Here is a 57,039-nt window from a genome sequence, read left to right as displayed (position 1 = left end):
TGCTCGCCTACCTCGGCGGCCCGGAAGTCCTGCCCGCGCCGCGCGCGGTCGCCCGGTTCCTCGAGGTGCTGCGGGTCGCCGGCCCGCCCGCCGGCTCGTTCCGGCCGCCGGTGCTCCGGGCGGCGGGCCACCACGAGGACCTCGTCGACTGGCTGCCGGTGACCGGTCCCGAAGGACTGCTGCGGCCGAGTTCCCCCGCCTGGTGACCGGCGGCGATCCCGCGGGGCGGGCGCCTAGGATGGGCGGTCAGTCACCACCGGAGTGAGGGAACGCCGTGAGCAGCGCCGATGAGCCTCGTGACGTCCGGGTCCTGCTGGTGGAGGACCACGACATGGTCGCGGAGGCGCTGCAGCTGGCCCTCGACCGCGCCGACGGGATCACGGTGGTCGGCCGGGCCCGCTCCCGGGCGGAGGCGGTGCCCCACGCGATCGAGCACGCCCCGGACGTCGTGGTGCTGGACCGGCGGCTCGCCGACGGCGACGCCCTCGGCGTCATCGCGCAGCTCGCCGCGGGTGGCGCGCGGGTGCTGGTGCTGACCGGTGACGCGACGCCCGCGGTCGCCGTGCAGGTCGCCAAGGCGGGCGGCGCGGGGCTGCTGCTGAAGTCCGCCCAGCTCGGCGTGCTGGAACGCGCCGTGCGGGACGTGGCCGCCGGCGCCGTGGTCTTCGACCCGGAGCTGCTGCCCGGCGTGCTCCACCAGCTCACCGGCCGGGGCCCCGGCGGAGGTGCGGCGCTGACCGCGCGGGAACGCGAAACCCTCGACCTGCTCGCCGAGGGCGCGACCACCGACGAGATCGGCCGCCGGCTGGGCGTCTCCCGCAACACCACGCGCAACCACGTGCAGCGGGTGCTGGAAAAGCTCGGCGCGCGGTCGAAGCTCGAAGCCGTCGCGGTGGCCCGCCGGGAGGGCCTCATCGGCTGATGCACCTGCACCAGCCGGGTGGGGGGCCTTTGCCTCTCGCGCCGTCCGGTGCCGTTCGAGCACGCTGGTGGGGTGAACATCCCTGGCCCGCTGACCGCGGAGTGCGTGCTGACCGACTTGGCGGGCGGCCTGGCCGGCGCTCGCCGGTTCACCCGGCTCGCCCTGCTGGCCTGGACCGATGGTGCCGCCCTCGACGACGCGCTGCTGGTCGTCACCGAGCTCGCGACCAACGCGCTGCGGCACGCCGGCGGTGACCCGGTCCTGCGGCTGAGCGTGGACGGCACGGACATCCGCATCGAGGTCTTCGACGACGACCCGGCGCCCCCGGTGCGGCGTCCGGCGGGAGCCGACGGCGGCTGGGGTCTCGCCCTCGTCGACCGCCTGTCCTCGGTGCGGGGGACCGCGCGCCACGGCCGCGGGAAGGTGGTCTGGTGTGTCCTGCCCGCCCCGGCCGCCGAGCTCGCGGGCTGAGCCGCGGCCGGTGGCCGTGCCGGCCGGGTGCCGATCCGGCAGAGTTGCCGCATGGACGACGACCGGTTCCGCCTGCTGGTGCAGGGAGTACTGGACTACGGGATCTTCATGCTCGACACCGAGGGCCGGATCTCGACGTGGAACGCGGGGGCGGAGCGCATCAAGGGGTACGCGGCCGACGAGATCATCGGGCAGCACTTCTCGGTGTTCTACCCGGCTGACGACGTGGCGGCGGGGAAGCCGGCGCGGGAGCTGGAGATCGCGGTCGAACAGGGGCGGCTGGAGGACGAGGGGTGGCGGGTGCGCAAGGACGGCACCCGGTTCTGGGCGAACGTGGTGATCACGGCGTTGTTCGACGAGCGGGGGCGGCTGCGCGGGTTCGGGAAGGTCACCCGCGACATGACCGAACGCCGCAACGTCGAGCAGGCCCTGCGCGAACGCCGCCGGCTGGTCGGGCACCTCGTCGAGGCCCAGGAGGTGGAGCGGCGCCGGATCGCCTGGGACGTCCACGACGAGTCGATCCAGTCCATGGTGGCCGTCGGCATGCGCCTGCAGCTGCTGGCCTCCCGGCTGCCGGAACCGCACGCGAGCGCCGTCGGCAGCCTCGACGAGTCGGTCACCGCCGCGATCGCCCGGCTGCGCCGCCTGGTCTCCCGGCTGCGGCCACCGGAACTCGACCGGCACGGCCTGGTGGAGGCGGTCTCGGCCTACACCGACGACGTGGCGGGCCGCTGGGGACTGGCCTACGACGTGCGGGACGAGCTCACCGCCGAGCCGTCCCCGGAAGCGGCGATCACCGTGTACCGGATCTGCCAGGAGGCGCTCAGCAACGTCCACAAGCACGCGCGCGCCACCCGGGTCGGCGTCATGCTGTCCACAGTGGACAACGGCATCCTGGTGCGGATCAGCGACGACGGCGTCGGCACGGCCGGCGGCGAGGCCGGCGCCGGCCACTTCGGGCTGGTCGAGATGCACGAGCGCGCCGAAGCGGCGCACGGCTGGCTCTCCGTGGACAGCACGCCCGGCGCGGGCACCGTCGTCGAGTTCTGGCTGCCCCTGCTGCCCGACGCGACGGAGCTCGAACCGTGACCGAGCTGCGCGTGCTGATCTCCGACGACGACGTGATGATCCGCGACGTCCTGAAGGAGGTCCTGGATTCCGAGGCCGACATCGCCGTGGTCGCGGTGGCCGGCGACGCCGACGAGGCGATCCGGCTCGCCGAGCGGCACCGGCCCGCGGTCGCCGTCCTCGACGTCCGGATGCCGGGCGGCGGCGGGGCGCGGGCGGCCCGCGAGATCGCCCGGCGCAGCCCGGACACCGCCATCCTGGCCTTCTCCGCCTACGCCGACCGTGCGTCGATCGCCGGGCTGGCCGCGGCCGGTGTCACCGAGTACCTGGTGAAGGGCGCGCCGAACTCGGCGATCGTCGAGGCCGTCCGGCGGCTGGGCCGTCAGGCCGGGTGAGCCATCACGGGACCGGGCGGACGTTCGCGACGCTGTCGAAGTCGGTCGGCAGCAGCGTGAACAGCCGCCGCACCGCGCGGGACCGCCCCGCGTCCACGGTGAGGCGGGCCCCGGCCGAGTCGGCGAGCAGCTGGGCGCGCAGCAGCGAGTTGAGCCCGGCGACGGAGAAGAACGTGACGCCGGCGAGGTCGATGACGAGTTCGCCGACCTCGCCGTGGACGCGGTCCTGCAGGACTTCGTCGAGGCGGCGGGCGGTGGCGAGGTCGACCTCGCCGGTCACCTCGACGAGCAGGGTGCGGGTGCCGCGGGAGCGCACGCGCACGGACATGTGGCCGGCGGTCAGCCAGCCGGCGGTGAGCTGGTGGTCGGCCGAGCGTGGTTGCGGAACCATCGCGGCACACCCTTTCGTCGGGGCAGCGGGAGCGGACCGGACGTTTCGGGACGACGGATGCCGGACGTGAGGCAGCCTGCCGGCCCGGGCGCGGAACGTCCGGCAGCGGCTGACGGCTCAACCGTGAGCCTTCAGCATAGTGCATCTGCACTAGGTGGACCATCGGGTGTAACCGGATGGAGAGCGAACCGGTGAACTATGGACAACCGGCGTCGCGGGGGCGTGAAGGAGGGCCGTATGCCGACCACGGTCGTCAACCTGAAGGGGCACCGGGACGATCCCGGCTACGCCGACGTCGTCTACGTCGGGCGGGCCATGCACCGCGGGGGCTGGCACCTCGAGGGGTCGGAGCTGGCCAGCCCGTTCCGGCCGGGTCCGGACGGCACGCGCGAAGAAGTCGTCGCGAAGTACCGCGAGTACCTGCTGTCCCGGCCCGGCCTGCTCGCGCTGCTGCCCGGGCTCCGCGGCCGCCGGCTCGGGTGCTGGTGCGTCCCCGAACCGTGTCACGCCCAGGTGATCGCCGAGCTCGCGGATAACGGGCCGTAACGAATCGCACCCCCTCTGCGAGTAATCTGACACGAGGGGGTGATCGATGGTGCACGCGCGCCGGCTCGGGGGCTTCGACCAGGCCGAACTGCCCGCGGCCCACCGGATCCGGTGGTGGCTGGCGGCGGTGGCGGCCGGGCTCGTCGCGGCCGGTTTCGCGGTCGTGCCCTACCTGCCGTTCTTCCAGGCCTGGACGTTCGTGCGCGACCCGAAGATCGCCACCGTGATCACCTGGACCGTCCTGCAGACGTCCGTGGTGCTCGTCTCCGCCGTCCTGACGCTGTACTTCGTCGGCAAGGCGCGGCTGGAGGCCGCCGCCTACCGGGCCAACCAGATCGACATCCGGGTGTTCGCCGACGAGCGGCCCGAAGGCAGCCACGACCGCGAGATCGACTCCGCCGTCGAGCTGACCGCCACCTTCAAGCGGTTCCTCAACGACTCCCGCCTCTACACCCCGACGCCGGTCCCGGGCGCCGGCAGCTCCTACGACTTCCTCCAGATCGTCGAGCACGCCGGCGATTCCGCGGAGGGCTGGTGGAAGGCCGTCACGAAGCTGATCCGGCTCGCCCAGCCACCGGCCGCGTTCACCGTCACCGGCACCGTCCGGCCCGGCAACACCCCCGGCCGCCACCAGCTCATCCTGGAACTCGTGCGCGTCCCGCGCTTCGCCGCGAGCCCGCTGGTGATCGAGGACGCGAACTGGCCGCGCGTGCTGCATCGCGCGGCGAACGCGGTGGCCGCGCTGGTCATCCCGCGCAGCGCCTACGTCCGCACGAACATCCACTGGGCCGCCTGGCGCGGCGCGAAGATCCCGTACGAGCTGTTCGACGCCTACCAGCGCGCCAACCACTTCATCGCCTACCGCCGCTACGACGAGGCCCTCGCCGAGTACTACCGCGCGATCAGCCTCGACCCGGCCAACGTCTACATCAGACTCGAGATCGCCGCCCTGCAGGAACAGCTCGACCTGCACCTCGACGCGCTCGCCACCTACGACGACGTGATCACCGTCTGCAGCCGGGGACACCCGCGGCTGGCCCGCTGGTGGATCGGCCCCGACTTCGCGCGCCAGCCCCGCCACGCCGGTCGTGGTCGCGACGTCGCCCTGCTCATCGCCCGCTACCGGCACGCCCTCGTGCTCGGCCACGGCGACTCGGTGGCCGGGTCCTGGTGGGTGCGCCGCACCACCGCGGGCGCCCCCGGCGACGCGCGGGCGCAGCGCCGCGCCGAACTGCGGGCGGCGATCGAGCTGCGCTTCCGCCGGTACGTCGACCTCGACGTCCGGACGCGGCCGTACGCGATCCCGCGGGAGAAGCGGCTCGAGCTGCACCGGCGCGTGCTGCGCGTGCCGGTCGAGGAACTCCTGGCCAGCGAGGCGACCCCGGCGCAGCTGGCCGAGTACAACCAGCGCGCCGCGGAGATGCGGTCGTACTTCGGCGCGCTGTCGCAGTACGAGATCGAGCGGCTCATCGAGGACTACCGGCGGTTCGGCCGCCGCTGGCGCCGCAGCTGGAAGCAGCTGACGAACCGCGCGCTCGACCTGTCCCTGGTCTGGTCGGTGGTGCGGCGCGCGATGGCGGACGTCGAGCCGGTGACCGGTGCGGTACCCGAGCCCCAGCCCGCCTACCCCGGCAGCCGCGTCCGGCTGGCCGACGTCTGCCCGGACCGGCGCTGGCCACCGGACCCGCAGGCGCTCGACGTCACCGTCGAGGCGGCCGGGCCCCGCCGCTCGTGGGAGGAGTGCTACAACGCGGCGAGCGTGTACGCGGTGGCGATGCTCGAAGTCGGCCCGCGCGGCGAACGCGACCTGCGCGACCGCGCGCGCAACCCGCGCCTGCTCGGGGAATCGCGTGACGAGGTGGCCCGCCGTGCGGTCCGCGAGCTCTACCACGCGGCGACGATCAGTCACAGCGGACGGCTGCCGGAGCGCCGTTCCTGGGTGATGGGGGAGGACCCCGACCTGGCGGCCCTGCGCGGCCACGAGCTGTTCCGCGTGTTCGAGATGGTGACGTTCTCCCCGGACCGCGCGGCACCGCTGCGGCCGCAACGCGCCCACGTCTGGGAACAGGTCGCGTACGTCCGCCGGCTCGTCGCCGAGATCGCGGGCTGCCGGGCGCACGTCTGGCGCGGCCGCGCGCTCGACGAGGGCCTCCGGCCGGACGGCCGCACCCTCGACCGCTGGCGCTCGGCCGACCGCGACGCCTGGCGGAAGCTGGCGAACCTGGCGGCCGGGAAACAGGACTGGTACACGCGCTACCAGGCGATCTGCGCGTTCCGCGAGTGGGCGGCCGAGTGCGGCTACCCGGGCTCGATCTCCGGGTTCCCGCGCTACTGCGAAGAAAGCCTGCACGCCCAGCTGCGCGGGGCGGCGGGCCCGCGCGCGAAGACGGGCCTCGACACGAACATCGTCGTCCGCGAGTACGTCCGCCTGTGCGACCGTCGCCTGGACCAGCTGGTGGCGGACGTGGCGGAACTCGAGCAGACCCCGATGGCGGCGGACGGCTTCACGGCCCGCGCGGAGCTGTGGGCGGCGCTGTGTTCGTGGTTCGACGACGACATCGCCGACGGCTCGTCGGCCGACGAGCGGCGCGAACGGTTCCGGAAACTAGCCCTGCCTTAGCCGGGCCGCGTGTAGCGGTGCTTCACGCCGACCGGGAAGTACTCGGGGTCGCCCGCCGGGCGCAGGACGACGTCGGGCAGCTGCCGCTCCGGCGGGACGTAGTGCGCGAACTCGCTGTTCAGCCGCACCAGCTGGGCACGCACGGCCGCCGCGATCCGGGCCGGGTCGGCGGTGGCGCCCGGTGCCGTCTCGACGGTGACGCGCAGCCGGCGGTCGCGGTCGGCGTCCTCGACCGACTCGATGACGAACTTGCCCGTCACCGTGTCGCTGATGCCCGGCTGCTCCAGGCCGACGGTGACGTTCTCCGGGTAGACGTTCGCGCCGAAGAACGACACCGTGAACAGCGAGCGGCCGAACACGTACACGAACGGCAGCTCCGGACCCGGTGGCGGCGTGAAGCCGTGCCGGGCGCAGTGGGCGAGCAGCTCGGCGTGCGGCAGGAGCCCGCCGTCGTCGGCGATGTGGTAGCGGATCAGCGGGATGCCGCCGTCCGCCGTGAAGACGAGGGTGCCCTCGTGCACCTCGAAGAAGCGGCTCGCCGGGTCGTACTGCACCAGCGTCGGCAGGCGCGCGTCGCCGAAGACCTCGCGGGCCGCCTGCGGGTGGCCGGCGAAGAACCGCCGGATGCTCGCCGACAGCGGGGTTTCGGTGCCGAGCACCCCCGCGTCGGCCGTGCCGTACAGCGACGCGATGTCGCGGACCGGGTCGGCGATCCCGGCCCGCCGGGCCACCAGCTCGCGCCACTGCTCGCTGAACACCTCGCCCGCCAGCACCAGCTTGATCGCGTACGCGGGCCAGTCGACACCTTCGGCCAGGCCGGTGTCGACGACGTCCTTGACGAACGGCGGGTAGCCCAGCAGCACGACCTGCTCGAAGTGCGGCGCGAGCTCGGGCAGCACCCGCAGGATCTCCGCCTTGTTGTTGCCGGGCGCCACGACGGTGATCGGGCAGCCCTTGGCGGCGAGGTGCCGCACGCACGCGGTGGTGAACAGGCCGCCGACCCAGGTGCCGAGCGGGAAGCAGACGACGGCGAGGGTGCTGCGCCGATCGGCTTCGAAGGCGCCGGCCAGCACCTGTTCGAAGCGGCGGGCGACGTGCAGTTCGTCTTCGAGCGCCCGCGGCCAGACGGTCGGGTGACCGCTGGAGCCCGAGGAGACGGCGATCATGTCGAGCCCGTCGAACGTGCCGCCGCGGCACAGTTCGGGCAGCGGGTACTTCCGGTGGTAGCCGGCCTTGTCGGTGAGGGGCAGCCGCCCGAAGTCGGCCATGGTTCGGACGGACTGCGGCTCGATCCCGTGGTCCCGCAGGAATTTCCGGTACGCGGGCACGGTTTCCGCGGTGCGGTGGAAGAGGTCGAGGACGTGGTTTTCCTTCGTCGGTTCCGTGGCCCCGAAGAAGGTGCCGAACGCCTGCCGCACGCGCGTCTGCCGACCGAGGTCCATGATCGGAGCATAGCGGCGCCCGCGTGCCATGATGGGCGCCGTGAGCACCTCCGCCCAGGAGCACCCCGCCGGCGCGCCGTTGACCTTGTACCTGGTCAAACGGCTCGAGCTGGTGATCAGGGCCCTGCTCGACGACGCCCTGCGGCCGCTCGGGCTCACCACGCTGCAGTACACGGCGCTGACCGTCCTCGAAGCCAGCGGCGCGCTGTCTTCGGCGCAGCTGGCCCGCCGGTCGTTCCTGCGGCCGCAGACCATGCACGAAATGGTGCTGACGCTGGAAAAGCGCGGCCTGATCGCGCGGACCCCCAAGGCGGGCAACAAGCGGGTCCTGCTGGCCGGCCTCACCGACGCCGGACGCGCGCTGCTGGCGGGGTGTGCACCGGCGGTCGCGGAGCTGGAGACCGCGCTGCTGGCCGACCTGAGCCCGGGCCAGCGCGCGACGTTCCGCGAAGGCCTGCAGCACGGCGTCTCGGCCCTGGGCGCGCTCTCGGGACAGCGACGGGCACAGGAAGCCTGATTTCCGCGGAGGTATCGGGAAGCGGTCACCCGGTCCATCGACCTCACCCGACTGGAGTCTCAAGTCAGGCTTGCAGCTAGGCCGGAAGAGTGGAAGCGCCGGACGGCCCGTAGCAGGAGTGTGACCCGAGCCGTTGGAGGGTAAGTCCCAGGCCTGTTCTCACCGTGGAGGTTCGCCGACGTGACCCGGGCTCGCGAGGTGGGCGGCGCGTCCGTCGCCGCTCGCCGGCTGCTGGTACTGGCGGGGGCGGTGGCGGGCTTCTGGCTGGTGTCCTGGCTGACGTCCGGCAACGCCGACGCCGCGCCCTCGGCGGGCCTCGGTGATCCGATCGGGACGGTGGTGGGAGCGCTGGTCCCGCCGGTGTCGCCCGTCTCGCCGGTGTCGCCGGTGTCGGCGGTGTCGGCGGACCAGGTGGCGAAGGCCGATGCCGGGCCCCGGGGTGGGCAACGGGCGGCCACGCGGATCTCACGACCGGTCCCTGATGCGGCGGCGCCGGTCGCGGCCGGTGCAGTTTCGCGGGCGGTACGGGCGGACTCGCGCGTAGCGAAGGCAGCGGTGCCCCCTGGAAGCGCGGCTGCAGTTGCGCCTGCCGCTTCGAGTGCGGCTGCCGTTGTGGCGCCGGTGTCGCGGGTGGTGGGGTCGGCTGCGCCGGTGGCGCGCGCTGTTGGGGCGGCGGCTGCACCTGTTGCTGCGGGTGCGGCTGTGGCGCCGGTGTCGCGGGCGGTGGGTACCGCTGAGCCGGTGGCGCGTGCCGTGGGGTCGGACGCCTCGCCTGTCGCTTCGAGTGCTGCCGCTGCTGCGCAACGAGTGGCGCGTGTCATGGGGGCGGCTGTTTCGCCGGTGGGCGGGACCGCCGCGACCGCGGTGGCGCCTGTAGCAGGAGTTGTGCGGGCCGCCGGGCCGGTGGCGCGTGCTGTCGGGATGGCGGCTGCGCCTGTCGCTTCGAGTGCGGCTGCGGTTGTGGCGCCAGTGTCGCGGGTGGTGGGCGCCGCTGAGCCAGTGGCGCGCGCTGTTGTTGGGGCAGTTGCCTCGCCGCTGGGCGGAACCGCCACCGCTGTTGTAGCGCCGGTGACGGAAGCCGTGGGTGCCGTCGAGCCCGTGACGCGAGCCGTGGGGGCTGTGGTCTTGCCGGTGAGTGCTGCCGCCGGTGGCGTTGTCGGGTCCGTCGTGCGTTCGGCCGTGCCGGTGCTCCAGCCTGTCTCGGGTGCCGCGAAGGCGCTGCTCTCCCCGCTGACCGAGGCCGCCGCCCCGCTCGTCGAACCGGTCGCCGCCGCCGTTGCCGCGCCCGTGACCGGTCTCGTCGGTGCCCTGAGCCGCGTCGTCAAGCCGGTGAGCCGGCCCGTGCTCGGTGCCGCTTCGCCGGTCCTGACCGACCTCCTCACGCCCGTCGCCGACGGGGCCGGGCGGCCCGTCGTCGCTCCCGTGGCCGCGGTCGTGGTCCCGCCCGTGGCCGGCTCCGCCGTCCGGGCCGTGGCCCCGCTCGCCCGGGTGGTGACCGGCCCGCCGCCGAACCCACAGCTCGCTCCCGCCGTGGCCGGTCCGCCCGCGGCCGCCGTCGCGCAGGCGAGGCCGATCGCCTGCCCCTGGACCGCCGCGACCGTCGCGGCCGGTCCGCACCGGGGCACGGCTCACCACCCCGCGTCCCGGCTCGGCAGTCACCGTCCCGGGGAGACCCCGGCGCACCCTGGCGCGCCGGCATCGTCGTCGTCCGATGTCGCCTCCGGCAGCGGCTCCGGCATCCCGTTCGCCTTCCTGGCCGCGGGGCACGCTCCGCACCACTTCCGGGCGTCCACCTGGACGCACGGGGATTTCGTGCCGCTGTGGCGGCCGTCCAAACCGGGCACCGGGCCCGGCTGATCGCGTTCCGATCTTCCGCCGTCGTGTGCTTCGCGGCGCGATCCGCGCTGCCCGCGACCGTCGTATTCGAATCGAAAAACCAAGCGTGGAAGAGGGACGAAATGGAAGCGAGCGTGTTCGACCTGGGAAAGGTGCGAAGAGACGCGGTGGTCACCGTCCGCCTGGACGCGATGGCCAACGTCAGGCTGCTGACCGCGGTCAACTTCCAGGCCTACCGGCGCCGGCAGTACTACCGGATGCACGGCGGGGTGGCCACCGCACCGATGTTCAAGATCCACATCCCGGCCAACGCCCACTGGTTCCTGGTGATCGACGTCGAGGGCCTCGAAGCCCGGCCTCTGCGCCCGCGGGTGAGCGTCGAACCGGAAGCGGCCGTCACGGCCCGTGGACGCGGCGGCCCCAGCTGATCGTCACCGCCACCTTCGCGGCCCCGATCTCGCGGTCGGGGCCGCGGCCGGCGTTCCGGATCTTCCCGCCAGGGGTACCCGGCCCGGATGCAGACGTTCCTGCCGTGCGCCGACTTCACCGCCAGCGCCCGCACGCTCGACCGCCGCCGCCTCGGCAAGCAGCGCGTGGAGGCGCTCCAGGTGCTGCGCGCGCTCGTGATCCCCGGCTACGGCTGGCGCCACCACCCGGCGGCGAAGATGTGGACGGGGTACGAGGAGGCGTTGACGCGCTACGGCCTCGAGGTCTGCGCGGTGTGGTGCGAGCTGGGCGCGGCGGACACGTGCGCGGTGAAACTGGGGGAGGAGTTCACCCGATCGGTGGGCAGTCCCGAGGTCCGCACGCAGGCCGAGCTCACGGCGGCGGGTGAGGTGCCGCCGTGGCTGGGCGACGAAGCGCTCCACCGCAGCCACCAGTCGGCGCTGGTGCGGAAGGACCCGGACCACTACGGCACGCGGTTCCCGGGGGTGTCGCCGGACCTGCCGTACGTGTGGCCGCCCTCGGGCCGCCCGAGCCGGACGGCCTGAGCCGCGCCACCAGGAGCCGCTTGCACTCGCTGGTCGCGCCTCCGCGCCTCCGCACCCCGCAAGCCGCTCGGTGTCCGCTGTGCGCCCACCTCCGCCGCGGGACCGCTGCGAGCCGCTCGGCATGCGCTGCCTGGCCGCCTCCGCGCCCCGCGAGCCGCTCGGTGCCCGCTGCTCGCGTGCCTCCATCCCTGCGCCCCGCGAGCCACTCGGCACTCGCTGCTCGCGCGCCTCCACCGCCGCGAGCCGCTCCAAACCCCACCGGACCTGCCGCTCCACTGGTCCGCACGCTGCGCCCACACCGACCTTCGGCGGATTTACAACGTTGTACCAACGATGTAAAAAAGTCCCTGCCCGGCTCGCACGCCGTTGGAAGGGGCCACCGATGTCCTCTCGAGAACGCGATCACCTCACCCGCCGCGATCTGCTCCGGCTCGCCGGGGGCACCGCGGCCGCCGTTGCCGCCGCTCTCTGGCTGCCCGGGACGGCCGCCGCCGCCGGGAGCTTCAGCCCGATCCGGCCGCCCGCCACGCCGCTGATCGTCCGCTCGCCCTACCTGTCCACCTGGCAGCCCGCCGACAGCCTCGCCGGCACCTGGTCGAGCTTCTGGACCGGGCACATCACCGCGCTGTGCGGCCTCGCGCGCATCGACGGCGCCGCCTACGTCTTCGCCGGGGCACCCGCTCTGCCGTCCGGGCCGGCGCTGACCCCGATGACCCAGGTGAGCCTGCAGGTCACCGGCACCCGCTCGATCTACGTCCTCACCGGCGGCGGGGTGAACCTCACCGTCACGTTCTTCTCCCCGGTCGACCCGGCCGACCTGCGGCGACAGTGCGTCCCGTTCGGGTACGTCACCATCCAGGCCACCAGCGCCGACGGCCGCGCGCACGCCGTCGACCTGCACTTCGACACCTCCGCCGAGTGGGTGCACGGCAACACCGCCACCCCGGTCACGTGGACGCAGCAGCAAGCGAACGGCTACACGCTGCTCAGCTGCACCCCGGCGAGCCCGGGCGTGCTGCAGGAAAACGGCGATCAGGCGAGCTGGGGCTCCCTCGTGCTCGCGGCGCCCACGTCGAACACCACCTGGCAGATCGGCCAGGACACCCTCGTGCGCGCCGCCTCGGCCGGCCAGGGCGCCCTGACCAACACCAGCGACTCCGCGCAGCCCCGCGCGATCAACGACCGCTGGCCGGTGCTCGCCTTCAACAAGAACCTCGGCACGATCCCGGCCGGCGGCACGGCAACGCCGTTCACCCTCGCGATCGGGCACGTCCGCACTCCCGCGGTCCGCTACCTCGGCAGCGAGCTGCGTCCCTGGTGGACGCACTACTGGGGCAGCTGGCAGGACATGGCGGTGTGGTTCGCGAACGACTACGCCGCCGCGCTGTCGGCCGCCACCGCGATCGACCAGCGGCTGCACGACGAGGCCGTCGCCGCGGCCGGGGGTGGCAGCACCGGCGAGCACTACGCCGGGATCTGCGCGCTCGCCCTGCGCCAGGCGTTCGGCGGCACCGAGCTGGTCGACCGGGGTGGCGCGCCCTGGGCGTTCCTCAAGGAGATCTCCTCCAACGGCAACATGTCCACAGTGGACGTCACCTACCCGGCGTTCCCGGCCTACCTGTACCTTTCGCCCGCCTACCTGCGCTTGCTGCTGGAGCCCCTGCTCGACTACGCCGAGCGCGGCGGCTGGCCGATGCCGTTCGCCGAACACGACCTCGGCACGCACTACCCGGACGCGACCGGGCACAACGACGGCAACGAGGAGAGCATGCCGGTCGAGGAGTCGGCGAACATGCTGATCATGGCGGCCGCGCTGGTGCAGCGGCTGCCGTCGGCCGACACCGCGGCGTTCGTCACCGCGCACTACCGGATCCTGCGGCAGTGGGCCGAGTACCTGATCGCCAACACCCTCGATCCCGGCTTCCAGAACCAGACCGACGACTTCACCGGCTTCATCGCCCACAGCGCGAACCTCGCGTTGAAGGGCATCGTCGGCGTCGGCGCGATGGGCATCATCGCCGCCGCGGCCGGGAACACCGCCGACGCCCAGCGGTACCGCTCGACGTCCCGCAGCTACGTCAGCCAGTGGGTGACGCTGGCCGAGGACGGCCAGCACCTGCGGCTCGCCTACGACCAGCCGGGTACGTGGAGCCTGAAGTACAACGGCTTCGCCGACCGCGTGCTCGGCCTCGACCTGGTCCCGGCCGGCGTCGCGGCACAGGAGGCCGCCTGGTACCAGGCCCGCGCGGGCGCCCACGGCGTCGTGCTCGACCCGCGCAACAACTACACGAAGGCCGACTGGGAGCTGTGGACCGCGGCGTGGCTGGCCGACCAGCCGAGCATCCGCACCACCCTCGTCGAGGGCGTCTACAGCTACGCGAACACCACGCCCCAGCGCGTGCCGTTCAGTGACTGGTACGTCGTCGCCGACGCCACCCAGCGCGGCTTCCAGGCCCGCCCGGTCGCCGGCGGCTACCTGGCGCTGCTGACCCGCCCGGCCGCGTCGACGACCGTGTGGCGGAAGCTGCAGAACCAGCGGTCGGGCAAGGTCCTGGCCGTTTCGAACATGTCGCTGGCCGACACCGCCGAGGTGACGCAGTGGTCGGACAACGGCACCGCCGACCACCTGTGGGCCGTCGTGGACAGCGGCGACGGCACGGTCCGGATCGTCAACCGCAACAGCGGCAAGGTCCTCGCCGTGCACGACCAGAGCCTCGACAACGGCGCCCACGTCCAGCAGTACCGCGACAACGGCACGCCCGACCACAACTGGCGGATCGTCGACGCGGGCGGCGGCTGGTCGAAGGTCGTCAACGTCCGCAGCGGCAAGGTGCTGGCGGTCGACCAGCAGTCCACGGCGGACGGCGCCCAGGTCACCCAGTGGGACGACAGTGTGACGACTGGGTCACCGGACCACCTCTGGCGGTTCGTCTGACGCCGTTTGCGACACTGGCGCCGTGTGCGCCGACTTCACCCGGATCCGCCGCTTCCTCGACGAGCGCGACCCGCCGACGCCGTGCCTGGTCGTCGACACCGACGTCGTCGCGGCCCGGGCGGGCGAGTTCGGCGCGGCGTTCCCCGGCGCGCTGATCCGGTACGCGGTCAAGGCCAACCCGGCGCCTCCGGTGCTCGACGCGCTGGTGGCGGCCGGGATCGGCTTCGACGTGGCCGGCCCGGCGGAGCTCGAGCTGTGCCTCGGCCGCGGTGCCGGCCCGGCGGAGATCGCCTACGGCAACCCGATCAAGAAACCGCGGGACATCGCCTTCGCGTTCGAACGCGGCGTCCGGGAGTTCACTTCGGACGCTCCCGCCGACGTCGACCACCTGGGCCGGTACGCGCCGGGCGCGGCGGTGTCGATCCGCGTCGTGCTCGACGCGCCGGACTCGGCGACGCCGTTCGGCCGGAAGTTCGGCTGCGCCCCGGCCGAAGCCCTCGACCTGGTGCTGCGTGCGGCCGCGCTCGGGCTGCGGCCCGGGATCGCCTTCCACGTCGGCTCGCAGCAGCCGGACGTCACCGCCTGGGAGATCGGCGTCGCCACGGCGGCGAAGCTGTTCGCCGAGGCCGCGGCGCACGGCGTCGAGATGACGCGGCTCAACCTCGGGGGCGGCTTCCCAACTGCCCACCGCACCCCCGTCCCGCCCTTGGCCGCGTACGCGTCGAGGATCGCGGCGGCCCTCGACGCGGCCTTCCCGTCCGGGCGCCCGGAGCTGCTGCTCGAGCCCGGCCGCGTCCTCGTCGCGGACGCCGGCCTGCTGCGGACCGAGGTCGTGCTGGTCGCCGACCGGGACGAACGGCGCTGGGTGTACCTCGACATCGGCCGCTACAACGGCCTGGCCGAGGCCGAAAACGAAGCGATCGCCTACCGGTTCGAGCCGGTGGGCGGGCACGACGGCCCCAGCGGCCCGGTGGTGCTGGCCGGTCCGACCTGCGACGGCGACGACGTGCTCTACCAGCGGACGCGGTACGAACTGCCCCGGTCGCTGCGGACCGGCGACCGGCTCGACGTGCCGGGGACCGGGGCCTACACCGCGAGCTACGCGTCGGTGGGGTTCAACGGGATCGAACCGCTGCGCACGTACTGCGTCGGGCGGTGGGGAGATGCCTGACGTCGGCCGGTTCACCGGGCGCCACGTGCTCGCCGAGCTGCACGGGATCGACCCGGGCCTGCTCGACGACCCGGTGCGCCTCGGGGAGCTGCTGCGGGCCGCGGTGACGGAAGCGGGCGCGACGGTCCTCGACGTCGTGGCGCAGCGGTTCGCGCCGCAGGGCGCCACGGTGATCGCGCTGCTGGCCGAGTCGCACGCGTCCGTCCACACCTACCCCGAGCACGGGTCGCTCTTCGCCGACGTGTTCACCTGCGGGGAACGCGCCGATCCCGAGCACGCCCTGCGGCTGCTGGCCAAGTCGCTGCACGCCGCGCCGGTCCACCTGTCGGTCCTCCACCGGGGAGAACGCTGATGCCCTTGATCCACGAACCGGTCGGCGACGGCCTCACCCGCGTCTGGGAGGTCGGTGACGTGCGGTTCCACGAGCGCACGCCGTACCAGGAGGTGCTGATCGGGACGACGGCGCAAGGGGTTTCGCTGTTCTGCGACGGCGAGCGCCAAAGCACCGAAGCCAGCCAGCTGGTGTACCACGAAGCGCTGGTGGTGCCCGCCCTCCTGCTGGCCGAGCGGGTGCGGCGGGTGCTCGTCGTCGGCTCGAGCGAGGGGGTCGCCAGCCAGTTGGCGGTCGCCGCCGGCGCCTCGCTGGTCGACCACGTGGACATCGACGCCCACGCCGTCCGCGCCTGCGCCGAGCACCTGCCCTACGGCTACACCCCGGCGGAGCTGGCGCGGGCCGAACGCGGCGAGGGGCCGGTCCGGGTGTCCTACGTGGACGGCTGGGCCTTCCTCGCCGAAGCCGAGAGCCGGGGCGAGCGCTACGACGTGATCGTGATCGACCTGCCCGACGAGAACACCGATCCGGCCGCGCAGCACAATCGCTTGTACGGCACGGACTTCCTCGCCCGCTGTGCGCGCCTGCTGGCGCCGGGTGGGGTGGTGACCTGCCAGGCGGGCTGCCCGACGCTGTGGCGCAACGAGACGCTGCGGGCGTCGTGGCGGCGGTTCCGGGAGGTCTTCGGCGCGGTGCTGTACTTCGGCTCCGACGAGCACGAGTGGGCGTTCCTGTCCGGCCGCGCGGACCCGGTCGAGAACCCGGGCGCGCTGGTGGCGCGGCGGTTCGCGGAGCGGGGGAGCGGGGCGGCGACGCTGGACGCCGAAGCGCTGCTCGGCGGGTGCACCCCGCCACGCTCGCTCCGCGTCAGTGGTCTGAACCAGGCGTCTTGACCTTCGATTCCCCGAATATCGAGCCCTGGGAAAGGTGAATTAGCGGGAAATGGATTTCCCGCGCTGGACGCTTGTCGTGTTACTCCATTCAGTGGCCGTCGAAAAGGTTGCGATCGCGCTACGATCCTCTCCGCGCGCGATCATCATCACCACCAGGCACCGTGGCCCATTTGGAGGAGCGTCATGCTCGGTATGTCGGTCGTAGGCGCATTGATTCTGTCCACCCTCGCCGCCCCCGTCGATTCTACGGTGGCGTCGGCCCCGAGCGAAAAGATCACGCTCGACATCAAGACGATCAACGGCTCCGGCTGCCCGGCGGGCACGGCCACCGCGTCGGCCGACGTCGCGTCCGACAACACCTCGTTCACGGTGCGCTACACGAACTTCACCGCGAAGGCCGGCGGCGGCGTGTCGGCGCTCGAAGGCCGGAAGAACTGCCAGATCAACGTGCTCGTCCACGTGCCGCAAGGGTTCACGTATGCGATCGCCGAGGCGGAGTACCGCGGCTTCGCGCACATCGAGAGCGGTGCGAGCGCGCTCGAGCAAGCCAACTACTACTTCACCGGGACGGCGCCGACCGCCCGGGTGCGGCACACCATCCCCGGCCCGTTCCACGGTGTGTGGCGGGCCACCGACACCACCGACGTGGCCGAGCTGGTGTTCGCCCCGTGCGGGGAGAGCCGCAACCTGAACATCAATGCGGAACTGCGCGCCGACGCCGGTTCCTCGGCCGGTGGCAGTTACATCGAAATGGATTCCGAACACGCGAGCGTGGACACGATTTATCACTTCGCGTGGAAGACCTGCTGAATTACGGCGGTCATTGTCGGGGCGCCCGCTCACCGGCCGAGGCTTCGGGCCGGTGAGCGGGTTTGCCGTACCCCTCAGACGTGGGTGACCAGGAGGGTCACGCCCGCCTCGCCGCCGCAGTCGACGAACACGGGCCCGACCCCGTTGCCGATGTTCCCGGCCACGTTCGCCTTGGCCACGAACCGGTCCGGCCCGGACTCGAGGATCCGGATGTTCTCCAGGGCCGGCCGGCCGGGAAACCCGCCGAGCACGGACTTCAACCCGGTACCGCCGCCGCAGTGGCCGGTGATCGTCACTTCCTGCCCCCGGTGCGTGGTGGGGTTCGGGCTCACCTGCACCGTGGCTCGCGCGCCTTTCGGCGGCTGGTTCGCGTTCGTCATGGTCCCCTCGGTGGATGCCGGGTCCGCCGACGCACCGCCGGCGATCCCGATGCTGACCGCCGCGACCAGCCCGGCCGCGAGGGCCAGGCCGGTGACCGCGCGGGTGGATTTCGTGATGTCACGCATGTGTGTCTCCTCCCTTGAACCCGGTTCTCCTCGAGCCGGATCTGCCCAGTCAGTCGACCGGAGGAGTGCTCGAGGTTCTCTCAGGAGAAGAGTGAGACGTGGATCACGTCGGAGGGGTGGCCGAGGTCAGCCGCGGGCCGCGCCGCGCTCGGTTTCGGCGCCGGGTGCCAGGCGGCACCGGCGTTCGAACCGCTCCATCAGGACGGTAGCGATCAGGACGGCCACTGGGGTGCTCACCGCGATCCACATGTAGGAAGAGCTACCCAGCCCCGCGCGCTCTCAATCGCCCGCGGACAGCCGGGTGATCAGGTCCAGCAGGCCGGCGCGGAACGCCTCGTCGTCGCCGAGGCCGCCGAGCAGTGCGGGTTCGGCCCGCACGGCTTGCTCGTGCACGGCCCGGCCCTGCGCGGTCAGCCGCGTCAGCTGGCGGCGGCCGTCGGCCGGATCCGCGGCCCGGCTGACGAACCCCGCTCTGGCCAGGCGGTCGAGCGTGCGGCTCATCGTCTGGTCGGTCACCTGGCAGCGCTGGGCCAGCGTCCGCTGGGGGAGCGGCCCGTCGCGCAGGGTGTGCAGCGCGATGAGGCCCGCGTGGGTGAGGCCCATGCCGTCGAGCACGGCCACCCAGCGTTGCTCCACCAGCCGCGCGGCCACGGCCAGCAGCCGGCCGGTCGGCCAGGTGCCCAGGTCGGGTTCGGGGGTCGGGCTCACCGTCACTGTGCTCGCCATCACTCAGGGATCGTCGGGGTCGTCGTGCAGAATGTTCAGCTTGCTGAACAATTGGGCGTGTTCGCGCTCGAAAGGACTTTAGCGACCATGAACGAGAACCCGCGCCGCCTCCGCTGGCTGATGCCGGCCCTCCTGGTGGTCGCCTGGCTCGGCCTGGGCGGGTTCGGCGGCCCGTTCGCCGGCAAGCTCAGCGAGGTCGCGAAGAACGACAACGCCGCCTTCCTGCCGCGCTCGGCCGAAGCCACCGAGGTCGCCGACGAGCAGAAGGCGTTCAGCCCGCGCCAGGTGCTGCCGGCGACCGTCGTCGCCGAGCGGGCGAGCGGCCTGACCGGCGCGGACCGGCAGTTCCTCGAGGCCAAGGCGCAGGAACTGGGCCGGGTCCCCGGAGTGGCCGGCCCGCTGGGCAAGCCGGAGCGGGCACCGCGGGACGACCAGGCCGCGCAGCTCGCCGTGCCGATCTTCGCCGACGGCAACCCCGCCGACGTCGTCAAGGAGGTCCGGGCGCGCCTCGGCGGCGCGCCGGACGGCCTCACCGTGCTCGTCACCGGGCCGGCCGGGCAGATCGCCGACCTGGTCAAGGCCTTCGGCGGCATCGACGGCATCCTGCTGCTCGTCGCCGGCGGCGTGGTCGCGCTGATCCTCGTCGCGGTCTACCGCAGCCCGCTGCTGCCGTTCCTGGTGCTGCTGTCGGCCGTGTTCGCCCTCGGCCTCGCCAGCCTCGTCGTCTACCTGCTGGCGAAGCACGACGTCCTCGCGCTCAACGGCCAGAGCCAGGGCATTCTCTCGATTCTCGTGTTCGGCGCGGCGACCGACTACGCGCTCCTGCTGGTCGCGCGGTTCCGCGAGCAGCTGCGCGACACGCCGAGCCGGTTCGACGCCTTGAAGCTCGCCTGGCGCGCGACGCTCGAACCGATCGCGGCTTCGGCGGGCACCGTCGTGCTCGGCGTGCTGTGCCTGCTGTTCAGCGACCTCAACTCCAACAAGGGCCTCGGCCCGGTCGCGGCGATCGGCATCGGCGCCGCGCTGCTGGCGTCCACCACGTTCCTGCCGGCGGTGCTGGCGCTGTGCGGCCGCGGCGCGTTCTGGCCGTTCAAGCCGGCACTGGGCTCGCCGCACCCGGAGACGTCCGGGATCTGGGGCCGGGTGGCGCGCCTGGTCGGCCGCCGGCCGCGCACGGTCTGGGTGGTCACGGCCCTGGTGCTGGGGATCGGCGTCGCGTTCCTGCCGCAGCTCAAGGCGTCCGGCACCGCCCAGTCGGATGTGTTCCTGACCGAGGTCGAATCGGGGACGGGCCAGGAGATCCTCGGCCGCCACTTCCCGGGCGGGCTCGGCGCACCCGCGATCACGATCGCCGACGCGGGCGCGCTGCCCGCGGTCCTGAAGGCGTCCACAACGGACGGAGTGGCCCAGTCGTTCCCGGTGCCGGGCCCCGACGGCCGTCCCAAGGAGGTCGGCGGCCGCGTCGAGATCCTCTCGGTGCTGACGGACCCGGCGGACTCGGAGGCGGCGGTCGCGACGGTCGGACGCCTGCGCGACGCGGTGCACGCGGTACCGGAGGCGAACGCCGAGGTGGGCGGCCCGACCGCGATCCAGCTGGACACGCAGCAGACGTCGAAGCGTGACCGCGCGCTGATCATCCCGATCGTGCTGCTGGTGATCTTCCTGGTCCTGGCGCTGCTGTTGCGGTCGTTGCTGGCCCCGCTGCTGCTGATCGCGACGGTGGTGCTGTCCTTCGCGGCGACGATGGGCGTGTCGGCGCTGGTGTTCAACCACGTCCTCGGCTTCCCGGGCGCGGACCCGGTGGTGCCGCTGTTCGGGTTCGTGTTCCTGGTGGCGCTGGGGATCGACTACAACATCTTCCTGATGACCCGCGTGCGGGAGGAGGCCCTGGCGAGGGGCACCCGCGCCGGGACGTTGCGCGGGTTGTCGCTGACGGGCGGGGTGATCACCTCGGCCGGCGTGGTGCTGGCGGCGACGTTTTCGGCGCTCGCGGTGATCCCGATCCTGTTCCTGGCCCAGATCGCGTTCATCGTCGCGTTCGGGGTCCTGTTGGACACCCTGCTGGTGCGGTCGCTGCTGGTGCCCGCGCTGACCGTCGACGTCGGGCGGCGCATCTGGTGGCCGTCGAAGCCGGCGCGCCGGGAGAGGTAGGTCAGGTGATCGGCTCGATGCCCTCCGGCAGCTGCTCGAGCTCGGGGGGTATCGCGTGACGCTGGACCATTTGCAGTGGCTGGACGGGCAGCGGGTCGCGGTAGGGCAGAGGTGGCGCGGTGTAGAGCTGCGTTTCGCAGTATAGGAAGATGGCGTCCGAGGAGGCCCGGAGGCCGGCCAGTTTCGTGTCCAGGTCCGGGGGATTCGTTCCGGCCACGGCGGTGTGCGCGGCCTGACCGGTTTGCCACGCGTCAGCCTCGAACGTCAGTCCGGCCTGGTACAAGCGATAAGCTTGTCGGTACTGCGCGAAGGTCAACTCGCAGCGCGCCTTCAACGCTTTCAATCGATCCCGGAATAGGTCAACTTCCACCGGCGTGTCCGGCATATCCCCCCGCTTCGGGGCGGACTTCCAGTCTTGCTGATATTTCACGAAGTCCTGTCGCCAGAGTTGCCACGCTTGTTTTTTCTTTTTCAGTTCGGCATGAACCGCGGCGTTCAGGGGAATGGACTGTGACCAACTGGCTGCCTCCGTCGCTTCCTCGTGGCTGAGTTCGCCGCCCTGCTGCTGGGCGTCTGTCACCACGCTCACGTTCATGTCCAGTCGCGCCGCCACCGCGGCGGCGATCGTTTTGCTGTCCCGTCTCGCGCTCTTTTTCTTGCCTGCGTCGGACTCGCGCTCTCTGACGCAGAGTAGCCGCGCTACCCGAAAGAATTGCTCGGCATGCCTGCTTTCGTGAATCACCGTGTCCGCGAGCTCGGCGCGTTGTGTCACATCCAGGGCGAGCTGGTTGAGCAAATCGGTCGATATGTCCATGATCCACACGTTCGGCTTGAAATTGCCGTGGACACTGCCGCCGGTCCCGGTCAGCCCGGGAAGCAGGCTGATTTTCGGCACCTTCAGCTGATCGAGTTTATTGTTGATGACGGCAGCGAGGGCTTTTTTGCGGGTCTCGAGGGTGGCACCCGGAGCTGTCCACTGCTCGAAAACTCCGGACAGATCACCGACGAATCCACCGACGTCGGCGGCCAGCCCGGTCACCCGTTGCACGACGGGAGTGCGTGGTGGCCCGCTTCCGGCGACGATACGCTGGACCGCCCGGTTACCGGCGTGCGCCTGTAGTGCGAGGAGCAGCTGCTCCGGACCGCGGAGATCGGCCGTCCGGGCCGGTGGGGTCGCGTGGTGCCGGGCAGCCTGCTGCTCCTGTGCTCGTTCGCTGTGGTCCATCGCCCCGCCCCTTCGGCCGTCACCTCCGGTATCCCAGCCGGGACCATCAGGGGGAACACGCGGCCGGGAAGGGGCGGGCGCAGAGATCGCCGCCCCTTCGGGCAAGTGCCGGCGGGGCTAGGCGATCGCCGCCTTGAAGTGCGGGCATTCGACCAGCGGCGCGTGGTCGCAGGTCGCCGCGTGGCGGAGGCTGTCGCGCATGCGCGACAGCCGGTCGATCGTCTCCTCCAGCTCCGCCGCCTTCTGCGCCATCCGCTCGCGCAGGGCGTCGTCGCTCGGTGTGGCCACGAGGAACCGGGCGATCTCGGCGATCGTGAACCCCGCGCCGCGCGCGCAGGCCACCAGATCGAGGCGCCGCAGGACGTCGGGGTGGTACGTGCGCCGCAGGCCGTTGCGGCCGGCCGGTTCGACCAGCCCGCGCTTTTCGTAGAACCGCAGGGCCGACGGGGCCAGTCCGGACTTTTCGGCGACTTCGGCGATGTCGAGCAGGGTCATCGTGGCCTCCTTGACTTGAAGCGTAGTTCAAGTCCGACGATGACGGCATGAAGATCCACCACCTCAACTGCGGGTCCGTGCGGCAGATCGAAGCCCCCGGACTGCCGGCCGCGCACGCGGTCAACCACTGCCTGCTCGCCGAGACCGAGCACGACGGGCTCGTGCTCGTCGAAACCGGCCTCGGCCTCGACGACGTCCGCGACCCGGGCGCCACCCTGGGCGCCGACTGGGTCGCCATGGCCCAGCCGCTGCTCGCCGAAGACGAGACGGCCGTCCGGCAGGTCGCCCGGCTGGGTTTCGCGCCGGAGGACGTGCGGCACGTCGTCGTCACCCACCTCGACGTCGACCACTGCGGCGGCCTGCCCGACTTCCCGGACGCCCGGGTCCACGTCTTCGCCGCGGAACTCGACGCGGCCCTCGCCGAAGCGCCGAGCTTCCGGTACCGGCCGGCGCACTGGGCGCACGGCCCGCGGTGGGAGACCTACGCCGAGCCGTCCGGCGACGACTGGTTCGGCTTCGCGTCCGCGCCGCTGACCGGGCCGGCGGCGGACATCCGGCTCGTCCCGCTCGGCGGGCACACCGCGGGCCACGCCGGGGTCGCGGTGCACGACGGCACCCGCTGGCTGCTGCACTGCGGCGACGCGTACTACTACCACCGCGAACTCGCCGCCGACCCGGAGCCGCACCCGGTCCTCGACGTCGTCCAGACCCGCTCGGAAATCCACCACGACCTGCGGTTGGGCACGCAGGCCCGGCTGCGCGAACTCGTCCGGCGGCACGGGGACGAGGTGACGGTGTTCAGCGCGCACGACCCGTGGGAACTGGACCGGCTCCGGGCCTAGGAGTCGCGCCGGGCGCGGGAGTCCGCGGCTTCGCCGGTGACGTATGCGGCCGTGCCGGTGCGGGTGAGCAGCCGCTCCAGGGCGGGCTGCCGGTTGTCCAGGTGCAGCCGGGCCCCCGCGTCGGTGACGATGCGGAGGACCTTCATCAGCTCCGACAGCGCGGACGAGTCGCAGAAGCCGATTTCGCCGCAGTCCAAGCGCACCTCGCGGACGCCGGGGTGGCCGGCCAACCGGTCGGTGACCAGCCGCAGGAGCTTGCCCGTCGTCGCGAACTCGAGGTCGCCCGCGACGGACACGTGGGCCGTGCCCTCGTCCGAGGGGGTCCACGTGCAGGTCAGCCCGGTGGGGGTCATGCCGGCCGCTCCGATCCGGCGGCCGGCCCCGCCAGGTGCGTTCGTGCGGTGCGGAGCAAGCCGGTGGCCCGCGGGAAGTCGCGCAGCTCCGCTTCGAGCGCCGGCACGAGCGAGGCCGCCGGGACACCGCGCGCGGTGAGGATCCCGGCCGTCCAGCTCAGGAACCCGGTGAACAGCTCGCCGTCGCCGACGTAGAGGGCGGTGGCCAGGTACTCGACGATGTGCGCGAGATCCTCGGCCGTGTACTGGCGCTGCAGGTCGGTGTAGGCCCGCATGGCCGGGAGCCGCTCCTCCAAGCCGGCCAGCACGGTCTTCACGAGCCGGCCCGAGCTGCGGGTGACCAGGGTGTACTCCTGGTCGGCCAGGTGCGGCAGGTCGTCGAGCGGCAGGTGGGCACTGTGCGGTTGATGGGCACTGTGCGGTTGATGGGCACTGTGCGGTTGATGGGCACTGTGCGGCCGGGGGAGCGGCTCGGCCAGCCGGTCGGCGGCCGCCCGCGCGTCCGGGGCCCACGCTTCGGCACCCAGCAGCCGGGCGTACCGGCCGTCGGGCCCGAAGGCGGCGCCGCTCGCGATGACCGGGGTCGCGGCCGCCTGGCACGCCGTGATCGTCGCGTGCGCCGTCGACAGCCGGGTCGCGAGCGAACCGGACAGCGCCACCGCGTCCGGGCCGGTCCGGTGCAGGTGGGCGACCAGGTGCGGGGCGGGCACCTGCGCGCCGAGGTAGTCGACTCCGAACCCGCGCAGCCGCAGCACCTCGGACAGCAGCCGGGCCGGCATCGCGTGCCACTCCCCGTCGACGCAGGCGACGGTGATCCGGCCGAGGTGCGGCTCGGGACGGCCGAGCACGTAGCCGAAGGTGGCGAGGACGCGGTCGTTGATCGCGGTCGCCGCGTGCTCCCGGGCGACGGTGAGGCGGTTCGCCGCCCACTCCCGGCCGACCCGCCGCTGCACCGCGGCGATCACGTCGAGCAGCACGGTCTCCGGGTCGGTCCCGTCGCCGAGGGCCCGGACCACGACGTCGCCCGCCGCGTATTCGTCGCCGGCCGTGACGGCGTCCCAGAGCCGTTCGGCGTGTTCGGCCACCGCGGTGGTGCGGGGGCGGTGCTCATGCGGTGTACCTCCCGCGGCCATGGCCGCCGACCGCGGCCAGGTGCTGCCCGCGCGGCGCGGTGATCGCCAGCACGGCCATGTCGTCGTGGGTGCCGCGCCCGATCCACTGCGAGGCGAGCATCTGCACGCGCTCGACGACGGCGTCGGCCGGCATGTTCGCGCACTCGGCCACGGCCTGCTTCAGCCGGTCTTCGCCGAACATGGCGTCGCCGAGCGGGCCGCCCTTCGCCTCGATGATCCCGTCGGTGTAGAGCAGGCAGGTCTCCCCGGGCGCCAGCGTGACGTCCGCGCTCACCGACTCGATCTCGGGCAGCACCCCGATCAGGCTGCCCTGGGTGTCGGCCTCCTCGACCCGGCCGCCGGCCCGCACGATCAGCGGCGGCGGGTGCCCCGCGCAGGTCACCCGCAGCCGGACGGTGGCGCCTTCGCGCCGTGCGGAGGCCAGCACGAGGGTGACGTACCGGGCGTCGGCGTTGTCGCCGAGCGTGCGGTTCAGCAGGTCGAGCAGCCGGTGGTGGTCGCCGGCCATCGGCAGCAGCGCCCGCAGGGTGGTGCGGATCTTGCCGGTCAGCACCGCCGCGTCGAGGCCCTTGCCGCAGACGTCGCCGAGCACGGCGAGGGACTCCTCGCCCTCGGCGGTGATCGCCGAATGGACGTCGTAGAAGTCGCCGCCGATCCGCTCGCCGTCGCGGGCCGGGCGGTAGCGGCCGGCGAACTCGACGTCGCCGAGCTGTTCGAGGGTCGGCGGGAGCACTTCGCGCATCAGCGTGTCGTGATCGACGCCTGCAGCGCGAACACCCGAGCCGCCGACATGGCCGCCCCCGCTCGCGCCGCGAACAGCCGGGCGAACAGTTCTTCCTGGTCGGTGAACGACGCCCGGTCGCCGCGGCGCAGCAGGACCAGGGCACCGGCGGGGACGCCGTGGCCGGGCAGCGGCGTCACGACGATGGAGCCGACCGGGCCGAAGCCCTCCGGCAGCACCCAGGCGTCGCTGAGGAACGTGGTGCGTTCCCGCTCGCGGGCCAGTGCCTCGCGCGCCGAGCGGACGTCGGTCTCCTCGACGAGCCACCAGGTCACGGCCTCGCCGTGGGGTACCGGGTGCGCGGCGAAGGCCCGCTCGCCGACCTCGCCGCGGACGACCTCGTCCGAGCCGCGGTCGTGGGCGGTGGCCAGCCAGTCCGCCACCGCGCCCGCCGCGGGGACGCCGGCGCCGGCGTCGGGAAACAGCCGGTTGGCGGCCTCGTTGAGCGCCCGGATCGTGCCGGAACGGTCGATCACCACGGCTGCGGCCGGTGCGGCCGCCCAGCCCCCGGTGCCGTCGATCGCGACGGCGGGCGCGGTGGGCGCCGGATCAGCCACGCGCACCCGCCGGATCCGGGTCGGTGGCCAGTTCCGCCCACAAGGTCTTGCCGCTGGGCCGGCGCAGCTGGCCCCAGGCCGCGGCGCAGCGTTCGACCAGCAGGAGCCCCCGCCCGCCGTGGTCGGACGGCGCCCGGCGGCGAGCGGCCTCGCTCCCGCCGTCGTCGACCTCGATCCGCAGCTTGGCGGCGCCGGGCAGCAGGCGGACGTAGTAGGGCGCACGGCCGTGGCGCAGCGCGTTCGACGTCAGTTCGTCCACCACCATGACCGCCGTGCCGACGAACTGCGCCGGGAAGCCGCGCAGGACCGTCCGGACCCAGTGGCGGACCCGCGCGAGTTCGGAAAGCTCGGGGGAGATGCCGAGTTCGTGCCGGACAAATCGGAGTTTCACGTCCGCCTCCTTCGCCGCGCCGGCCTCCACGGGGAGGCTCTCCCCTTCTTCATGCCCGAAACCGGGCTCGCCGACACGGGTGTCCGAGGTCGTCATGTCGCGCCCCAGGAAGCTTCGGCCGCTTCGAGAGCGGGATACACGGGCATGATGTCGCCGAGGCCGAGCAGGGCGATGGGCCGGGTCACGGCCGGCGCGGCCGACACGACGGCGAACCGGCCGCCCGCCGCGCGCAGCCCGCGGGCCGGCCGCAGCAGGACCTGCAGGCAGCTGGAGTCGCAGTACCCGACCTCGGCCATGTCCACGACGATCCGTGCGGGGCCGGGTCCGGCCGGGAGCAGATCCGCCGGCTTCGCCGAGACCGCGAAGTCGAACTCACCGCGCAGGGTGTCGACGCGCACGCCCGAAGCGTCGTGGGCTTCGAGTGACCAGCCGTCACCCGAGGAACGCTGCCGGAGCCGCGCTGCGTCGGTGCTCATCGACTACTCCAGGATGGGGAACCGGACCCGGGGTGGCGGCTCAACCCCTTCCGGGGGCAATCTACCAGCGCTGCCGGCCCCGGGCAGCACCGTGTCCCGTCACTGTCCTTTAAGGACTTCTTGCGGCGGGGCGGGCGCCGGCACCGGTTCCGCGGCGGCCGGCGGCACGACCGCGACGTTCACGGTGCGGGTCAGCCGCTCGTAGGGCGCCCGGTGCTCGTTGTCGAGCAGCACCGCCAGCGGCGTCCAGACCCCCACGACGAACACCGACGCGGCCAGCGCGACCGGCAGCAGCAGCTGCTCCGGGTGGTGGCCCAGGTCCCAGCGGTCCAGGTCCAGCAGCAGCCAGGTCAGCCACAGCGGCGAGAGCAGGACGCCGTTGCGGACCAGCAGCGCGATCGGCCCGGCCCGGCGGGCGCCGCGGCGCGTCACCCGCAGGAGCATCGCCCGCTTCCCGGGCGTCGACCCGGTCACGGCGGGGAGCACCACGAACCACACGAGGGCGAGGATGACGACCGGCGTGTCACGGTGGCGCAGGTCCTCGCCGAACAGCGTCAGCAGGCCGAAGAGGAACCCGAGCAGCGCGGCGAACCCGAGCAGGTCGGTGGCCAGCGCGAACAGCCGCCGGGTGAAGGTGACCCTGGCGGCGTAGCGCCGGTCGTGCTCGGGTTCGGCCGAGGGCAGCAGGCGCCCGAGCGGGCCGGCCAGCAGCCAGCCGACGACCACACCCGCGGTGTTGAGGATCAGGTCGTCGACGCTGAAGAGCCGGTACGGGCACGGGAAGAGGAACCACAGGCCGGTCAGCTGCGTCAGTTCGAAGAACAGCGACACGCCGAAGCCGATCAGGGCGGCGGGCACCAGCCGCATCCGCTGGGCGTACCGGACGTAGAACCCGAGGGGCGCCAGCATCACGACGTTGAGCGCGGTGGTCCAGACCGCCGGGTTGTGCAGCAGCGCCCCGGGGCTCCAGTGGCCGCGGGCCCGCTGGGAGACCACCTCGACGAAGTAGAACGGCCGCAACTGCGGGGAACTCGCGTAGGTGTGACCCGCGCAGTACGCCGGGTCGGCCGGCAGCGGCAGGACCGTCTGCGTCGCGATCGCCAGCAGGTAGAACAGGAAGGTGTAGAAGACGAACGTCGGCCAGCCGCCGGCGCGGCCGCGGCGGCGGTAGCTGACGAAGGCGGCCGGGAGCATGACGGCCAGCACGAGGAGCGGGAAGAGGAGCAGGGCAGTCCGGACGGGGACGAGATAGGTGGCGACCACGGAGCCGGTGGTACCCAGCCGCGGGGGAAGCGAAGCGTGCTTCCCCCGGACGACTGGGCGCGCACCGGGCCGGGCTCACTGCGGGGGCGCCTCCTGCTGCCCGCCGCCCTGCTTGTGCAGGTAGTCCTTCACCTTGTCCGAGCCCTGGTCGATCTTGTCGGCGTGGTCGCCGAAGCGCTGCTTGGCCGCCTCGGCGGCCTTGTCGACGCCCTGGTCGGCCTGGTCGGGGTGCTTCCCGAGCGCTTCCTTCGCCTTGTCGAACAGATTCATCGTGGGCCTCCATCGGTGATCCGATCTTCGGACTCCCCGAGGAGAACACCGGGGACGCGGGCCCGCAACGCTCCGTCCCCTGTACCGGGGATTTCCGGGGTCGGCGCGGGTGAAAGGCGGTGTGCCGGGGTTTGCCGCGGGTGGGTCCGGGTACCGGTGATTCCTCTCGCGGGCGGGGCCGGTCGGTACGGGCGTGAGCCTGCTGGTGGCGAGCAACCCAGGCCGGTACGTCGAGATCCGGGGCGGCGCGTGAACCGTGCGCCACCCCGGCTCGTATATCCGGTGACGATCGCCGCCCCGCCGCACGGGCCGGCGGTCACCACCGTGCACCACGACGTGAGGCTCGCCATGGTTGGAAACATCGGTCTGCCGCTGGGGCGGCGCGCCCGCCACCGCACCCCGGTCCCGGGGGCGGCCCTGCCCGACTTCGGGCTGCCCCGGCCCGGACGGCGGCGCCACGTCGTCGCGAGCCGGGTTCTCACCGCGCTGGCCGCCCTGCTCGTGCTGTTCGGGCTCCTCGCCCCGGACGACCTCAGCTCGTTCTCCGCCGCGGCGCTCGTGCGCGTGCCCGTCGAGGGGCTCGTCATCGGTGCGTTCCTGCTGGTCCTGCCGCCGCGGCCGCGCCGCGTCGCCGCCGTGCTCGCCGGGCTGGGGCTCGGGCTGCTCACCCTGATGAAGGCGCTCGACACCGGCTTCTACGCCACCCTCGAGAAGCCGTTCGACCCGATCTACGACTGGAGCTTCTTCCACGCCGGCGTCGAGTTCCTGGCCGGGCAGATCGGGAACGCGGCCACGATCGCCGCGCTGATCGGTGCCGGTCTGCTCGCGGTGGCGGTCATGGTGCTCATGGTCCTCGCGATGCTGCGGCTGAGCCGCGTCGCCGCGGGACGGCGGACCGGCGCGACGCGGGTGGTGGCCGTCCTCGCCGTGGTCTGGATCGTCTCCTCGGTGTTCGGCGTCGAGCTCGCGCCGGGGCAGCCGGTCGCCGCGCAGAGCGCCGCCGCGCTGGCCTACGGCGACCTGCGCCAGGTCGGCGCCGACCTGCGGGACCAGCGGCCGTTCGGGGAGGTGGCCGCCGACGACGCGTTCCGGGCCACCCCGGGCGCGCAGCTGCTGAACGGGCTGCGCGGCAAGAACGTCGTGCTGACCTTCGTGGAGAGCTACGGGCGGATCGCGCTCGACGACCCGGTCATCGGGGCGAAGATCGGCCCGACGCTCGACGCGGGCACCGCCGAACTGCGCGCGGCGGGCATCGGCGCGAAGAGCGCGTTCCTGTCGTCCTCGACGTTCGGCGGCGGCAGCTGGCTGGCGCACTCGACCGTGCAGTCGGGGATGTGGATCGACAACCAGCAGCGGTACAACGACCTGCTCGCCAGCGACCGGCTGACCCTCGGCGGGGCGTTCCAGCGGGCGGGCTGGCGGACGGTCTGGGACGTGCCCGCGCACACCAAGGACTGGCCGGAGGGGCAGAAGTTCTACCACCCGGACGCCTACTACGACGCCCGTTCCATCGGGTACCACGGGCCGGGCTACGCCTACGCCACCATGCCCGACCAGTTCTCGCTCTCGATGCTGCAGCGCAAGGAGCTCGCGAACGCGGCGAAGCAGCCGGTGATGGCGGAGGTCGACCTCGTCTCCAGCCACGCGCCCTGGTCGCCGCGGCCCTGGCTGGTCGACTGGAACCAGGTCGGCGACGGCTCGGTCTTCAACCCCCAGCCCGCGGCGGGCGAAGCGCCGGAGTCGGTCTGGAAGGACCCGGAGAAGATCCGCGAGGCCTACCGCGACGCGACCGACTACTCCCTGAAGACGGTGATCTCGTTCGTCAAGCAGTACGGCGACGAAAACACGGTCCTGGTGTTCCTCGGTGACCACCAGCCGCCGGTGGTCACCCCGCAGGGCGCGGTGCACGACGTGCCGATCACCATCGTGGCCAAGGACCCGAAGGTCCTCGACCGGATCGCCGGCTGGGGCTGGCAGGACGGCCTCCACCCGGGCGCGCAGGCGCCGATCTGGAAGATGGACTCCTTCCGCGACCGCTTCCTCAACGCCTTCGCGCACTGACCGTCCTGTTCGGACGCACCCCCGCGCCGGGCCGCGGGGTGCGCACGGAACCGCCCGGCCGACTTTTCCCGGTGGCCGGGCGGTGCCGTGACCGGAATCCGGCGTCGCCTTCCCGGGTGGAGAGCGCCGTGACGGGGACGAGCGGGCACGTCCGGTGCCCGGCAGACTCCCGTTCGGGCCGCCGCCGGTGCGGCCGTGCTCTACTTGGTTCAGACCTTTGTGCAACGCCGCGAAGAAGGGTTGGTGGCACGGCGCGGGCGGGCTGGCGGCCAGTCCGCGCTTCGGTCGTGCGCGCGAAAACCCTTGTGCCAAAGGATGTTTTGTACGTCCACAATGGATGGACGTCGTGGAATTCCGGACAGAAGACCGGACAAATCTGGACCCGGTGCGGGTCGTGACCGCACACTCTGCGGACGGTGTGTTTCTTTCCCCCGGCCTTGGAGGAGTTCCCATGCGTCGAAGAATCGCCCTGGCTCTCGGCGGCGCCGCCGTCCTCACCGCGTCACTCGCCTCCGCCTCCCTCACCCCCGCGGCCGCCCAGGCGTCGCCCGGCCTGATCGCCGCCATGCAGCGGGACCTCGGGCTCACCGCCGCCCAGGCGTCGGCCCGGCTCACCCAGGAAATGTCCGCCTCCCGGGTGCTGCCCGCCGCGCAGCGGGCCGCCGGCGCCGCGTTCGGCGGCGCGTGGTTCGACCCGGCGCTGGGCAAGCTCGTCGTCGGCGTGACCGATCCGGCCGCGGCCACCGCCGTCCGGCAGGCCGGGGCCGAACCCACCACCGCCCGGACCAGCGCGGCGAAGCTCGACGCCGCGAAGGCCGCGATCGACGCGTCGGCGAAGGCGGACCCCGCCCCGGCCGCCGTCAGCGGCTGGCGGGTGGACCCGCGGGCCGGCAGCGTCGTGGTCACCCTGCGGCCGGGCGCGCACGGCGCCGAGGTCGACTCCTTCCTCGCCCGGGCGAGGAAGGCCGGCCCGGTCACGGTGGCGACCGCGCCGGCCGCCGAGCCGTTCTCGGCCGGCACCGTCGGCGGTGACCCGTACTACATCAACGGCAACACGCGCTGCTCGATCGGCTTCTCCGTGCAGGGCGGGTTCGTCAGTGCCGGGCACTGCGGCGGCGCGGGCAGCTCGGTCGTCGGCTGGGACGGCTCGGCCATGGGCAGCTTCGCCGGATCTTCCTTCCCCGGCAACGACTATTCGTTCATCCGCATCGGCAACGGCTGGTGGACCGCGCCGGTCGTGCTCGGCTGGGGCACGGTGAGCGACGCGCTCGTCCGCGGGTCGTGGGTCGCGCCGGTCGGCACGTCGGTGTGCCGCTCGGGCTCGACCACGCACTGGCACTGCGGCACGGTGCTGGGCCAGAACGAGACGGTCAACTACGCCCAGGGCGCGGTCTACCAGATGACCCGGACCAACGTCTGCGCCGAGCCCGGCGACTCCGGCGGCTCGTTCATCACCGGTGACCAGGCCCAGGGTGTCACCTCCGGGGGCTGGGGCAACTGCAGCTCCGGCGGGGAGACGTGGTTCCAGCCGGTCAACGAGATCCTGCAGACCTACGGGCTGTCCCTCGTCACGGCGTAGAAAGGGCCCGATGCCGGCGGCGGCCGATGAATCCGGCGGCCGCCGCCGGTAGGTACCGGTGCGGCCGCGCCACCGGGGCGCGGCGACCAGGCACCGGGAGCAATCATGAGCGTGATCGTCGTCGAGTTCACCACCCTGGACGGCGTCGTCGAGGACCCGGACGGTTCCGGCGGCACGGCCGGCGGCGGCTGGGCGTTCCGGCACGGGCCGGAGGCGGTGGCCGGGGACAAGTTCCGGCTCGGATCCCTGCTCGACACCGGCGTCCTGCTGTTCGGCCGGACCACGTGGGAGCTGTTCGCGAAGCTCTGGCCCGGCCGCTCGGGCGAGTTCCCCGACCGGCTCAACGCCGCGGCGAAGCTGGTCGCGTCGCGGACCCTCCAGGACGTGTCCGCGTGGCAGAACTCCGTGCTGCTGCGAGGAGATCTCGCCGAAGCGGTCGAGCGGGAAGAACGGGACGTCATCGTCATCGGCTCGATCGGGATCGCGCAGGAGCTCGCCCGCCACGGCCTCGTCGGCGAGTACCGCCTCCTGGTGTTCCCGAGCGTCGTGGGGGCAGGCCGGCGGCTCTTCGACGACGTCGCGGCCCCCGTGGACTTCGACCTGGTCGCCACCGCCCAGGCCGGGCCCGCGATCCTCAGCACCTACCGGAAGCGCTAGGTCCGCAGGAGGCTCCCGAGCCACCCGCCGAGGACCTGCTGGACTTCGGCGCGCGTCCGTGCCGGGTCGTCGGCCGCGGCGATCATCCGCGCGGCCTCCATCACCGCGCTGAGCACCAGCTGCGCCAGGGCGTGGACGGGCATTTCCACGATCAGCCCGTCCGCCCTGGCCTGCGTCAGCACGGCGACGATCAGGCCGAGGCCGTACTCCGCCTCGATCTCGCGCCAGACGTCCCAGCCGAGCACGGCGGGCGCGTCGGTGAGGGAAATGCGGCGGACCTCCTCGCGCAGGCAGGCGTCGAGGAAGACGCCGAGCCCCTGCAGCATGCCGGCCAGCGGGTCCGCGCCGGTGGCGAACGCGGCCCGCACCTCGTCGGTCAGCTCGCGTTCCAGTTCCTCGACGACGGCGCGGAACAAGCCCTGCTTGTCGGCGTAGTGGTGGTAGAGCGCGCCGCGGGTCACCCCGGCGGCGCGGGTGATCTCGTCGGCCGGCACGGCCTGGTAGCCACGGGCGGCGAACAGTTCGCGCGCGGCGGCGACCAGGGCGGCCTTCGTGCCGGCGGAACGGTCCTGCTGGGTACGTCGCACCCGCCTAATCTGCCATGGCGCCCGCGAACTCGACGACGTGGCGGGCCAGCACCGCGGGCTGGTCCTCGGACAGGAAGGTGTAGGAGTCCGGCACCTCGACGAGTTTCGCGTCCGGCAGCAGCGCGGCCAGCCGGTGGGCCAGCCGGATCGGGAACAGCTTGTCCTCCGGTGCCCACGCGAGCAGCACGGGCCGGTCGAACGTGCGCAGCGCCTCGGCGGCGGCCAGCGTGTGGCGCGGGTGCACGGACCGCAGCAGCTTCCGCAGGTCGCGCCGCACCCCGGCCGACTTCCGCAGCGGTGAGAGGTAAGCCCGCGCGACGGTGTCCGGCAGCGGCCGCTTGACCACCCAGCCGAAGAGGATCGGCAGCGGGTACAGCGCGCGGATCCGCAGCAGCTGCCCGAGCGCCGCCATCGAGCAGGGGATCCGGGCGAGCGGCGGCAGCGCCTTGAAGATCGGCGGGAAGAAGTACTCGAAGCAGTCGGACGGCGTGAGCACGACCCGGCCGACCCGCTCGGGGCGGCGGCTGAGCAGGATCTGCGTGAGCGCGCCACCGGTGTCGTTCGCCACGAGCGTGACGTCCCGCAGATCCAGTGCGTCGAGGAAGTCGGCGATGACGTCGGCGTTGCCGGTGGGGGAGAGGTCGGCGTCCGCGCGCATCGGGAGGTCGTGCGAGCCGAGCGGCAGATCCGGGGCCAGGCACCGGAACCCGGCGGCGGCGACGTCGGGGACGACCTTCCGCCACAGCTCGGCGTTCGTCAGCACCCCGTGCACGAACACCACCGGGGCTCCCGTGCCCCGCTCGGAGTACCGCACCTCGCCGGCGGGCAGCCGGACGCGGTGTTCCTGACCCAGGGCTTCACTGCGGTTCGTCATGCGGCCAGGTTACATACATGGTGTATGTATGTAAATGGGTCAGGAATTCTCGCAGAGCCGGAACGGCGACGGCGGGTCCGGGCGTGACTGGGGCGGGGCTGGGCGGATCTTTGGCCGCCGGGGGTGTCGCCGCGACGGCGGCGTTCCCGGGGGTGGCCGCCGCCTACTCCTGGCCGGCCACACTCACGTCGGGCTCGACCGGCGCTGCCGTGCGGGAACTGCAGATCCGCGTCGCCGGCTGGGCCGCCGATAGTCCGAAGCAGACTTACGTCGCCGTCGACGGGGGACTTCGGCCCCGGCACCGCTGCGGCGCTGAAGCGCTTCCAGGCCGCGAACCACCTGGCGGTTCACCTCGAACGACGGCACGGGGTTCGGCAGCGGCGCCTCTACGTACGCGCACCAGCACGTCGACAGCCGGGTCGGATACGCCTACGGCTCGCCGGGCTGGTGGGGAGAGCGGCACGATCAGCGGAGTGATGCGGTGATGCCCCGGGACTTGGCTTCGGGGAAAGGTCGGATCCGGGGGCACCACCGCCCGCGGGACAGCTGACACGGTGTCCTGCGGTGGACTCACCCTACGAACCGCCCGCGGCCCTGACCAGGGCCTCGATGCGGTGTCGAAGGTTTGTCGCCCGGTCGGTCGGCGGACCTACCGAGAGTGGGTCCCGGTCGGCGATTCCGCGGGCTCGGGTTCGTCCGGCGGCCGGTCGGCGTGGCGGTGGACGATCTTCCATTCGCCGTCTTCGCGCCGGTACACGTGGGTGGCGCGCAGGGTGTACGTCGTGGGCGTGCCGTTGACCGACACCGTGTTGTGCTCGAGGCCGATGGTGTAGGCGAGGTCGCCGCTCGCGCCGGCCGCGACGACCTCGAACCGGTACTCGCGCGAGTCGGAGAACTGGGCCGCGACGCGCTTGAAGGCCGCGTTGACGTCGGGCCAGCCGGTGCGGATCGGCAGCCAGGCCCCGAACAAGCTCACCGGGTCGGCCTGTGACCACAGGGCGGTGCGCGGCTCCGGGTCCCCGCCGTGCATGGCCCGTTCGGCGGCGGTCTGCCGCGGCAGCATCTCGGCGAGGAACGCTTCGGTGGGTGATGGCATGATGACTCCAATACAGTCGTGCTGTTTTCAATACAGTGAGGATGTATCGGATGACCGAGCCCGTCAAGCGCCCGTACGACTCGAGCCGGCGCCGGGAGCAGGCGCGGGAGAACCGGCGGCGGATCCTGAGCGCGGCGCACAGCCTGTTCGTCACGCGTGGTTACGGCCGGACGACCATCGCGGACGTCGCCGCGGAGGCCGGGGTCGCCCCCGAGACGGTCTACTCGGCGTTCAAGAACAAGCCCGCGCTGCTGCACCGCGCGTGGGACGTGGCCGTGGGCGGGGACGACCAGGACGTGCCCCTGCTGGAGCGTCCGGAGGCGCGGGTCCTGTTCGCCGAGCCCGACCTGCGGGCCCGGTTCGCCGCGTTCGCCGTCTTCAACACCGCGGCGATGCGGCGGACCGCGCGGCTGCACCTGGCCGTGCGCGGCGCGGCGGCGAGTGAGCCCGCGGCCGCGGCGATGCTCGACGAGATCGACCGGCAGCGGCTGGAGGCGATGACCCGGCACGCCCGCGCGGCCGCGGCGACCGGGCAGCTGGCGGTGGCCGAAGACGAGTGCCGGGACGTGCTGTGGTCCACGACGGACGGCACGCTGTGGCACCAGCTCGTCGAGCGGCGCGGGTGGTCCGACGAGCGGTACGCGGCCTGGCTCGGCCGGCTGTGGGTGGCGGCCCTGCTGCCTTGACCGGCCCCGGAGGCGCGCTTAACCTTAAGTTGAAACTTCAACCGAACTGCGCGCAGCACGGAGCCCCGATGTCGATCTTCCGCCTGAACCACGCCGTGCTCTTCGTCCGGGACCTGGCCGAAAGCGTGGCGTTCTACCGGGACGTGCTCGGCTTCGGGTACATCGCCGGCGGCGACGCGCACCGGGGCGCGGCGTTCCTGCGGGCGCCCGGGTCGGCCAACGACCACGACCTCGGCCTCTTCGAGATCGGCGCGGACGCCGCGGATTCCGGGGCCGGGCGGACCTCGGTCGGGCTCTACCACCTCGCGTGGGAGGTCGACACCCTCGGGGACCTCGAGCGACTCGCGGCCCGGCTCACCGAAGCGGGCGCGCTGGTCGGCTCGTCCGACCACGGAACCACGAAGTCCTTGTACGCCAAGGATCCCAGTGGGCTGGAGTTCGAGGTCGTCTGGATCATCCCCCGCGAGCTGCTGACCGAAGAGGACCGGGCGAAGAGCGCGTCGACCGGGCGCCTCGACCTCGCGCGGGAACTGGCGAAGTACGGTCCCGACGCGCGCAGCGGCGTCGGGATCTCCCGCACCTCCTAGACCGTGGCGCCCTCCCGCGCCGGCTCGGAAGACCGCTGCCGGACGGAAAGGTTGCCCAGCGCGAAGCGGCCCGCACCGACGAACGCGATGAGCAGCAGCGACCAGCAGAACAGCACGGCCGCTTCGCCGCCGTTCTGGATCGGGAACAGGCCCGTCGGCAGGTGGACGACGAAGTACGCGTAGGCCATCGAGCCGGAGCCGACCAGAGCGGCGACCCGGGTGCCGAGGCCGACGCAGACGAGCACGCCGCACACGAGCTGGATGACCGCGGCCCACCAGCCCGGCCAGGACCCGACGGCGGCGGCGGACTTCGCGCCGAACAGGCCGAAGAGCGTCTTGAGGCCGTGGCAGGCGAAGAGGAAGCCGATGATGATGCGGTAGAGCCCGAGGACGTGTTCGCGGGCCGGGTCCAGGCGGTGCATGGTGCCTCCGGTGAGCGGGGAGAGGGCAGCGGCGAACCGGCCGGAGGTGCGGCCGGACGCGTTCGGAATTCCGATCACCCAGATATACCGGTCGTGGAGAGCTGCCACAAGCGCCAAATGTCGTGTAAGCGAGTTTCGAAAGCGTTAACTCGCTGGTCATCGCGGTGCGGCTGCCTTGTGGCGCAACGGAAAGCCGCCGTACGGGTGATCTTCCCCCGGGTGGTCTGGACCACTGGATAATCTGGCCCGCTCTTTCGGGATTATTTTCGAATCTTTCGATGCGGCCGCTTAACGGACGACTTAACAAAATGATGGATCCGAATGTCGTATTCGACGCACCCGAATGATGCGTTGATTCCCGGAGCGCCCGGCTGGGCGAACATGTTCGCGCCGAACTTGCTCGTAACGAACATGTTCGTTACGGTGGTGCATGACTCCGGGAAGCACCTACAGCCGCCGGGAGCGCCCGGCGAAACCCGCGTTGACGCGTGAGGGGATCGTGGCGGCCGCCGTCGCGGTGATGCGCGCCGAAGGCGTCGAGCGCGTCACCATGCGCCGGCTGGCCAAGGAGCTCGACACCGGGGCGGCGTCGCTCTACGTCTACGTCAAGGACACCGAGGAACTGCACGCCGCGATGCTCGACGTGCTGCTCGCCGAGGTCCGCCAAGACGGCGAAGGGGACTGGCGCGAACGCCTGTGGGCGGTGCTGGACTCCTACCGCTCGGTGCTGTTCGCGCACCCCAGCCTGGCCAGGGTCGCGCTGGTGACCCGGCTGAGCGGTCCGCACTACCTGGCGCTCGTCGAGGCGGTGCTCGCGCTGCTCGACGAGGGCGGCATGGCGCCGGGGCGGGCCGCGTGGGCGGTCGACGTCCTGCTGCTGACCGCCACGGCGACGGCCGTCGAGCACGGCACCCGCCGGGAGAAACCCGGGGCCGCCCGTGAACACGAGGAGATGACCGAGTCACTGGCGGGTGTCTCGCCGCGGACGCACCCGCACATCGCCGCGCTGGGCCCCGACCTGGTGTCCGGGCCCGGCCCCGCCCGCTCGAGGTGGGCGTTCGACGCGCTGCTGAACGGCGCGCTCGCCACCCCGCGCCCCGAACCCGAGGGGACGCTCTGATGCTCTCCGTGACGATCGTCGGCGGGGGCCTGGGCGGCCTCACGCTGGCCCGGATCCTGCACACCCGCGGAATCCCGTCGACCGTCTGCGAACTCGAAACCGCACCGGCCGCCCGCGACCAGGGCGGCACGCTCGACCTCCGCGAGGAGTCCGGCCCGCGCGCGCTGGCCGAAGCCGGGCTGACGGCCGAATTCCGCGCCGTCGCCCGCGAGGAGGGCGACGCGCTGCGCATCCTCGACCGCCACGGTGCCGTCCGCTTCGAAGAGGGCCCCGGTGAGGGCGGTGGGACGCGGCCGGAGATCGACCGCGGCGAGCTCAAGCGGATCCTGGCCGGGTCGCTGCCGGACGGGGTGGTCCGCTGGGGTGCCAAGGTGACCGCGGTGTCGCCGGGGCGAGTCACCTTGGCCACCCGCGACGTCCTGGAAACGGACCTGCTGGTCGGCGCGGACGGCGCCTGGTCGAAGGTCCGGCCGGTGCTTTCCGGTGCCGTGCCGCGCTACTCCGGGCTGTCCTTCGTGGAGGCCGGGCTGTCCGATGTGGACGTCCGGCACCCGGCGGCGGCCGCGCTGGTCGGTCCGGGGTCGATGTTCGCGCTCGCCGAAGGGAAGGGGCTGATCGCCCAGCGCACCGGTGGCGACCGGATCCGGGTGTACGCCGCGGTCCGGACCGAAGACGCCGGCGCCGTCACCGGGCTGGCCGAGCGGGACCGGCTGCTCGAGGTCTTCGCCGGGTTCGCCCCCGATCTGCGGGCCCTCATCGGGGACAGCGAGGGCGCCCTGATCCCGCGGCCCATCCACGCCCTGCCGATCGGGCACTGCTGGGCGCGGGTGCCGGGGGTGACCCTGCTCGGCGACGCCGCGCACGTCATGTCGCCCTTCGCCGGCGAGGGCGCGAACCTCGCCATGCTCGACGCCACCGAGCTGGCCCTCGCGCTGGCGGACCACGACGACGTCGAAAGCGCTCTCTCGGCCTACGAGGCCGCGATGTTCCCCCGCGCGGAAGAAGCCGCCCGGGTCTCGGCGGACAACCTCGAAGCCTGCTTCGCCGCCGGCGCGCCCGACGCGATGGTCGAGCAGATGACGCGCTTCGCCACGCAGGACTGACAGGACTGACAGGACTGACGGAAGGAAAGCCCATGGATTTCGACCTCCTCGACACCGGCGGCGGCGACCGCGCCGTGCTGGTCCTCCACGGTGGCGCCGGACCCCGCAGCGTCACCCCGATCGTCGAGCACTTCGCGCCGCACGCCCGGGTGCTGGCGCCGACGCACCCCGGCTGGTCGGGCACCCCGCGCCCGGACGCGTTCACCGGCGTCGACGACCTCGCCCTGGCCTACCTGGACCTCCTCGACGACGAAGACCTGGCCGACGTCGTCGTGGTGGGCAGTTCCTTCGGCGGCTGGGTCGCGGCCGAACTGGCCGTGCGGGACCGCGGCCGCCGCCTCGGCCGGCTCGTCCTGCTCGACGCCATCGGCCCGGAAATCGCCGGACACCCGGTGCGGCCGCCGCAGCCGCCGCCCGGTGCGCCGGGCCCGGACCCGGCCGACCTGGCCGCGATGCGGACCTACGCCGGTCCGGACCTCGCCGACCCGAAGCTGCTGCGCCGCCTCGCCCGGGTCCGGGTGCCGGCCCTGCTGATCTGGGGTGAAGACGACGTCGTCGTCCCGCCGGCGTTCGGCAAGGCGTACGCGGCGGGGTTCGCCGACGCGCGGTTCGAGGTGGTGGCGGGCGCCGGGCACCTGCCGGCGCTGCAGGCTCCGGACCGGACGTTCGACTTGATCGACGAGTTCCTCGCCTAGGTTGAGGTGCCACCCCCTAAGGTGGCTCCATGGTGGACGAAGAAGTCGTCTCGGAGCGCATCCGGCAGATCGCCGCCACCCTCGAGGGCCGCGCGGGCGAACTCACCGGCGAGCTGGTCCAGCTGTACGCCACCGATCTGCCGCAGCTGGTCAACGACGACGAGCGCATGGTGAGCCTGCTGTCGGCGAGCGTGTACCAGAACATCGAGACCGCGCTGCAGATCTTCCGGCACGGCATCGACCCGGCCGGTGTCGAGCCGCCGGCCGCGGCGATCGAGTACGCGCGCCGGCTGGCGCAGCGCGGCACCCCGGTGTTCGACTTGATCCGCGCGTACGACCTCGGGCAGGCCGCGATGCTCGACTTCGGGTTCGAGGAGTGCACCCGGCTGGTCGACGACGCGGCCCTGCTCGGCGCCATGATGCGCCGGCTGCTCCGGGTCGCCTACGAGTTCATCACCCGGGTCGTCCGCCAGCTCGTCGGCGTCTACCAGGACGAACGCGACCGCTGGCTGCTCAACCGCAGTGCCGCGCGGGCGGCGAAGGTGGCGGACCTGCTCGAGGGGAACGGCGGCCCGCCCGACGTCGACGCCGCGGAGGCGGTGATCGGCTACCGCCTGCGCGGCACGCACGTGGGCATGATCGTCTGGCACACGTCGGAGGCCTTCGTCGACGACGCGCTGTCGCTGCTGGAGTCGGTCGCGGGCGCGGTGTTCGAGCGCGTCCGCGGGCAGGGCCGTCCGCTGTTCGTGCCGCGTGACGAGGCCAGCGCCTGGGTGTGGCTCCCGCTCGCCCCGGGCGCGACGATCGGCCGGGCCCACCTCGACGCGGCGCTCGCCGGAGCCGAAGCCGGCGTGCGGGTGACCGTGGGCGACCCGGGCACCGGCGTGGCCGGCTTCCGCGACACCCATCAGCAGGCCCGCCGGGTGCACGCGCTGGCGCTGGCCGCCGGGGAGCACTGCGACCGCGCGCTGACCTTCCGGGAGGTCGGCACGGTGGCGCTGATGACGAGCGACCTGAACGCGGCCCGCCTGTGGGTCGCGAGCACGCTCGGGCCGCTGGCCGCCGACGACGAGAACGGTGGCCGGCTGCGCGAGACGCTGCGGGTGTTCCTGACGACCGGCGGCAGCTACACGGCGGCGGCCGCGGAGCTGACGATGCACAAGAACTCGGTGCAGTACCGCGTCCGCAAGGCGCAGGAGCTGCTGCCGCGCGGCCTCGGCGAGGACCGGCTGGACGTCGAGCTGGCGCTCGCCCTGTGCCGCCGGCTGGGCTCGGCGGTGCTCTCCCCGGCCTGACTTTGGTGTCCGGGACCACCGGGGTCCAAGATCGTTGGTCCGCCGGCACGAGGTCGGGACGCTGATCTTCGCTTACCGTCGTCCCATGGGTGAGAACGGTGGGATGCTCGCACTGGTGCGGCTACGCCGAGGCGTCGTCGGCGAAAGCAGACGCGTCTGCCACCTGATCCCCGTGCCCGCCGGCCCGGTGCCCGCGCACCTGACGGCCCTGTGCGGTGAGTCGATCTTCCCCGGGGAAGCCGAGGTGCTGGACGGGCTGCGCGGCATGCCGTGCCACGCGTGCCTGGTGCGGAGCGCGCCGCCGGGACCCGGCCTGCTGGCCGACGCGGGCTGAGTCCACCGTGGGGCCGGCCGCGGTCCGTGGCCGGCCACGTTCCGTGCGGGCGCGGCTGAATCGATTTCGTGAAAATGCCACCGCGCACAGGCAGGAACAAAGCGGTCGAATTGCTTGTCGGTGAATATCCGACCGGAACCGGCGGCGATTTCAGTGCGCGATCACGAACGGTAGTCGAGCGAATGTCCACAGTGGTGACGGTTCGTGATTCTGCCGTGGATGGCGTGGGAAACTGCGGCGACTGGTCCAGGATCGATAGGTCATTCGGCTGAACTCTGCGGATTACGTACCCGCAGACGGTGTCGCTCCCCTTAACCTTGCGTGATTCTTCGTCAATCGCACTGGGGAGTGAGATGAAGTCGACGTCACCGCCTTGGTTTCCGCGCGCCCATTCACCGTCGGGCGCCTGCGGCCGGCGATGACGCAAGCCGGAATTCTCAGACGTTTCGCGGAAATCGCCCGGCACTCGCCCGATCGGCTCGCGGTCCTCGGGGATCGCGAGGCGGTGAGCTACGGCCGGCTGGCCGCGTTGGCCGGCGGGCACGCCGCCCGGCTGCTCGACGCCGGGGTGCGGCCGGGTGAGTTCGTCGGCCTGGTCACCGGGCACGGCACCGGCGCCATCGCCGCGATCCTCGGCACCCTGGCCGCGGGCTGCGCCTACGTCCCGCTGGACCCGACGTACCCGCGGGACCGGCTCGCCCACCAGGTCGCGGCCGCGCGGGTGTCGGCCGTGCTGGCCGATCCGGGGCACCTCGAACTGGCGGAAGCCTTGTGCCGCACCGGGTCCGCCCGGGTGGTCCGGTCCGGACGGGACACCGCGCCGCTGCCGGTGCCCGACCCGGACCCGGACGCGCCGGCCTACGTGCTGTCGACCTCCGGCTCGACCGGGACGCCGAAGGCCGTCGCCCAGACCCACCGCAACCTGCTGCACGTGGTGGACAACCAGATCGCGACGCTCGGCATCACCGCCGCCGACCGGGTCAGCCTGCTGGCCTCCTTCGGCTTCGACGCGGCCATCCCCGACCTCTACCCGGCCCTGCTGACCGGCGCCGCCGTGGTCCCGGTCGACGTCCGCGCCCACGGCGTGGCCCACGCGGCCCGCGAGCTCGCGCGGCACGAGGTGACCGTCTACCACTCGACGCCCACGGTCTACCGCTACCTGCTCGACGCCCTCGACGGAGACCTGCCCTCGGTGCGGACCGTCCTGCTCGGCGGTGAGCAGGCCACCTACGCCGACGTCCGCCGCGGCCGGTTCGCGCCCGGCTGCGTGTTCGTCAACGGCTACGGCGCGACCGAGGTGACCTTCGCCGCCCAGTACCGGCTGACCGCCGCGGACGTCGACGAACACGCCACCGGCCCGCTGCCCATCGGGACCGCGCTGCCGGGCTACACGCTCACCGTGCTCGACGGCGGCGAGCTCGAAGTCAGCGGCGAGTACCTGGTCGACGGCTACTTCGACCAGCCGAGCCCGGCCTTCGGCACCACCGGCGACGGTGTCCGCAGCTACCGCACCGGCGACCTCGGCCGGGTCCTGCCCGACGGGAACCTCGTCTGCCTCGGCCGGCTGGACCGGCAGGTCAAGGTGCGCGGGTTCCGGATCGAGCTGACCGAGATCGAAGCCCGGCTCGGCGAACGGCCCGAGGTGGCCGAAGCCCGCGCGGTCGTCCGCGACGGGGAACTGCTCGCCTACGTCGTCCCGGCGGCGGGAGCCCGGCCGGACGGGACGGTGCTGCGGGCCGCACTGGCCGAGGTGCTGCCCGGCCACGCGGTACCCGGCGCCGTGACCGTGGTCGCGGCCTTCCCGCTCACCGTCAGCGGCAAGCTCGACGAGGAAGCGCTTCCGGACCCGCGGCCGCCCGCACCCGCCCCGGCCGCGCCGATGACGCCGGCGGAGCGCCGGGTGCACGCGATCTGGTGCGCGGTGCTGGGTCACGACCGGATCGCCACCACGGACGCGTTCTTCGACGTCGGCGGCCATTCCCTGCTGCTGGGCCGGGTCCAGCAGCGGTTGTCCGCCGAGTTCGGGGCCGAGGTTTCGCTGCTCGGCCTGCTGGAGCACCCGACGGTCGCGGCGCAGGCCGCCTACCTCGACCAGTCCGCTTCCGGCGAGGCACGGCCCGCCGAGGACACTCCCGGCGAGGACGAACCCGGCAGCGACCTGATCGCCGTCGTCGGGCTCGCCTGCCGGTTCCCCGGAGCGCCCGACGCCGGCGCCTTCTGGTGGAACCTCAGCGCGGGGGCCGACGCGATCCACGACTACACCGACGACGAGCTGGCCGCGCTCGGCATCGGGCCGGGCTTGCGAGCGGACCCCGCGCACGTGCGCGCCGGGGGACGGCTCGAGGGCGTCGAGGACTTCGACGCCGGCTTCTTCGGGTTCACCGCGGAGGAAGCCGCGCTGACCGACCCGCAGCACCGGCTCTTCCTGGAGACGGCGTGGCACGCCCTGGAGGACGCGGGCCGCGACCCCGCGCGGGAACGCGGCCCGGTCGGCGTGTTCACCTCGGCCGGGGTGAACCGGTACTTCCTGTTCCACCTGTTCGGGAACCCGGCTGTGACCGGCGACGTCGACCCCGACGACTGGGAGGGCCGGCTGCCCGGCCGCCAGCTGCCCGATCACCTGCCCGGCCAGGTCGCCTACCGGCTGGGCCTGACCGGGCCCGCGGTGGCCGTCCAAAGTGCCTGCTCCAGCTCGCTCGCCGCGGTCGGGCTGGCCGCCCAGAGCCTCGCGGAGTACCGCTGCGACCTCGCGATCGCCGGTGGCGTGAGCGTCACGTGGCCGCGCTACCGCGCGGGTGGCATGGCTTCGCCGGACGGGCGCTGCCGGTCGTTCGACGTGGCGGCCGACGGCGCCGGGTTCGGTTCGGGCGCCGGGGTCGTGGTGCTGCGGCGGCTGTCCGACGCGCTCACCGACTCCGACCACATCCACGCCGTGCTGCCCGGCTGGGCGATGACCAACGACGGCGGCGATCGCGCCGGGTACGCCGTGCCGAGCCCGGCGGGCCAGGCGGCCGCGATCGCCGAGGCACTCGCCGTCGCCGAAGTCGACCCCGCCGAGGTCCGGCTGATCGAAGCGCACGGCAGCGGCACCCCGCTGGGCGACGCCATCGAGGTGGCCGCGCTCAACCGGGTGTACCGGGACGTCCCGCCCGGCACCTGCGCGCTCGGCTCGGTCAAGACGAACATCGGCCACCTCGACGCGGCCGCCGGCGTGGCGGGGCTGATCAAGGCGGTGCTTTCGGTGCGCCACGGCGTCATCCCGCCGAACCTGCACTTCACCGCGCCGCACCCGGAGGTCGACCTGGCGGGCGGGCCTTGTCACGTGCCGGTCAAGGCCGCCGACTGGCCGGACGTGCCGCGGCGGGTCGCCGGGGTGAGCGCGTTCGGCATGGGCGGGACCAACGTCCACGTCATCGTCGAGGAAGCACCGGCGCCCGGGCCGCGGGTGACCGCGGACGGCCCGCACGTCCTGCCGGTGTCCGCGCGCGACCGGACCGCCCTGCGCGAGGCGCTTTCGGCGGTGCGGGACCGCCTCGCCACCGACCCGCCGGACCTGGCCGACGTCGCCTACACCCTCGCCGTCGGCCGCCGGGAGCTCGCCGTCCGGGCGGCGGTGGTCGCGACGACCGCGGCCGAGGCCGTCGAAGCCCTCGACGCGCTGCTGGCGGACGGGACCGAGCTGGCCGGGCCGCCCGGCGCCGCCCGGGAACTGGCCGCTCGCTGGGTCGGCGGCGACCGCGTCGACTGGGCCGCCCGGCACGACGGCGCCCGCCCGGGCCGGGTGCCGCTGCCCGGCTACCCGTTCCAGCGCAGCAGGTTCTGGATCGACCCGCCGGCTCGGGGACACCACCCGTGAGCCGGACGCACAACCACACGGCCGCCACCGCGGCCGTGCCGAACTGGGGAGTTCACGTTGACCGACACGTTGCCCGGCACGGGCATCGACGGCCCGGCCCTGTCAGCGACGACACTGTCTTCGAAAACACTGTCTTCGAAAACGCTGTCCAATGCAGACACGACGGTCGCCGCGCTGATCCTGGCGCAGGCGGAGCGGACGCCGGACGCGCTCGCCGTGCGGCAGGGCAGCACCCGGCTCACCTACGCTGAGCTCGTCGCCGCGGCCTGGGGCGTGGCCGCCGTCCTGCGTGAGCGCGGCGCCGGCCCGGAGACCCGGGTCGGGGTGTGCGCGCACCGGACGCCCGCGCTGGTGATCACCGTCCTCGGGGTCCTGTTCTCCGGCGGCTGTTACGTCCCGCTCGAACCGGGCGGACCGCGGGACCGGCTGTCCGGGATCGTCGCCGACGCCGGGGTCTCGCTGGTGATCGGCGACGCCGCGGTCGCGGAATTCGGGCCAGGGCTCGGGATCGACGTCCCGCCGCCCGGCGCGCCGGGCGTCTGCCCGGCCACCCCGGACAGCACCGCGCACGTGCTCCACACCTCCGGGTCGACCGGGCGGCCGAAGGGCGTGCTCACCACCCACCGCAACATCGTCGCGTTCGCGACCGGGTTCGCCGGGCGGCTGGGCGTCGGCCCGGGCACCCGCACCCTCGGCATCGCCTCGCCCGGGTTCGACGCGTTCACGATGGACGTCTTCGTGCCGCTGATCGCCGGCGGCTCGGTCCAGCTCGCGAGCTCGGCCGACCGGGCGGACCCGGAACGGCTGCGCCGGTTCATCGTCGAGCACGAGGTCGACTGGGGGTTCATCACCCCGACGCTGCTGTCGCTGCTGGACCCCGCAGACGTGCCCGGCTGGCGGACCATCGCCTGCGGTGGCGAGCCGGTGCCCGCCGAGCTGGCCGCCCGCTGGCTGCCCGGCCGGCGGTTCTTCAACGTCTACGGCCCCACCGAGACGACCGTCGTCGTGCTCACCGGCGAGGTCACCGGCACCCCGGCCGACCCGCTGCCGCTGGGCACGCCGACGCCGGACCACCGCGCGCACGTCGTCGACGCCGACCTGCGGCCCGTCCCACCGGGCGAGGTGGGCGAGCTGGTCATCGGCGGGCCCGGGCTGGCCGCGGGCTACCTGAACAGCCCGGAGCTGACCGCGCGGAAGTTCGTCGAAGACCCGGGCACGCCGGGGGAGCGGCTCTACCGCACCGGCGACCTGGCCCGGCTGCGCCCCGACGGCCGGCTGGAGTTCGCCGGCCGCGCCGACCGCCAGGTGAAGGTCCGCGGCCAGCGGATCGAGCTCGGCGAGGTCGAGGCCGCCCTGCGCACCCACCCGGACGTCGACGCCGTCGCGGTCGAGGCCGTGCCGGGTCCCGGCGGCACCCGGCTGGTCGCGTTCCTCACCCCGGTGTCGGCCCCGTCCGACGAGGTCATCCACGCCTACGCCGGGGACCGGCTGACCGAGGCGATGCGCCCGGCCGTGATCCGGCGGCTGGCCGGGCTGCCGGCCAGCACCGTCACCGGCAAGATCGACCGGGCCGCCCTGCGGGCCCTCGCCGAGAGCGAGCCCGCGGCGGCGCAGACGCCCGGATCGCCGGTGGAAGCGGTGTGGCGGACGGTGCTCGGTCCCGGTGCCGGAACCGATTTCCTGCTCTCCGGCGGCGATTCGATCTCCGCGATGCGGCTGGTCGCGGCGCTGCGTGCCGAGTTCGCCGCCGACGTGTCCGTCGAAGACGTCTTCGCCGGGCGGACCCTGGCCGGGCTCGCGCGGCGGGTGGCCGCGGCCGCCCCGCTCACCGGGGCCGGCCTGACGACCGGGCACGCGCCGGCGTTGTCCCCGCCGCAGCGGCGGCTGTGGTTCCTCGACCAGCTCGCCCCGGACGCCGCGCCGTACAACATCGCGATGGCGTTCCGGTTGACCGGACCCCTCGACGTCACGGCGCTGAAGGCCGCGTTGCGGGCGGTCGCCGAGCGGCACGACGTGCTGCGCTGGCGCATCCGCCCGGTCGACGGCGTCCCGCGGGCCGAATGCCTGCCGCCGCAGGACGTGGCCCTGCCGGTCATCCCGGTGGCCGCCGGCGCCGTGGCCGGCCGGCTGGCCGCCGACGCGGCGGCACCGGTGCGGCTCGACCGCGAACCGCCGTGGCGCGTGCGGCTCTACGAGCTGGGCCCGGACGAGCACGTCCTCGGGTTCACGCTGCACCACGCGGTGTTCGACGGCTGGTCGCAGGAGCTCCTCTGCGCCGACCTCACCGCGGCCTACCGCGGCGAGACGCTGCCGCCGCTCCCGGTGTCCTATGCGGACTACGCGGTCTGGCGCGCGGACCGCGACCACCGCCGCGAAGCCGTCGACCTGGCCTGGTGGACGGATCACCTGGCCGGTGCGCCGTCCACTGTGGACCTGCCACGGGACCGGCCGCGCCCGGCCGTGCAGACCTACCGCGGGGCGAGCCACCACCAGGCGTTCCCCGCCGGTGTGGCCGAGGCCGCCGAGGAGCTGGCCCGGCGCGCCGGGACCACCCGCGCCGGGGTGGTGCTGGCCGCGTTCGGGCTGTTGCTGCGCCGCCTCACCGGCGGGGACGACCACCTGGTCGCCACCGTCGTCGCGGACCGGCAGCTGGCCGAAACCCAGGACGTCGCCGGGTTCTTCGTGGACATCGTCCCGGTGCGGCTGCGGGCCGGGGCCGCGGACTTCACCACGCTCGTGCGCGACAGCGGCGAGGAACTGCTGGCCGCCACCGCCCACCCGGCGGCGCCGATCGACCGGCTCGTGGACGCCCTCGGCGTGTCCCGAGACCCGGCGCGGGCGCCGCTCGTGCAGGTGATGGTCAACGTCCTGAACTTCACCGAACCCCGGCTGGACCTGCCCGGCGTGCCGGGGACGTGGCTGCCGGTCGGCAAGCCCGGCTCGCCGTTCGACCTGACCGTCTACGTCCTCGGGCACGGGATCGAGCTGCTCTACAACCCGGACCTGTTCGACGCGAGCCGGATGTCCGCGCTGGCCGAGGACTTCACGGCGCTCCTCGCCGCGCTCGTCGCCGAGCCGGACCGCCCGGCCGGGACGTGCGCACCGGAGCTGCCGCGGGCGGGCGTCCGGACTGCCGCGCCGGGCGCCTCCGGCCGGGCGCCGGCCCGGGCGGATCCGCCCCCCACCGCCGACCCCGCCGCCCTGGCCGCCACCGAAGCGGTCGTCGCGGCGGTCTGGCGGGAAGTGCTCGGCCGCGACGCCGTGGGCGTGACCGACAACTTCTTCGACCTCGGCGGGCATTCGCTCGCCCTGGCCCGCGTCCACGCCGAGGTCACCGCCCGGCTCGGCCGCCGCATCCCGATGGTGGACCTGTTCACCCACCCCACCGTCCGCGCCCTCGCCACCCACCTGCACGCGGGGGCCGCACCCAGCCCGGAGCTCGCCCGCGCCGCCGAGCGAGTCGCCGCCCGCCGGGGGCGCACCCCGTCCAGAAGACCCCGCCGCAGTGCCGGCACGACCGGCCAGGAACAGGAGCGACCGCAGTGACCCACGACCTCGAACCCGACCCCGGCACCGAGCCGATCGCCATCGTCGGGATGGCCGCCCGCGTTCCCGGCGCCGGTGATCTCCGGCAGTTCTGGCGCAACCTCGTCGACGGCGTCGAGTCCATCAAGCCCGCCACCCGCGAGGAACTGCTCGCCCGCGGCGCGGATCCGGCCACTTTGGACGATCCCAGCTGGGTCAACGCCACGACGATGGTCGAAGGCTTCGACGAGTTCGACGCCGACCTGTTCGGCATGACCAGCCGCGAAGCCGAGATCACCGACCCGCAGCACCGCGTGTTCCTCGAAGCCTGTCACTCGGCACTGACCGACGGCGGCTACGACCCGGCCCGCTACCGCGGGGCGATCGGGGTCTACGGCGGCACCGGGCGGACCGGCTACCTGATCGAAAACCTGCTGCGCAACGAGCGCGTCATGGCGTCGCAGCACGGCGGCATCGGGATGTCGACCGGCAACCAGCCGAGCTACCTGACGACGTCGGTGTCCTACAAGCTCGACCTGCGCGGCCCGAGTCTGGCGATCCACACGGCGTGTTCGACGTCGCTGGTCGCGGTGCACCTGGCCTGCGAGGCACTGCGCAACGGCGAGTGCGACATGGCGCTGGCCGGCGGCGTGAACCTGGAGATGCCGCACGGCATCGGGTACATGGGCGTCGAAGGCTTCACCTCGCCGGACGGGCACGTCCGGGCGTTCGACGCCGGCGCCAACGGCACGGTGTGGAGCAGCGGCGTCGGTGTCGTCCTGGTCAAGCGGCTGTCGCAGGCGCTGGAGGACGGCGACCACATCCGGGCGGTCGTGCTCGGCAACGCGATCAACAACGACGGCGCCACGAAGGTCGGCTTCTCCGCGCCGAGCGTCGCGGGCCAGACCGAGGCCATCGCGCAGGCGGTCGGCATGGCCGGGGTCAGCCCGCGCACGATCGGCTACGTCGAGGCGCACGGCACCGGAACCGCGCTGGGCGACCCGATCGAGATCACCTCCCTGTCCACTGTGTACGGACACGGTGTCGCGGACACCGGCTGGTGCGCCATCGGCTCGGTGAAGTCGAACATCGGCCACCTGTCCCAGGCGGCCGGGGTCGTCGCGCTGATCAAGACCGTGCTGGCGATGGAGCACGGGCTGATCCCGCCGACCATCAACTACGAAGAACCCAACCCGGGCATCGACTTCCCGCGCAGCCCGTTCCACCCGGCGCGGACCGTGACCAAGTGGGAGGCGGCCGACACCCCGCGCCGGGCGGGCGTCAGCTCGTTCGGCGTCGGCGGCACCAACGCCCACCTGGTGCTCGAGGAGGCCCCGAAGCCGCAGCGGCACCGGCGTCCGCACCCGGCGCACCTGCTGCGGGTGTCGGCGAAGACGCCGGAGACCCTGGCCACCGCGGTCGAGCGCCTCGCCGACCGGCTGGCCGGGGACGTCGACCTCGACCTCGCCGACGTCGCGCACACCCTCGCCGCCGGGCGTACCGAGTACGCCCACCGCGCGGTCGTCGTCGCCCGCGACTCCGAAGACGCGGTCGACGGCCTGCGCGACCCGCGGCGCGTGCTGACCGCGCAGGCGGCCGAGCTCAAGGTGGCGTTCCTGTTCTCCGGCCAGGGCTCGCAGTACGCCGGGATGGGGGCCGAGCTGTACCGCAGCGAGCCCGTCTTCGCCGCGGCCGTCGACGAGTGCTGCGAGCTGGCCGGCCTGCCGGGCCTGAAAGAGCTGATCTTCGACCGCGGCGGGGACGCGCGGTTGCGGGAGACCCGCTTCACCCAGCCCGCGCTGTTCGTCGTCGAGTACGCGCTGGCCATGCTCTGGCGCAGCTGGGGCGTGCGGCCAGGGGCGATGATCGGCCACTCCGTCGGCGAGTACGTCGCCGCGACCGTCGCCGGGGTGTTCACCCTGGCCGACGCGGTGAGGCTGGTCGTCCGGCGCGGTGAGCTGATGCAGGCCATGCCGGCCGGCGCGATGCTCGCCGTCCAGCTCGACGAAGAGGCCGTGACGAACCGGCTGCCCGAAGGCCTGGCCATCGCGGGCGTCAACGGCCCGGGCACCTGTGTCGTCGCCGGGCCGTCCGGCGCGATCGCCGATTTCGCCGCGCTGCTCAGGTCGAGTGACGTGCAGTGCCGTGAGCTGGTGACCTCGCACGCCTTCCACTCGCCGATGATGGACCCGATCCTGGCGGAGTTCACCGAGGCCGTCGCCGCGGTGCCGCGGTCGGCGCCGTCGCTGCCGTTCCTGTCCAACCTGACCGGCGGCTGGATCACCGACGCCCAGGCCACCGATCCGGGGTACTGGGCCGCCCACCTGCGCCAAGCCGTCCGGTTCGGCGACTGCGTGCGGACGCTGTTCGCCGGCGGCGACCGCTGGGCCCTGGTCGAATGCGGTCCGGGGCACCAGCTGGCCGGGCTCGCCCGCGGCCAGGTGCCGAAGGGCCTGCCCGCGCCTCGGCCGAGCCTGCCCGGCCGCACCGACCGCGAAGGCGACGTCGAAACGCTCCACGCCGCGGCCGGTCTCTTGTGGACACACGGCGTATCCGTCGAGCCCTCGGCTCCCGGGTACCGCGTGCCCCTCCCGGGCTACCCGTACGCGCGCAAGCGGTACTGGGTCGATCCCGATCCGGCCGGGACGGTCGCCGCCGTTCCGGCGCGGCCGAGCGGGCCGCTGCCCCTCGACGAGTGGTTCGCCGTGCCGTCCTGGCGGCAAGCCGCGCCGGAGCTCCGGCGCGAACCCTTCGCCTCCTGCCTCGCGTTCGTCGACGACGATGTCCTGCCCGGGCTGTTGCGGGAGGCCGGGGTCACGATCACCGAGGTCCGCCCGGGCGATCGGTTCTCCGCCACCGAGGCCGGCTTCACCGTGCGGCCCGGAGCCCGCGAGGACTACGACGAACTCGTCGCCGCTCTCGGAGCCCGCCCGGAGCGGGTCGTCCACGCGTGGGCGCTCGGCGGGACCGAGACCGGGATGGCCGCCCAGGACCGCGGGTTCTTCAGTGTCCTCAACCTGGTCCAGGCGTGGGGCGAGCCGGTGCGGATCGACCTGCTGAGCACCGGCACCGCCGACGTCACCGGCACCGACCTGATCCGGCCGGAACACGCCACCCTCGCGGGCATCGCGCGGGTCGTCCCCCTCGAGGTCCCCGGCACGGTCGTGCGCCGGATCGACGTCGAGCGCTTGTCCGGCGAGGTCGTGGCCGAGCTGTTCGGGCCGGCGGACACCGCGGAGGTCGCGCTGCGCCGCGGCCGTCGCTGGGTCCTGGAGCACACCCAGGTCACCGTGCCCGAAGCGGCGACGCCGGTGCTGCGCGAGGGCGGCCGGTACCTGATCACCGGCGGGACCGGCGGAATCGGCATCACCCTGGCCGAGGACTTCGCGCTGCGCGTCCGGGCCAAGCTCATCCTCCTGACGCGCTCCGGCCTCCCGCCCCGCGAGGAATGGGCCGCGTACACCGCCGACGACCGGGCGGGCCGCGCGATCCGCGCGATCCGGCGGATGGAGGCGGCCGGCGCGGTGGTGCACGTGCTCGCCGCCGACGTCACCGACCCGGCTCGGCTGCGGGAAGCCCGCGAGCTGGCCGAACGCGAGTTCGGCGGCCTCGACGGGATCGTGCACGCCGCCGGGCTCCCCGGCGGCGGCGTCGCCGAGGTCAAGGAGCGGGCGGCCGCGGAAGCGGTGCTGGCGCCGAAGATCGGCGGCACCCTGGCACTCGCCGAAGCGTTCGCCGACCTGCCGATGGACTTCGCCGCGCTGTGCTCGTCGGTCACCGCCGTCTCCGGCGACTTCGGGCAGGTCGACTACTGCGCGGCCAACAACTTCCTCGACGCCTACGCCCGCGGCGACCACGGGTGGCAGGCCCGGGTCGTCTCGCACGACTGGGCCGGCTGGGACGAGGTCGGCATGGCCGCCGAGGTGGCCGCGCCGACGACCATCCGCTCGACCCGCACGAAAGCGGACGGCCCGGTCACGCACCCGGTGCTCACCACCCGCACCGGCGAGAGCGGCCACGGGCTCGTCTCCGCGGCCGGGCACTGGCTGCTGGCCGAGCACCGGATCGCCGGCGTGCCGGTCGTCCCGGGCACCGGACACCTCGAAACCGTGCGGGCGGCGGTCGAGGCCGTCCTGCCGCGCCCCGGCGAAGGTCACGTCGTCGAACTGCAGGACGTCGCTTTCCTGGAGCCGTTCTCGGTCCCGGAAGGCACCGTCGCGGAATACCGGGTCGGCTTCGACGGCGACGGCTTCACGGTGACCAGCCGCGCGGCCGGGGTGACCAAGGTGCACGTCCGGGGCTCGGCGGGCTGGGTGCCGGCGCCCACGACGTCCACTGTGGACCTCGACGCGGTGCGGGACCGGACCCGGGTGCTCGACGACGGCAACGCCTTCGGCACCGGCCGGACCAGCATGGTCACCTTCGGCCCGCGCTGGGCCGCGCTGCGCACCCACCACGTCGGCGAGCACGAGGAACTGGCGTCGCTCGTCGCGCCGGACGCGGCGGCCGGCGACACGGGCTGGGGACTGCACCCGGCGCTGCTGGACGTCGCGACCGCGTTCGGCCGCGGCCGGGGGAGTGGCACCTACCTGCCGATGAGCTACGGACGGGTGGTCGTGCACGCCCCGCTCCCGGCGAGCTTCCACAGCCACCTGCGCTACCGGGCCTCCGGCGGCGACCAGGTGATCTCCGCCGATCTGACGCTGTGCGCGGACGACGGGCGGGTGCTCGTCGAGATCGAGGACTTCGTCCTGCGGCAGGTCGACGAAGGCGCCGTGAGCGGCGGGCTCGCGGCCGTCGCACCGAAGTCTACTGTGGACTCCGGCGGGATCCGGCCGGTCGACGGCGCCGAGGCGTTCCTGCGGGCCCTGACGCCCGGCCTCGGCGGGCAGGTGGTGATCAGCACCCGCCCGGTGGCCGACCTGTTCGACCGCCGGGTGACCGCGGAACGCCTCGAAGAGACCGAAGAGGTCGCCGAGACGGTGTCGACGCAGGCGCAGGACGACTACCTCGCCCCGCGCACCGACCTCGAGGCGGAGATCGCCCGGCAGTGGGCCGAGGTGCTCGGCGTCGAGCGCGTCGGCGTGCACGACGACTTCTTCGCTCTCGGCGGCAATTCGCTGGTCGCCATCCAGCTGATCGCCCAGGTCCGCAAGACCACCGGCGCCCGGCTGGCGATGAAGACGCTGTTCGAATCCTCCACGGTGGCCGCGCTGGCCGAGCGGATCGAGGAACTGCGGAGCGGCTCCGCGCCCGCGCCCGCCGACGAACCCGCACCCGCCGCGACCACCATCCCCAAGCTCGAGCGCTGAAGCAGGAGACATGACCGACACGAAGGAATGGACGTTCCCGGCCTCGTTCGGGCAGGAGCGGATCTGGCTGTCGAACCAGCTCGACCCGGCGTCCCCGGTGTACAACCTCCCCTGCCAGGTGCGGCAGGACCTCCCGCTCACGGAAGGACAGTGGCGGGCCGCGCTGGGCGTGGTCGTCGGGCGCCACGAAGCCCTGCGGACGGCGTTCCGGATGGACGGCGCCGACCTCGTCCAGGTGGTGCACGCCGACGTCCCGATCGACCCGGACGTGCACGACCTGCGCGAGTTCCCCGACCGCGAAACGCGGGCGGCCGAGCTGGCCGAGGCGATCGCCCGCCGCCCGATCCCCCTCGACGCGGCGCCGCCGTGGCGGGCCCAGCTGGTCCGGCTCGGTGACGCGGACTGGCTGCTCACCTTCGTCGTGCACCACACCGTGTTCGACGCCGGCTCCGTGCTCGTGCTGGCGAGCGAGCTGAACGAAGCCTGCAACGCGGCTGCCGAGGGCCGGCTGCCGAAGCTGCCCGAGCTCGCCATCCAGTACCCCGACTACTCGGCCTGGCAGCGCGGCCGGCTCCCGGTCGTCCGGGCCCAGCTGGACTACTGGCGCGAACGGCTCGCCGGGCTCCCGCCGGTGCACAGCCTGCCCACCGACCGGCCGCGGCCCGCGGAGTTCGGGTTCGCCGGTGACCAGGTCGACTTCACCCTGCCCGACGGCGTCCTCGACCGCGTCGGCGAGGTCGGCCGGGAGCTGTCGGCGTCCCCGTTCATGGTGCTGCTGGCCGCCTACACGGCGCTGCTGTCCCGGCTGTCCGGCTCGGCTGACATCGTCGTGGGCGTGCCGGTCGCCGGCCGGGACCTGCCGGAGCTGGCACCGCTGATCGGGATGTTCGTCAACCAGCTCGCCATCCGCGTCGGCTGTGACGGCGAGCTGTCGTTCGCCGATCTGGTCGGCCGGGTCCGGACCGCGGTGCTGGACGCCATCGAGCACGGCCAGGTGCCGTTCCAGCTGGTCGCCGACGCGGTCCGCCCGGAGCGGGACGGGAGCGTGCAGGCGGTCTACCAGCTCGGCTTCAACTTCATCCCCGACTCGGGCATCGAACCGGTCCGCTACGCGACCGCCAAGGACGACGTCGCGATCGACCTGACCGCCACCGGCGGCCGGCTGCTCTACCGCACCGACCTGTTCGACCGGGCCACCGCGGAGTCCCTGGTGGAGCGGTACCTCCGGGTGCTGACGGCCGCGGTCGCGGACCCGGCCGTCGCGGTGGCGGACCTGCCGCTGCTGTCGGACGCCGAACGCGCCCAGGTCCTGGAAGAGTGGAGTGGTTCGTCCACAGAGGACGCTCCGCTGGTCGTCGAACGCTTCGAAGACCAGGTGCGGGCGACGCCGGACGCGATCGCCGTCGACCTCGGCGGGGTCCGGCTGACCTACGCCGAGCTGAACGCGCGGGCCAACCGCGTCGCGCACCGCCTCGGCAGTGGCGGCGTGGCCGGGGTGTGCGCGCCGAACTCGGCCGAACTGGTCGTGGGCATCCTCGGCGCGCTCAAGGGCGGCGCCGCCTACGTGCCTTTGGATCCGGCGAACCCGGCCCCGCGGCAGGCGCTGATCCTCGCCGACGCCGGCGCGCGTGTGGTGCTCACCGCGGGGGACGTGACCCTCGATGCGGAGACCCTCGACCTGGGTGATCCGGCTCCCTGGGCGGACTCCTCCGAGGAGAACCCCGCGCGGCCGGGCCCGGACGACATCGCCTACGTCATCTACACGTCCGGCTCGACCGGGCGGCCGAAGGGCGTCGAGGTCGGCCACCGCGCCCTCGCGACCTACCTCGGTTGGGCGCGCGAGGCCTACCCGAGCCTGGCGGGCCGTGCGCTGCTGCACACGTCGGCGTCGTTCGACCTGACGGTGACCACGCTGCTGGGCCCGCTCACCGCGGGCGGGTCCATTGTGGACGCCGGGCGCCCGGACTTCGTCAAGGCGACGCCGACCCACCTCGCCGTGCTCCCGGAGGAGTCGTACCCGACCGGCGACCTGGTCGTCGGGGGCGAAGCACTGATGGGCGAAGCCGTGCGGCCGTTCTCCGGGATCGCCGTCACCAACGAATACGGCCCGACCGAGGCGACGGTCGGCTGCATCGCCCACCGGCTGGACGGCCCGGTCGACGGACCCGTGCCGATCGGCCGCCCGATCCCCGGCACCCGCGCCTACGTCCTCGACGAGCGGCTGCGGCCGGTCCCGCCCGGGGTCGCCGGGCAACTGTTCCTCGCCGGGGCGCAGCTCGCGCACGGCTACCTCGGGCTGCCCGAACTCACCGCCGAACGGTTCCCGGAGGGCCCCTTCGGCCGGATGTACGCGACCGGCGACCTCGCGCGCCGGCGTCGCGACGGCACCCTCGAATACCTCGGCCGGACCGACGACCAGGTCAAGCTGCGCGGGTTCCGGATCGAGCCGGGGGAGGTGGAAGCCGCCCTGCGGGAGCTGCCGGACATCCGGGACGCGGCGGTCGCCGTCCGCGAAGGGACGCTCGTCGGGTACGTCGTCGGCAGCGCGGACGGCGCGGCCGACGCCCTGCGGGCCACCCTGCCGGAGTACCTGGTGCCCACGGTGTTCGTCACGCTGGACGCGCTGCCGGTCGCGGCGAGCGGCAAGCTCGACCGGGCCGCCCTGCCGGACCCGCAGCTCGGCGGCGGCACGGAGTACGTGGCCCCGGGCACCGCGGCCGAGGAGCTGGTCGCCGAGGTCC

At 73.3% G+C, this 57,039-nt stretch carries 50 protein-coding genes (1 of these 50 only partly in view); 32 read left to right on the top strand and 18 right to left on the bottom strand.

What is annotated here, in order from left to right:
• From ACFVYA_RS27075 to ACFVYA_RS27055, 5 genes are all read left to right on the top strand, one after another.
• On the top strand, nt 1–206 hold the 3' portion of the coding sequence (locus ACFVYA_RS27075; RefSeq protein ID WP_387048907.1) for a DUF6292 family protein. 259 nt of this gene lie to the left of the window's left edge; 206 of the gene's 465 nt are visible here — the last part of the coding sequence; its start codon lies beyond the left edge, outside the window; its stop codon occupies nt 204–206.
• 68 nt (nt 207–274) lie between these two features.
• Nucleotides 275–922 carry a response regulator transcription factor gene (locus tag ACFVYA_RS27070; protein WP_387048905.1) on the top strand — a complete coding sequence of 216 codons (648 nt, stop codon included), beginning with the start codon at nt 275–277 and terminating at the stop codon, nt 920–922.
• A gap of 72 nt (nt 923–994) precedes the next feature.
• The gene (locus tag ACFVYA_RS27065; RefSeq protein WP_387048903.1) at nt 995–1,393 is read left to right on the top strand and encodes an ATP-binding protein; all 399 of its coding nucleotides are present in this window, start codon (nt 995–997) and stop codon (nt 1,391–1,393) included.
• A gap of 51 nt (nt 1,394–1,444) precedes the next feature.
• A complete protein-coding gene (locus ACFVYA_RS27060; protein WP_387048902.1) occupies nt 1,445–2,482 on the top strand; it encodes a PAS domain S-box protein in 1,038 nt (345 codons plus the stop codon).
• Complete coding sequence (locus ACFVYA_RS27055) at nt 2,479–2,856, top strand: response regulator transcription factor (protein WP_387048901.1); 378 nt, start codon at nt 2,479–2,481, stop codon at nt 2,854–2,856. Before ACFVYA_RS27060 ends, ACFVYA_RS27055 begins: the two co-directional genes overlap by 4 nt.
• A 4-nt stretch (nt 2,857–2,860) precedes the next feature.
• On the opposite strand, the gene ACFVYA_RS27050 is transcribed toward ACFVYA_RS27055, so the two are convergent.
• Nucleotides 2,861–3,247 carry an STAS domain-containing protein gene (locus ACFVYA_RS27050; RefSeq protein WP_387048900.1) on the bottom strand — a complete coding sequence of 129 codons (387 nt, stop codon included), beginning with the start codon at nt 3,245–3,247 and terminating at the stop codon, nt 2,861–2,863.
• Nucleotides 3,248–3,484: 237 nt separating this feature from the next.
• On the opposite strand from ACFVYA_RS27050, the gene ACFVYA_RS27045 reads away from it, so the two are divergent.
• Nucleotides 3,485–3,793 carry a DUF4326 domain-containing protein gene (locus ACFVYA_RS27045; protein WP_387048898.1) on the top strand — a complete coding sequence of 103 codons (309 nt, stop codon included), beginning with the start codon at nt 3,485–3,487 and terminating at the stop codon, nt 3,791–3,793.
• A 46-nt stretch (nt 3,794–3,839) separates the two neighbouring features.
• Nucleotides 3,840–6,413, top strand: a complete 2,574-nt coding sequence (locus tag ACFVYA_RS27040) for a hypothetical protein (protein WP_387048897.1) — start codon at nt 3,840–3,842, stop codon at nt 6,411–6,413.
• On the opposite strand, the gene ACFVYA_RS27035 is transcribed toward ACFVYA_RS27040, so the two are convergent.
• Nucleotides 6,410–7,855, bottom strand: coding sequence for a phenylacetate--CoA ligase family protein (locus tag ACFVYA_RS27035; protein ID WP_387048895.1), 1,446 nt, complete (start codon nt 7,853–7,855; stop codon nt 6,410–6,412). The two genes, ACFVYA_RS27040 and ACFVYA_RS27035, sit on opposite strands and share 4 nt — an antisense overlap.
• Nucleotides 7,856–7,883: 28 nt before the next feature.
• On the opposite strand from ACFVYA_RS27035, the gene ACFVYA_RS27030 reads away from it, so the two are divergent.
• From ACFVYA_RS27030 to ACFVYA_RS26990, 9 genes are all read left to right on the top strand, one after another.
• Complete coding sequence (locus ACFVYA_RS27030; RefSeq protein WP_387048893.1) at nt 7,884–8,372, top strand: MarR family winged helix-turn-helix transcriptional regulator; 489 nt, start codon at nt 7,884–7,886, stop codon at nt 8,370–8,372.
• A 1,131-nt stretch (nt 8,373–9,503) separates the two neighbouring features.
• A complete protein-coding gene (locus ACFVYA_RS27025) occupies nt 9,504–10,229 on the top strand; it encodes a hypothetical protein (RefSeq protein ID WP_387048891.1) in 726 nt (241 codons plus the stop codon).
• A 113-nt stretch (nt 10,230–10,342) separates the two neighbouring features.
• Nucleotides 10,343–10,636 (top strand): DUF1883 domain-containing protein, encoded by a 294-nt coding sequence (locus tag ACFVYA_RS27020; RefSeq protein WP_285992315.1) that lies wholly within the window; start codon nt 10,343–10,345, stop codon nt 10,634–10,636.
• Between the two features lie 87 nt (nt 10,637–10,723).
• Nucleotides 10,724–11,200, top strand: coding sequence for an MSMEG_6728 family protein (locus ACFVYA_RS27015; protein ID WP_387048889.1), 477 nt, complete (start codon nt 10,724–10,726; stop codon nt 11,198–11,200).
• 382 nt (nt 11,201–11,582) lie between these two features.
• On the top strand, nt 11,583–14,135 hold the full coding sequence (locus tag ACFVYA_RS27010) for a glutaminase domain-containing protein (RefSeq protein ID WP_387048888.1): 2,553 nt from the start codon (nt 11,583–11,585) through the stop codon (nt 14,133–14,135).
• Nucleotides 14,136–14,157: 22 nt separating this feature from the next.
• Nucleotides 14,158–15,306: a type III PLP-dependent enzyme gene (locus ACFVYA_RS27005; RefSeq protein ID WP_387048886.1), complete on the top strand. Its 1,149-nt coding sequence runs from the start codon at nt 14,158–14,160 to the stop codon at nt 15,304–15,306.
• Nucleotides 15,299–15,658: an adenosylmethionine decarboxylase gene (gene speD / locus ACFVYA_RS27000; RefSeq protein ID WP_285992311.1), complete on the top strand. Its 360-nt coding sequence runs from the start codon at nt 15,299–15,301 to the stop codon at nt 15,656–15,658. Before ACFVYA_RS27005 ends, speD begins: the two co-directional genes overlap by 8 nt.
• Nucleotides 15,658–16,530 (top strand): spermidine synthase, encoded by an 873-nt coding sequence (locus ACFVYA_RS26995; protein ID WP_387048885.1) that lies wholly within the window; start codon nt 15,658–15,660, stop codon nt 16,528–16,530. Before speD ends, ACFVYA_RS26995 begins: the two co-directional genes overlap by 1 nt.
• Nucleotides 16,531–16,713: 183 nt before the next feature.
• A complete protein-coding gene (locus ACFVYA_RS26990; RefSeq protein ID WP_285992309.1) occupies nt 16,714–17,340 on the top strand; it encodes a DUF4360 domain-containing protein in 627 nt (208 codons plus the stop codon).
• Between the two features lie 74 nt (nt 17,341–17,414).
• Here ACFVYA_RS26990 and ACFVYA_RS26985 read toward each other — a convergent pair whose 3' ends face one another.
• Together ACFVYA_RS26985 and ACFVYA_RS26980 are read right to left on the bottom strand one after the other, a co-directional pair.
• Nucleotides 17,415–17,846 (bottom strand): hypothetical protein, encoded by a 432-nt coding sequence (locus ACFVYA_RS26985; protein WP_387048883.1) that lies wholly within the window; start codon nt 17,844–17,846, stop codon nt 17,415–17,417.
• Between the two features lie 279 nt (nt 17,847–18,125).
• Nucleotides 18,126–18,572 carry a MarR family winged helix-turn-helix transcriptional regulator gene (locus tag ACFVYA_RS26980; protein WP_285992307.1) on the bottom strand — a complete coding sequence of 149 codons (447 nt, stop codon included), beginning with the start codon at nt 18,570–18,572 and terminating at the stop codon, nt 18,126–18,128.
• An 87-nt stretch (nt 18,573–18,659) separates the two neighbouring features.
• On the opposite strand from ACFVYA_RS26980, the gene ACFVYA_RS26975 reads away from it, so the two are divergent.
• A complete protein-coding gene (locus ACFVYA_RS26975; RefSeq protein WP_387048881.1) occupies nt 18,660–20,723 on the top strand; it encodes an MMPL family transporter in 2,064 nt (687 codons plus the stop codon).
• A gap of 1 nt (nt 20,724) precedes the next feature.
• Here the strand turns inward: ACFVYA_RS26975 and ACFVYA_RS26970 are convergent, their stop codons facing one another.
• Nucleotides 20,725–21,948 (bottom strand): hypothetical protein, encoded by a 1,224-nt coding sequence (locus tag ACFVYA_RS26970; protein WP_387048879.1) that lies wholly within the window; start codon nt 21,946–21,948, stop codon nt 20,725–20,727.
• A 117-nt stretch (nt 21,949–22,065) separates the two neighbouring features.
• On the bottom strand, nt 22,066–22,443 hold the full coding sequence (locus ACFVYA_RS26965; protein WP_285992304.1) for a MerR family transcriptional regulator: 378 nt from the start codon (nt 22,441–22,443) through the stop codon (nt 22,066–22,068).
• A gap of 47 nt (nt 22,444–22,490) precedes the next feature.
• Here ACFVYA_RS26965 and ACFVYA_RS26960 point away from each other — a divergent pair, with 47 nt between their 5' ends.
• Nucleotides 22,491–23,285 (top strand): MBL fold metallo-hydrolase, encoded by a 795-nt coding sequence (locus ACFVYA_RS26960; protein ID WP_387048878.1) that lies wholly within the window; start codon nt 22,491–22,493, stop codon nt 23,283–23,285.
• Here the strand turns inward: ACFVYA_RS26960 and ACFVYA_RS26955 are convergent.
• The 8 genes from ACFVYA_RS26955 to ACFVYA_RS26920 all read right to left on the bottom strand — a co-directional run bounded on the left by ACFVYA_RS26955 (nt 23,282) and on the right by ACFVYA_RS26920 (nt 28,509).
• Nucleotides 23,282–23,638: an STAS domain-containing protein gene (locus ACFVYA_RS26955; RefSeq protein WP_387048876.1), complete on the bottom strand. Its 357-nt coding sequence runs from the start codon at nt 23,636–23,638 to the stop codon at nt 23,282–23,284. The genes ACFVYA_RS26960 and ACFVYA_RS26955 overlap by 4 nt on opposite strands.
• Complete coding sequence (locus tag ACFVYA_RS26950; protein ID WP_387048875.1) at nt 23,635–24,771, bottom strand: B12-binding domain-containing protein; 1,137 nt, start codon at nt 24,769–24,771, stop codon at nt 23,635–23,637. Before ACFVYA_RS26950 ends, ACFVYA_RS26955 begins: the two co-directional genes overlap by 4 nt.
• Nucleotides 24,746–25,513: a PP2C family protein-serine/threonine phosphatase gene (locus ACFVYA_RS26945; RefSeq protein WP_387048874.1), complete on the bottom strand. Its 768-nt coding sequence runs from the start codon at nt 25,511–25,513 to the stop codon at nt 24,746–24,748. Before ACFVYA_RS26945 ends, ACFVYA_RS26950 begins: the two co-directional genes overlap by 26 nt.
• Nucleotides 25,513–26,109 (bottom strand): hypothetical protein, encoded by a 597-nt coding sequence (locus tag ACFVYA_RS26940; protein ID WP_387048873.1) that lies wholly within the window; start codon nt 26,107–26,109, stop codon nt 25,513–25,515. The genes ACFVYA_RS26945 and ACFVYA_RS26940 overlap by 1 nt, the downstream gene beginning before the upstream one ends.
• Nucleotides 26,102–26,500: an ATP-binding protein gene (locus ACFVYA_RS26935; RefSeq protein ID WP_285992300.1), complete on the bottom strand. Its 399-nt coding sequence runs from the start codon at nt 26,498–26,500 to the stop codon at nt 26,102–26,104. The genes ACFVYA_RS26940 and ACFVYA_RS26935 overlap by 8 nt, the downstream gene beginning before the upstream one ends.
• A gap of 92 nt (nt 26,501–26,592) precedes the next feature.
• Complete coding sequence (locus tag ACFVYA_RS26930; RefSeq protein ID WP_387048871.1) at nt 26,593–26,976, bottom strand: STAS domain-containing protein; 384 nt, start codon at nt 26,974–26,976, stop codon at nt 26,593–26,595.
• 99 nt (nt 26,977–27,075) lie between these two features.
• Nucleotides 27,076–28,239, bottom strand: a complete 1,164-nt coding sequence (locus ACFVYA_RS26925; RefSeq protein ID WP_387048869.1) for a VanZ family protein — start codon at nt 28,237–28,239, stop codon at nt 27,076–27,078.
• A 75-nt stretch (nt 28,240–28,314) separates the two neighbouring features.
• The gene (locus ACFVYA_RS26920; protein WP_387048868.1) at nt 28,315–28,509 is read right to left on the bottom strand and encodes an antitoxin; all 195 of its coding nucleotides are present in this window, start codon (nt 28,507–28,509) and stop codon (nt 28,315–28,317) included.
• A gap of 348 nt (nt 28,510–28,857) precedes the next feature.
• Here ACFVYA_RS26920 and ACFVYA_RS26915 point away from each other — a divergent pair, with 348 nt between their 5' ends.
• The 3 genes from ACFVYA_RS26915 to ACFVYA_RS26905 all read left to right on the top strand — a co-directional run bounded on the left by ACFVYA_RS26915 (nt 28,858) and on the right by ACFVYA_RS26905 (nt 32,806).
• A complete protein-coding gene (locus tag ACFVYA_RS26915) occupies nt 28,858–30,570 on the top strand; it encodes a sulfatase-like hydrolase/transferase (RefSeq protein WP_387048866.1) in 1,713 nt (570 codons plus the stop codon).
• Between the two features lie 451 nt (nt 30,571–31,021).
• Complete coding sequence (locus tag ACFVYA_RS26910; RefSeq protein WP_387048865.1) at nt 31,022–32,149, top strand: S1 family peptidase; 1,128 nt, start codon at nt 31,022–31,024, stop codon at nt 32,147–32,149.
• Nucleotides 32,150–32,254: 105 nt separating this feature from the next.
• Nucleotides 32,255–32,806 (top strand): dihydrofolate reductase family protein, encoded by a 552-nt coding sequence (locus ACFVYA_RS26905; RefSeq protein WP_285992294.1) that lies wholly within the window; start codon nt 32,255–32,257, stop codon nt 32,804–32,806.
• Here ACFVYA_RS26905 and ACFVYA_RS26900 read toward each other — a convergent pair.
• The 3 genes from ACFVYA_RS26900 to ACFVYA_RS26890 all read right to left on the bottom strand — a co-directional run bounded on the left by ACFVYA_RS26900 (nt 32,803) and on the right by ACFVYA_RS26890 (nt 35,363).
• Complete coding sequence (locus ACFVYA_RS26900) at nt 32,803–33,393, bottom strand: TetR/AcrR family transcriptional regulator (RefSeq protein ID WP_387048863.1); 591 nt, start codon at nt 33,391–33,393, stop codon at nt 32,803–32,805. The genes ACFVYA_RS26905 and ACFVYA_RS26900 overlap by 4 nt on opposite strands.
• A 4-nt stretch (nt 33,394–33,397) precedes the next feature.
• Nucleotides 33,398–34,267 (bottom strand): alpha/beta fold hydrolase, encoded by an 870-nt coding sequence (locus ACFVYA_RS26895; protein WP_387048861.1) that lies wholly within the window; start codon nt 34,265–34,267, stop codon nt 33,398–33,400.
• 649 nt (nt 34,268–34,916) lie between these two features.
• Nucleotides 34,917–35,363: a YybH family protein gene (locus tag ACFVYA_RS26890; protein WP_387048859.1), complete on the bottom strand. Its 447-nt coding sequence runs from the start codon at nt 35,361–35,363 to the stop codon at nt 34,917–34,919.
• A 50-nt stretch (nt 35,364–35,413) separates the two neighbouring features.
• On the opposite strand from ACFVYA_RS26890, the gene ACFVYA_RS26885 reads away from it, so the two are divergent.
• Together ACFVYA_RS26885 and ACFVYA_RS26880 are read left to right on the top strand one after the other, a co-directional pair.
• Nucleotides 35,414–36,049, top strand: coding sequence for a helix-turn-helix domain-containing protein (locus ACFVYA_RS26885; RefSeq protein WP_387048857.1), 636 nt, complete (start codon nt 35,414–35,416; stop codon nt 36,047–36,049).
• 68 nt (nt 36,050–36,117) lie between these two features.
• Nucleotides 36,118–36,636, top strand: coding sequence for a VOC family protein (locus ACFVYA_RS26880; RefSeq protein WP_387048855.1), 519 nt, complete (start codon nt 36,118–36,120; stop codon nt 36,634–36,636).
• Here ACFVYA_RS26880 and ACFVYA_RS26875 read toward each other — a convergent pair.
• Complete coding sequence (locus ACFVYA_RS26875; protein WP_285993849.1) at nt 36,633–37,058, bottom strand: DoxX family protein; 426 nt, start codon at nt 37,056–37,058, stop codon at nt 36,633–36,635. The two genes, ACFVYA_RS26880 and ACFVYA_RS26875, sit on opposite strands and share 4 nt — an antisense overlap.
• A 430-nt stretch (nt 37,059–37,488) precedes the next feature.
• Between ACFVYA_RS26875 and ACFVYA_RS26870 the strand changes: the two genes are divergently transcribed.
• The 9 genes from ACFVYA_RS26870 to ACFVYA_RS26830 form a co-directional block, all read left to right on the top strand.
• Nucleotides 37,489–38,178 (top strand): TetR/AcrR family transcriptional regulator, encoded by a 690-nt coding sequence (locus ACFVYA_RS26870; RefSeq protein WP_387048853.1) that lies wholly within the window; start codon nt 37,489–37,491, stop codon nt 38,176–38,178.
• Nucleotides 38,175–39,281: an FAD-dependent oxidoreductase gene (locus tag ACFVYA_RS26865; protein ID WP_387048914.1), complete on the top strand. Its 1,107-nt coding sequence runs from the start codon at nt 38,175–38,177 to the stop codon at nt 39,279–39,281. Before ACFVYA_RS26870 ends, ACFVYA_RS26865 begins: the two co-directional genes overlap by 4 nt.
• Before the next feature lie 32 nt (nt 39,282–39,313).
• Entirely contained in the window at nt 39,314–39,976 is a 663-nt protein-coding gene (locus tag ACFVYA_RS26860; RefSeq protein ID WP_285992286.1) for an alpha/beta fold hydrolase, read from the top strand.
• A 29-nt stretch (nt 39,977–40,005) separates the two neighbouring features.
• Entirely contained in the window at nt 40,006–41,271 is a 1,266-nt protein-coding gene (locus ACFVYA_RS26855) for a CdaR family transcriptional regulator (protein WP_285992285.1), read from the top strand.
• An 85-nt stretch (nt 41,272–41,356) separates the two neighbouring features.
• Nucleotides 41,357–41,605 (top strand): hypothetical protein, encoded by a 249-nt coding sequence (locus ACFVYA_RS26850; protein ID WP_285992284.1) that lies wholly within the window; start codon nt 41,357–41,359, stop codon nt 41,603–41,605.
• A 418-nt stretch (nt 41,606–42,023) separates the two neighbouring features.
• Nucleotides 42,024–45,461 carry a beta-ketoacyl synthase N-terminal-like domain-containing protein gene (locus ACFVYA_RS26845; RefSeq protein ID WP_387048851.1) on the top strand — a complete coding sequence of 1,146 codons (3,438 nt, stop codon included), beginning with the start codon at nt 42,024–42,026 and terminating at the stop codon, nt 45,459–45,461.
• A 57-nt stretch (nt 45,462–45,518) separates the two neighbouring features.
• Complete coding sequence (locus ACFVYA_RS26840) at nt 45,519–49,007, top strand: amino acid adenylation domain-containing protein (protein ID WP_387048849.1); 3,489 nt, start codon at nt 45,519–45,521, stop codon at nt 49,005–49,007.
• Nucleotides 49,004–54,298 carry an SDR family NAD(P)-dependent oxidoreductase gene (locus tag ACFVYA_RS26835; RefSeq protein ID WP_387048847.1) on the top strand — a complete coding sequence of 1,765 codons (5,295 nt, stop codon included), beginning with the start codon at nt 49,004–49,006 and terminating at the stop codon, nt 54,296–54,298. The genes ACFVYA_RS26840 and ACFVYA_RS26835 overlap by 4 nt, the downstream gene beginning before the upstream one ends.
• A 10-nt stretch (nt 54,299–54,308) precedes the next feature.
• Nucleotides 54,309–57,039: amino acid adenylation domain-containing protein (locus ACFVYA_RS26830; RefSeq protein ID WP_387048845.1), on the top strand; the 2,731-nt coding region annotated here is incomplete at its 3' end.

Origin of the sequence: Amycolatopsis sp. NPDC058278 (assembly GCF_042881395.1) — a bacterium.
Lineage (GTDB): Bacteria > Actinomycetota > Actinomycetes > Mycobacteriales > Pseudonocardiaceae > Amycolatopsis.
The sequence above is the reverse complement of the archived record's forward strand: the minus strand, read 5'-3'. Positions and strand labels throughout refer to the sequence as shown.

Coding starts and splice junctions, on each gene's coding strand:
- ACFVYA_RS26955 (WP_387048876.1), bottom strand. CDS start 23,638: ATGACCCCCACCGGGCTGACCTGCACGTGGACCCCCTCGGACGAGGGC.
- ACFVYA_RS27040 (WP_387048897.1), top strand. CDS start 3,840: ATGGTGCACGCGCGCCGGCTCGGGGGCTTCGACCAGGCCGAACTGCCC.
- ACFVYA_RS26870 (WP_387048853.1), top strand. CDS start 37,489: ATGACTCCGGGAAGCACCTACAGCCGCCGGGAGCGCCCGGCGAAACCC.
- ACFVYA_RS26845 (WP_387048851.1), top strand. CDS start 42,024: ATGACGCAAGCCGGAATTCTCAGACGTTTCGCGGAAATCGCCCGGCAC.
- ACFVYA_RS26860 (WP_285992286.1), top strand. CDS start 39,314: ATGGATTTCGACCTCCTCGACACCGGCGGCGGCGACCGCGCCGTGCTG.
- ACFVYA_RS26995 (WP_387048885.1), top strand. CDS start 15,658: ATGCCCTTGATCCACGAACCGGTCGGCGACGGCCTCACCCGCGTCTGG.
- ACFVYA_RS26945 (WP_387048874.1), bottom strand. CDS start 25,513: ATGCGCGAAGTGCTCCCGCCGACCCTCGAACAGCTCGGCGACGTCGAG.
- ACFVYA_RS27015 (WP_387048889.1), top strand. CDS start 10,724: ATGCAGACGTTCCTGCCGTGCGCCGACTTCACCGCCAGCGCCCGCACG.
- ACFVYA_RS26920 (WP_387048868.1), bottom strand. CDS start 28,509: ATGAATCTGTTCGACAAGGCGAAGGAAGCGCTCGGGAAGCACCCCGAC.
- ACFVYA_RS26970 (WP_387048879.1), bottom strand. CDS start 21,948: ATGGACCACAGCGAACGAGCACAGGAGCAGCAGGCTGCCCGGCACCAC.
- ACFVYA_RS26930 (WP_387048871.1), bottom strand. CDS start 26,976: ATGAGCACCGACGCAGCGCGGCTCCGGCAGCGTTCCTCGGGTGACGGC.
- ACFVYA_RS26915 (WP_387048866.1), top strand. CDS start 28,858: ATGGTTGGAAACATCGGTCTGCCGCTGGGGCGGCGCGCCCGCCACCGC.
- ACFVYA_RS26980 (WP_285992307.1), bottom strand. CDS start 18,572: ATGGCGAGCACAGTGACGGTGAGCCCGACCCCCGAACCCGACCTGGGC.
- ACFVYA_RS26890 (WP_387048859.1), bottom strand. CDS start 35,363: ATGCCATCACCCACCGAAGCGTTCCTCGCCGAGATGCTGCCGCGGCAG.
- ACFVYA_RS26880 (WP_387048855.1), top strand. CDS start 36,118: ATGTCGATCTTCCGCCTGAACCACGCCGTGCTCTTCGTCCGGGACCTG.
- ACFVYA_RS27045 (WP_387048898.1), top strand. CDS start 3,485: ATGCCGACCACGGTCGTCAACCTGAAGGGGCACCGGGACGATCCCGGC.
- ACFVYA_RS26950 (WP_387048875.1), bottom strand. CDS start 24,771: ATGGCCGCGGGAGGTACACCGCATGAGCACCGCCCCCGCACCACCGCG.
- ACFVYA_RS27050 (WP_387048900.1), bottom strand. CDS start 3,247: ATGGTTCCGCAACCACGCTCGGCCGACCACCAGCTCACCGCCGGCTGG.
- ACFVYA_RS26965 (WP_285992304.1), bottom strand. CDS start 22,443: ATGACCCTGCTCGACATCGCCGAAGTCGCCGAAAAGTCCGGACTGGCC.
- ACFVYA_RS26910 (WP_387048865.1), top strand. CDS start 31,022: ATGCGTCGAAGAATCGCCCTGGCTCTCGGCGGCGCCGCCGTCCTCACC.
- ACFVYA_RS27060 (WP_387048902.1), top strand. CDS start 1,445: ATGGACGACGACCGGTTCCGCCTGCTGGTGCAGGGAGTACTGGACTAC.
- ACFVYA_RS26885 (WP_387048857.1), top strand. CDS start 35,414: ATGACCGAGCCCGTCAAGCGCCCGTACGACTCGAGCCGGCGCCGGGAG.
- speD (WP_285992311.1), top strand. CDS start 15,299: ATGCCTGACGTCGGCCGGTTCACCGGGCGCCACGTGCTCGCCGAGCTG.
- ACFVYA_RS26985 (WP_387048883.1), bottom strand. CDS start 17,846: ATGCGTGACATCACGAAATCCACCCGCGCGGTCACCGGCCTGGCCCTC.
- ACFVYA_RS26905 (WP_285992294.1), top strand. CDS start 32,255: ATGAGCGTGATCGTCGTCGAGTTCACCACCCTGGACGGCGTCGTCGAG.
- ACFVYA_RS27035 (WP_387048895.1), bottom strand. CDS start 7,855: ATGGACCTCGGTCGGCAGACGCGCGTGCGGCAGGCGTTCGGCACCTTC.
- ACFVYA_RS26990 (WP_285992309.1), top strand. CDS start 16,714: ATGCTCGGTATGTCGGTCGTAGGCGCATTGATTCTGTCCACCCTCGCC.
- ACFVYA_RS27010 (WP_387048888.1), top strand. CDS start 11,583: ATGTCCTCTCGAGAACGCGATCACCTCACCCGCCGCGATCTGCTCCGG.
- ACFVYA_RS26975 (WP_387048881.1), top strand. CDS start 18,660: ATGAACGAGAACCCGCGCCGCCTCCGCTGGCTGATGCCGGCCCTCCTG.
- ACFVYA_RS26875 (WP_285993849.1), bottom strand. CDS start 37,058: ATGCACCGCCTGGACCCGGCCCGCGAACACGTCCTCGGGCTCTACCGC.
- ACFVYA_RS26855 (WP_285992285.1), top strand. CDS start 40,006: ATGGTGGACGAAGAAGTCGTCTCGGAGCGCATCCGGCAGATCGCCGCC.
- ACFVYA_RS26895 (WP_387048861.1), bottom strand. CDS start 34,267: ATGACGAACCGCAGTGAAGCCCTGGGTCAGGAACACCGCGTCCGGCTG.
- ACFVYA_RS27030 (WP_387048893.1), top strand. CDS start 7,884: ATGATGGGCGCCGTGAGCACCTCCGCCCAGGAGCACCCCGCCGGCGCG.
- ACFVYA_RS26850 (WP_285992284.1), top strand. CDS start 41,357: ATGGGTGAGAACGGTGGGATGCTCGCACTGGTGCGGCTACGCCGAGGC.
- ACFVYA_RS26960 (WP_387048878.1), top strand. CDS start 22,491: ATGAAGATCCACCACCTCAACTGCGGGTCCGTGCGGCAGATCGAAGCC.